Source organism: Erwinia sp., assembly GCF_049696395.1.
GTDB lineage: Bacteria > Pseudomonadota > Gammaproteobacteria > Enterobacterales > Enterobacteriaceae > Erwinia.
In genome coordinates, this window is record NZ_JBAVTT010000028.1 from 1 (window position 1) to 55,898 (window position 55,898).

General features: G+C 49.0%; 41 protein-coding genes, 1 tRNA gene and 4 pseudogenes. 24 read left to right on the forward strand and 22 right to left on the reverse strand.

All coding sequences use genetic code 11. The features are described from left to right. On the reverse strand, positions 1-760 hold a 760-nt coding region (locus WCC56_RS03730), incomplete at its 3' end, for a cation transporter (RefSeq protein WP_424691096.1). 96 nt (positions 761-856) lie between these two features. On the opposite strand from WCC56_RS03730, the gene cueR reads away from it, so the two are divergent. Beyond that, positions 857-1,267, forward strand: a complete 411-nt coding sequence (gene cueR, locus WCC56_RS03735) for a Cu(I)-responsive transcriptional regulator (RefSeq protein WP_424691097.1) — start codon at positions 857-859, stop codon at positions 1,265-1,267. 63 nt (positions 1,268-1,330) lie between these two features. Here the strand turns inward: cueR and WCC56_RS03740 are convergent, their stop codons facing one another. After that, positions 1,331-2,338 carry a GntR family transcriptional regulator gene (locus tag WCC56_RS03740; protein ID WP_424691098.1) on the reverse strand — a complete coding sequence of 336 codons (1,008 nt, stop codon included), beginning with the start codon at positions 2,336-2,338 and terminating at the stop codon, positions 1,331-1,333. A 387-nt stretch (positions 2,339-2,725) separates the two neighbouring features. On the opposite strand from WCC56_RS03740, the gene WCC56_RS03745 reads away from it, so the two are divergent. From WCC56_RS03745 to WCC56_RS03775, 7 genes are read left to right on the forward strand one after another with little or no spacing between them, the layout of a single operon-like run. Beyond that, positions 2,726-3,607 (forward strand): polysaccharide deacetylase family protein, encoded by an 882-nt coding sequence (locus WCC56_RS03745; protein ID WP_424691099.1) that lies wholly within the window; start codon positions 2,726-2,728, stop codon positions 3,605-3,607. Between the two features lie 30 nt (positions 3,608-3,637). Further along, on the forward strand, positions 3,638-5,020 hold the full coding sequence (locus WCC56_RS03750) for an MFS transporter (RefSeq protein ID WP_424691100.1): 1,383 nt from the start codon (positions 3,638-3,640) through the stop codon (positions 5,018-5,020). A 3-nt stretch (positions 5,021-5,023) separates the two neighbouring features. Beyond that, positions 5,024-5,800: an SDR family NAD(P)-dependent oxidoreductase gene (locus WCC56_RS03755; RefSeq protein WP_424691101.1), complete on the forward strand. Its 777-nt coding sequence runs from the start codon at positions 5,024-5,026 to the stop codon at positions 5,798-5,800. Between the two features lie 8 nt (positions 5,801-5,808). Then, complete coding sequence (locus WCC56_RS03760) at positions 5,809-6,561, forward strand: SDR family NAD(P)-dependent oxidoreductase (RefSeq protein WP_424691102.1); 753 nt, start codon at positions 5,809-5,811, stop codon at positions 6,559-6,561. Between the two features lie 15 nt (positions 6,562-6,576). Beyond that, on the forward strand, positions 6,577-6,873 hold the full coding sequence (locus WCC56_RS03765; protein ID WP_424691103.1) for a hypothetical protein: 297 nt from the start codon (positions 6,577-6,579) through the stop codon (positions 6,871-6,873). Positions 6,874-6,876: 3 nt separating this feature from the next. Beyond that, entirely contained in the window at positions 6,877-7,989 is a 1,113-nt protein-coding gene (locus WCC56_RS03770; protein ID WP_424691104.1) for a CobW family GTP-binding protein, read from the forward strand. Next, the gene (locus tag WCC56_RS03775) at positions 7,989-9,182 is read left to right on the forward strand and encodes an ABC transporter substrate-binding protein (protein WP_424691105.1); all 1,194 of its coding nucleotides are present in this window, start codon (positions 7,989-7,991) and stop codon (positions 9,180-9,182) included. Before WCC56_RS03770 ends, WCC56_RS03775 begins: the two co-directional genes overlap by 1 nt. Here WCC56_RS03775 and WCC56_RS03780 read toward each other — a convergent pair. Both WCC56_RS03780 and WCC56_RS03785 read right to left on the reverse strand, forming a co-directional pair. After that, a complete protein-coding gene (locus WCC56_RS03780) occupies positions 9,151-9,618 on the reverse strand; it encodes an NfeD family protein (protein ID WP_424691106.1) in 468 nt (155 codons plus the stop codon). The two genes, WCC56_RS03775 and WCC56_RS03780, sit on opposite strands and share 32 nt — an antisense overlap. Next, positions 9,615-10,199 (reverse strand): annotated as a pseudogene (locus WCC56_RS03785) (SPFH domain-containing protein); the annotation flags it as partial. The gene WCC56_RS03780 and the pseudogene WCC56_RS03785, both read right to left, overlap by 4 nt. Positions 10,200-10,270: 71 nt before the next feature. Here WCC56_RS03785 and WCC56_RS03790 point away from each other — a divergent pair. Together WCC56_RS03790 and WCC56_RS03795 are read left to right on the forward strand one after the other, a co-directional pair. Then, positions 10,271-11,902 carry a recombinase family protein gene (locus tag WCC56_RS03790; RefSeq protein ID WP_424691107.1) on the forward strand — a complete coding sequence of 544 codons (1,632 nt, stop codon included), beginning with the start codon at positions 10,271-10,273 and terminating at the stop codon, positions 11,900-11,902. A gap of 1,537 nt (positions 11,903-13,439) precedes the next feature. Then, positions 13,440-14,417 carry a hypothetical protein gene (locus WCC56_RS03795; RefSeq protein ID WP_424691108.1) on the forward strand — a complete coding sequence of 326 codons (978 nt, stop codon included), beginning with the start codon at positions 13,440-13,442 and terminating at the stop codon, positions 14,415-14,417. Between the two features lie 1,257 nt (positions 14,418-15,674). Here WCC56_RS03795 and WCC56_RS03800 read toward each other — a convergent pair. Then, positions 15,675-16,238, reverse strand: coding sequence for a recombinase family protein (locus tag WCC56_RS03800; RefSeq protein WP_424691109.1), 564 nt, complete (start codon positions 16,236-16,238; stop codon positions 15,675-15,677). A gap of 1,105 nt (positions 16,239-17,343) precedes the next feature. Between WCC56_RS03800 and WCC56_RS03805 the strand changes: the two genes are divergently transcribed. The 4 genes from WCC56_RS03805 (at position 17,344) to WCC56_RS03820 (ending at position 21,427) form a co-directional block, all read left to right on the forward strand. After that, entirely contained in the window at positions 17,344-17,721 is a 378-nt protein-coding gene (locus tag WCC56_RS03805; protein WP_424691110.1) for a phage tail assembly chaperone, read from the forward strand. Positions 17,722-18,311: 590 nt separating this feature from the next. Continuing rightward, positions 18,312-18,977 (forward strand): hypothetical protein, encoded by a 666-nt coding sequence (locus WCC56_RS03810; protein ID WP_424691111.1) that lies wholly within the window; start codon positions 18,312-18,314, stop codon positions 18,975-18,977. A gap of 19 nt (positions 18,978-18,996) precedes the next feature. Then, positions 18,997-19,275, forward strand: a complete 279-nt coding sequence (locus WCC56_RS03815) for a hypothetical protein (protein ID WP_424691112.1) — start codon at positions 18,997-18,999, stop codon at positions 19,273-19,275. Beyond that, entirely contained in the window at positions 19,268-21,427 is a 2,160-nt protein-coding gene (locus tag WCC56_RS03820) for a tape measure protein (protein ID WP_424691113.1), read from the forward strand. The genes WCC56_RS03815 and WCC56_RS03820 overlap by 8 nt, the downstream gene beginning before the upstream one ends. Before the next feature lie 101 nt (positions 21,428-21,528). On the opposite strand, the pseudogene WCC56_RS03825 reads toward WCC56_RS03820, so the two are convergent. The 4 genes and pseudogenes from WCC56_RS03825 to tesA all read right to left on the reverse strand — a co-directional run. Continuing rightward, positions 21,529-21,876 (reverse strand): annotated as a pseudogene (locus tag WCC56_RS03825) (SPFH domain-containing protein); the annotation flags it as partial. A 97-nt stretch (positions 21,877-21,973) separates the two neighbouring features. Beyond that, on the reverse strand, positions 21,974-22,831 hold the full coding sequence (locus tag WCC56_RS03830) for a co-chaperone YbbN (protein ID WP_424691114.1): 858 nt from the start codon (positions 22,829-22,831) through the stop codon (positions 21,974-21,976). A 77-nt stretch (positions 22,832-22,908) separates the two neighbouring features. Further along, the gene (locus WCC56_RS03835) at positions 22,909-23,682 is read right to left on the reverse strand and encodes an SDR family oxidoreductase (protein WP_424691115.1); all 774 of its coding nucleotides are present in this window, start codon (positions 23,680-23,682) and stop codon (positions 22,909-22,911) included. A 31-nt stretch (positions 23,683-23,713) separates the two neighbouring features. Continuing rightward, entirely contained in the window at positions 23,714-24,337 is a 624-nt protein-coding gene (tesA, locus tag WCC56_RS03840; RefSeq protein WP_424691116.1) for a multifunctional acyl-CoA thioesterase I/protease I/lysophospholipase L1, read from the reverse strand. Between tesA and ybbA the strand changes: the two genes are divergently transcribed. The 3 genes from ybbA to WCC56_RS03855 all read left to right on the forward strand — a co-directional run bounded on the left by ybbA (position 24,308) and on the right by WCC56_RS03855 (position 28,222). After that, positions 24,308-24,994, forward strand: coding sequence for a putative ABC transporter ATP-binding protein YbbA (ybbA, locus tag WCC56_RS03845; protein WP_053141917.1), 687 nt, complete (start codon positions 24,308-24,310; stop codon positions 24,992-24,994). The genes tesA and ybbA overlap by 30 nt on opposite strands. Then, positions 24,991-27,408, forward strand: coding sequence for a putative ABC transporter permease subunit YbbP (ybbP, locus tag WCC56_RS03850; protein ID WP_424691117.1), 2,418 nt, complete (start codon positions 24,991-24,993; stop codon positions 27,406-27,408). Before ybbA ends, ybbP begins: the two co-directional genes overlap by 4 nt. A 154-nt stretch (positions 27,409-27,562) precedes the next feature. Further along, complete coding sequence (locus WCC56_RS03855; protein WP_424691118.1) at positions 27,563-28,222, forward strand: acyl-homoserine-lactone synthase; 660 nt, start codon at positions 27,563-27,565, stop codon at positions 28,220-28,222. Here WCC56_RS03855 and WCC56_RS03860 read toward each other — a convergent pair. From WCC56_RS03860 to ppiB, 5 genes are all read right to left on the reverse strand, one after another. Beyond that, positions 28,184-28,927, reverse strand: a complete 744-nt coding sequence (locus tag WCC56_RS03860; protein WP_424691119.1) for a helix-turn-helix transcriptional regulator — start codon at positions 28,925-28,927, stop codon at positions 28,184-28,186. The genes WCC56_RS03855 and WCC56_RS03860 overlap by 39 nt on opposite strands. Before the next feature lie 442 nt (positions 28,928-29,369). Then, entirely contained in the window at positions 29,370-30,440 is a 1,071-nt protein-coding gene (gene purK, locus WCC56_RS03865; RefSeq protein ID WP_424691120.1) for a 5-(carboxyamino)imidazole ribonucleotide synthase, read from the reverse strand. Continuing rightward, positions 30,437-30,946, reverse strand: a complete 510-nt coding sequence (purE, locus tag WCC56_RS03870) for a 5-(carboxyamino)imidazole ribonucleotide mutase (RefSeq protein WP_424691121.1) — start codon at positions 30,944-30,946, stop codon at positions 30,437-30,439. Before purE ends, purK begins: the two co-directional genes overlap by 4 nt. A gap of 147 nt (positions 30,947-31,093) precedes the next feature. After that, on the reverse strand, positions 31,094-31,819 hold the full coding sequence (lpxH, locus tag WCC56_RS03875) for a UDP-2,3-diacylglucosamine diphosphatase (RefSeq protein WP_424691122.1): 726 nt from the start codon (positions 31,817-31,819) through the stop codon (positions 31,094-31,096). After that, positions 31,819-32,313: a peptidylprolyl isomerase B gene (ppiB, locus tag WCC56_RS03880; RefSeq protein WP_424691123.1), complete on the reverse strand. Its 495-nt coding sequence runs from the start codon at positions 32,311-32,313 to the stop codon at positions 31,819-31,821. Before ppiB ends, lpxH begins: the two co-directional genes overlap by 1 nt. Positions 32,314-32,546: 233 nt before the next feature. Between ppiB and cysS the strand changes: the two genes are divergently transcribed. Next, entirely contained in the window at positions 32,547-33,935 is a 1,389-nt protein-coding gene (cysS, locus tag WCC56_RS03885) for a cysteine--tRNA ligase (RefSeq protein ID WP_424691124.1), read from the forward strand. 67 nt (positions 33,936-34,002) lie between these two features. After that, the gene (locus WCC56_RS03890; RefSeq protein ID WP_424691125.1) at positions 34,003-35,091 is read left to right on the forward strand and encodes an AAA family ATPase; all 1,089 of its coding nucleotides are present in this window, start codon (positions 34,003-34,005) and stop codon (positions 35,089-35,091) included. Positions 35,092-35,125: 34 nt separating this feature from the next. Here the strand turns inward: WCC56_RS03890 and ybcJ are convergent, their stop codons facing one another. Both ybcJ and folD read right to left on the reverse strand, forming a co-directional pair. Next, positions 35,126-35,338 (reverse strand): ribosome-associated protein YbcJ, encoded by a 213-nt coding sequence (ybcJ, locus tag WCC56_RS03895; RefSeq protein WP_424691126.1) that lies wholly within the window; start codon positions 35,336-35,338, stop codon positions 35,126-35,128. Beyond that, positions 35,338-36,204, reverse strand: coding sequence for a bifunctional methylenetetrahydrofolate dehydrogenase/methenyltetrahydrofolate cyclohydrolase FolD (folD, locus tag WCC56_RS03900; RefSeq protein WP_424691127.1), 867 nt, complete (start codon positions 36,202-36,204; stop codon positions 35,338-35,340). The genes ybcJ and folD overlap by 1 nt, the downstream gene beginning before the upstream one ends. A gap of 183 nt (positions 36,205-36,387) precedes the next feature. On the opposite strand from folD, the gene WCC56_RS03905 reads away from it, so the two are divergent. The 3 genes from WCC56_RS03905 (at position 36,388) to WCC56_RS03915 (ending at position 41,634) form a co-directional block, all read left to right on the forward strand. Further along, positions 36,388-36,464, forward strand: a tRNA-Arg gene (locus WCC56_RS03905). A 596-nt stretch (positions 36,465-37,060) separates the two neighbouring features. Beyond that, positions 37,061-37,279 carry a hypothetical protein gene (locus tag WCC56_RS03910; protein ID WP_424691128.1) on the forward strand — a complete coding sequence of 73 codons (219 nt, stop codon included), beginning with the start codon at positions 37,061-37,063 and terminating at the stop codon, positions 37,277-37,279. Next, positions 37,240-41,634, forward strand: a complete 4,395-nt coding sequence (locus tag WCC56_RS03915; RefSeq protein ID WP_424691129.1) for an AAA family ATPase — start codon at positions 37,240-37,242, stop codon at positions 41,632-41,634. Before WCC56_RS03910 ends, WCC56_RS03915 begins: the two co-directional genes overlap by 40 nt. A gap of 445 nt (positions 41,635-42,079) precedes the next feature. Here the strand turns inward: WCC56_RS03915 and WCC56_RS03920 are convergent, their stop codons facing one another. The 4 genes and pseudogenes from WCC56_RS03920 to WCC56_RS03935 all read right to left on the reverse strand — a co-directional run. Beyond that, the gene (locus WCC56_RS03920) at positions 42,080-44,710 is read right to left on the reverse strand and encodes a hypothetical protein (RefSeq protein WP_424691130.1); all 2,631 of its coding nucleotides are present in this window, start codon (positions 44,708-44,710) and stop codon (positions 42,080-42,082) included. Next, positions 44,707-47,520 carry a hypothetical protein gene (locus WCC56_RS03925; RefSeq protein ID WP_424691131.1) on the reverse strand — a complete coding sequence of 938 codons (2,814 nt, stop codon included), beginning with the start codon at positions 47,518-47,520 and terminating at the stop codon, positions 44,707-44,709. The genes WCC56_RS03920 and WCC56_RS03925 overlap by 4 nt, the downstream gene beginning before the upstream one ends. Before the next feature lie 118 nt (positions 47,521-47,638). Next, complete coding sequence (locus WCC56_RS03930; RefSeq protein WP_424691132.1) at positions 47,639-51,448, reverse strand: SIR2 family protein; 3,810 nt, start codon at positions 51,446-51,448, stop codon at positions 47,639-47,641. Positions 51,449-51,901: 453 nt separating this feature from the next. Continuing rightward, positions 51,902-52,474: pseudogene (locus WCC56_RS03935) on the reverse strand (DNA-binding protein); the annotation flags it as partial. A gap of 1,375 nt (positions 52,475-53,849) precedes the next feature. Here WCC56_RS03935 and WCC56_RS03940 point away from each other — a divergent pair. After that, a pseudogene (locus WCC56_RS03940) lies at positions 53,850-54,203 on the forward strand (toll/interleukin-1 receptor domain-containing protein); the annotation flags it as partial. 110 nt (positions 54,204-54,313) lie between these two features. Here WCC56_RS03940 and WCC56_RS03945 read toward each other — a convergent pair. Together WCC56_RS03945 and WCC56_RS03950 are read right to left on the reverse strand one after the other, a co-directional pair. Beyond that, positions 54,314-55,183, reverse strand: a complete 870-nt coding sequence (locus WCC56_RS03945; RefSeq protein ID WP_424691134.1) for an IS3 family transposase — start codon at positions 55,181-55,183, stop codon at positions 54,314-54,316. A gap of 108 nt (positions 55,184-55,291) precedes the next feature. Beyond that, positions 55,292-55,450, reverse strand: coding sequence for a transposase (locus WCC56_RS03950; protein WP_424691133.1), 159 nt, complete (start codon positions 55,448-55,450; stop codon positions 55,292-55,294). A 302-nt stretch (positions 55,451-55,752) separates the two neighbouring features. Between WCC56_RS03950 and WCC56_RS03955 the strand changes: the two genes are divergently transcribed. Beyond that, on the forward strand, positions 55,753-55,898 hold a 146-nt coding region (locus tag WCC56_RS03955; RefSeq protein WP_424691135.1), incomplete at its 3' end, for a cold-shock protein.

Genomic DNA, 55,898 nt, shown 5'->3' on the forward strand with positions numbered 1-55,898 from the left:
GTCCAACGGCAAGCCAGCCGCTGCGGTTGCTGTCGGTCAGCATCATATTGTCGCCGACCATGCCCCACAGCATCAGTGGAATGCCTAAGGTCAGGGCGAGGGCGGCCTGCCAGCGAAAACGGCGCACGGCCCGGCGGGCAGTTTGCTGCTGTTTCTCGCGTCGTTCTGCGTAATCCTCAATGATTTCTGCCGCATAACCGGCATTTTTCACCGCATCGATCAGCGCACCAGGTGCAGCATCACCCATCACCAGCGCGCTGCGCTCGGCAAGGTTAACCCGTGCCTGGCTGACACCTGTTACCTGTTGCAGCGCAGTCTGTACCCGGCTGACGCAACTGGCACAACTCATGCCATCAATCAGCAGGTGAAAACTCTCTGCCGAGGGCGCTTCTGAGGCCGTCAGCGGCTGAGCGTTTACCCTCGCTTCTGCAGGCTGAACGGCCTCAACATTCTGGGCGCTATCAGTCTGTTCCGCCGGAAGCTGATGAGGGTCCGCTGTCAGCGCTTCCGGCTGGGATCCTGATTCTGTCAGCGGTTCAGTCTTTGGGAAGCTGGCATCCTGCGCCAGGCTGGCATGATAACCGGCCTGTTCAACCGCGGCGATTAGCTCGCTGGCTTCAGCGCTGCCGCTGATACGGGCTTCAGTGATCGACACTTCTGCCTGGTCAACGTCTGCACGCTGCTCCAGCGTCTCTTTCACTCTTTTCACACAGTGGCCGCAGGACAAGCCATCCAGCGCCAGAATAGTGGTTTGTGACATGGTATAAGCTCCAGGTTATCCGGTTTGACCCCAACGGGGTTTTACAGTAGTAATGAAGGTTAAACCTTCCATCAAGGGGAAGGTCAAGGAGAGAAGATGAATATCAGCGATGTGGCAAAAAAAACCGGGCTGACCAGCAAGGCGATTCGATTTTATGAAGAGAAAGGTCTGGTTACTGCGCCATTGCGGAGCGAAAACGGCTACCGCAGCTATACCGCTAAACATCTTGAAGAGCTGACGTTGCTGCGCCAGGCCCGGCAGGTAGGCTTCAATCTGGAAGAGTGCGGCGAGATGGTGACGCTGTTTAATAACCCTCAGCGTCACAGCGCCGATGTGAAGGCCAGAACACTGCAAAAAGTGGCGGAAATTGAGTCACATATTCAGGAACTGACCCAGATGCGTGAGCGTTTGCTGGCCTTAGCGGAAAGTTGCCCGGGCGACGACAGCGCCGATTGCCCGATCATTAATGATCTTGCTGGCTGCTGCCACAGCAAAAAAGCCGGTTAAGTTAGCGTACGATGCTGCACTGGTGCGGCTAAACGAGACTCAGCACCGACGTTACACCGGCCCTCAGCTCAAACGCAGCAGATAAGGTGGCAGTTCAGGCACCGGTAAGACAGACAGCACCTTGAGCTTCTGTAATGTTCTGATCTGCGAACGCTCCAGATGTTCACGCAGCCCCATCGCCGCCAAATCCCAGCTCCCTTTTAGTAGCATGTCATACACCAGGCGGTGTTCTTTGACGATCGAGTCATCGATCGGGATCGCCAGCATCTCATAAAAAATTCGCGTGACGATCAGCGGTGACTGACTCTGGCGCATGATCTCCATCATCGTGCGGTTACCCGCTGGCTCCAGGCAGAACAGATGCAGATCGTCCTCAACCTGTTCCAGTTCGGCAGAGCTCACCCGTTTGCCCTCAACCTGATCCAACCGTTTAAGGTTATCGAGGATCTGCTGCTGCGGCAGGTGAGGAGCGGCTTTACGCAGCGCGGCTGATTCAAGGCTGGCTCGGATCTCATAGTGATCGCTGATCTCTCTTGCCGTTAACGGGCCTGCCAGCCATTGAGAATAGGGTTCTTTCTCTACCAATCCTTTGTCCCGCAGGCGCATCAGACTTTCGCGGATGCTGTTGCGGCTGACGTTATAGAACTCGGCGGCCTGGGCTTCATTCAGCTGATAGTGGCCGAAGACCATGCAGGTGGAGAGCGCTTCCTGCAGGCTTTGCAGCAGTTTCTCTCCGGTGCTGCGGGTATCAACCAGCTCACGTTCCTGATCCAAACCCAACACGCTGCGCGTTAAAGCGATGCGCTGCGGATCAACTTCCTCATTCTGCCGGGCGACGATAAAGCCACGGCCTTCAAAACGGGTGATCAGGCCCTGATCGTGCAGCAGGCTCAGCGCCTGGCGGACAGGGACGCGGCTGGTGCCAAAAAGCTGTGCCAGCGGGCCTTCAACCAGTACCAATCCGTGCGGAACCTTGCGGGAGGCAATGGCATCTTCAAGCACCTGACGGATCGTTTCATAGCGCGCGGGCGCTTTGGCCTCCATTTTCACACTGTCACTGTCGTTAACCATCCTTAATCCCACTCTCCCGCTGATCAGGAAACCATTATGCCATAGCCCCTCAGTTTCAGGGGAGGGAAGGCGTGCGCCTCTTCACAGTGCAGGCTGCACAATAATGGATCATTTAAGTAAATATACATTATATCTAAGGTCTGGTAACCCAAGCGTCAATCGGCATGCTGTGCGTTAACTTTTCACTTTTAACAAAAACATTAAGTTAACAATCAATGGCTTAATTTTACCTCTGGCAAAACTGAGAGATCCCTCTCAAAAACCTGGCATCCTCTTTGCTACCTTAAAAATGTACATTTATTTTTAATATCCATTTTATAGGCGACAAAGTGAGCGGGTGAAGACCTGATACTGACTTTAAAGCCGCCCAGATTAGGAGAGTCAAAGATGGCCAAAGAAATCCTGTGTGCGTTTGGTGTGGATGTGGATGCCGTTGCAGGCTGGTTGGGTTCGTACGGCGGTGAAGACTCACCAGACGATATTTCTCGTGGCATGTTCGCTGGTGAAGTGGGTGCCCCTCGTCTGCTGAAAATGTTTGCTGAACATCAGCTGAAAACAACGTGGTTTATTCCAGGCCACTCCATCGAAACCTTCCCGGAGCAGATGCAGGCCGTGGCCGACGCAGGTCATGAAATTGGCATCCACGGTTACAGCCATGAAAATCCAATCGCGATGACCCCGGCGCAGGAAGAAGCCATTCTGGATCGCAGCATTGAGCTGGTCAGCAAACTGGCCGGCAAGCGCCCGACCGGTTATGTGGCGCCATGGTGGGAATTCAGCAACGTCACTAACGAGCTGCTGCTGAAGAAAGGCATCAAGTATGACCACAGCCTGATGCATAACGACTTCCATCCGTACTACGTCCGCGTGGGCGACAGCTGGACCAAAATTGATTACAGCAAACACCCGGACAGCTGGATGAAACCGCTTGAGCGCGGTGTGGAAACCGACCTGGTTGAGATCCCGGCTAACTGGTACCTCGACGATCTGCCGCCGATGATGTTTATCAAAAAATCCCCCAACAGCCACGGCTTCGTCAACCCGCGCCATCTGGAAGAGATGTGGCGTGACCAGTTTGACTGGGTCTATCGCGAAAACGACTTCGCCGTCTTCACCATGACCATTCATCCGGATGTGTCAGGCCGCCCTCAGGTGCTGCTGATGCTGGAACGCCTGATCAAATACATTCAAAGCCATGAAGGCGTGCGTTTTGTCACCTTCGACGAAATCGCTGATGACCACCTGAAGCGCAATCCGCGCCAGGGTTAAGCCCATTACCTTTTGATGAGTGAGCGCACTATGAGCCTGTTTAAACGACCGTCTGTGAATGGCTGGCTTCCACAGCAGTTGAGCCTCAAAGATGTGAAATTCGCCACCTGGATTGCCTTTTTTGCCTGGGTATTCGCGGTGTATGACTTCATTTTATTCGGTACCTTGCTGCCAGCGATTGGCGGTCACTTCGGCTGGAGCGAAGTGGAACAGGCTGAAATCGCCACCTGGGTTGCGGTGGGCGGCGCAGTGATTGCGCTGGCGATTGGCCCGCTGGTGGATCGCCTTGGCCGTCGTATGGGGATCGTGATTACCGTGGGTGGCGCTGCGCTTTGTTCGCTGCTGACCGCCATCGGTGGCGCGTGGGGCAAAGGTGCGCTTACCGCCATTCGTTCGGTCGCCGGGTTGGGCTACGCGGAACAGACCGTTAACGCAACCTATCTTTCTGAACTGTATGCCGCAATTGACGATCCAAAACTGAACAAGCGTAAAGGCTTTATCTACAGCCTGGTACAGGGTGGCTGGCCGGTAGGGGCGCTGGTGGCTTCTGCACTCACCGCCATACTGATGCCGATTATCGGCTGGCAGGGCAGCTTTATCTTTGCCGCAGTCCCTTCTCTGGTGATCGCCGTGATGGCGTTGAAACTGAAAGAGACGCCGCAGTTCCAGGTTCATCAACACATTAAACAGCTGCGTGCAGCAGGCAATGAAACGGATGCGCGTCAGGTGGCTCAGGATTATGAGATGCCCTACGAAGAGCAGCAGAAATCTGGCCTTGCTGCGGCTTTCCGTGGCACCTCACTGCGGGCAACGTTGGTATTAGGCGGCGCGGTGTTGCTGAACTGGTTTGCGATTCAGATCTTCAGCGTGCTTGGCACCACCGTGATCACTAAAACCCATGCAGTGTCGTTCGACAACTCGCTACTGATCCTGATCATGTCCAACCTTGTCGGTTATTGCGGCTATCTGGCTCACGGCTGGCTGGGCGACCGTTTTGGTCGTCGCAACACCATCGCGGTCGGCTGGATGCTGGGCGGCATCGCCTTTGCCGGAATGCTGTTCTGCCCGGACAATTTTGCCATCATCGTCGCGCTTTATAGCGTTGGCCTGTTCTTCCTGATTGGGCCGTACGCAGCAGCACTGTTCTTTATCAGCGAAAGTTTCCCAACCGCTATCCGTGCTACGGCTGGCGCGCTGATTGGTGCGATGGGGCCGGTTGGCGCGATTATCGCTGGCGTGGGCACCACGTCCATCCTCAGCAACGGCGGGCACTGGCAGGAAGCGGCTTTATGGTTTGGCGCGCTGCCGTGCTTTATCTCCGGAATGATTATTTTGCTGGCCCGTCACGTGCCTGAGAAAGCGGCTGCGCCACAGAGCGCAACGCACAACGCCACCATCCAGATTCAGGAGTGAAGTGTGACTGAGAGGCAAAAAAAGAGTGAAGTAGCGCTGATTAGCGGCGCGGCCAGCGGAATAGGCCTGGCACTGGCAAAAAACTATGCCCAGCGCGGTGTGAAAGTGGTTGGCGGATTTTATCCCGCCGATCCTCACGACCCAAAATTAGCGGCGGCGGAAGTGGAGGCATTAGGTGGCGATGCGCTGTGGTTGCCGCTGGACGTGGCGAGGACTGAATCAGTCAATGCCTTCGTCGCAGCAGCGCTGGAGCATTTTGGCCGGATCGATTACCTGGTGGCAAACGCTGGCGTGCTGCGCCGTGCACCGATTGAAGAGATGAGCGATGAGCGCTGGAACGAGATGCTCAACGTCGATCTGACTGGCGTGATGCGCTGCTTCCGCGCGGCGGCTCCTCACCTTGCAGAGGGCGCAAGCCTGGTGGCCGTATCCTCCATCGCTGGCGGCGTTTACGGGTGGCAGGATCATGCGCATTACGCGGCGGCCAAAGCGGGTATTCCGGGGATCTGCCGCTCAATGGCGGTAGAACTTGCCCCTAAAGGCGTACGTTGTAACGCGGTAATCCCGGGACTGATAGAAACGCCGCAGTCGCTGGATAAAGAGAACTCGCTGGGGCCAGAAGGGCTGGCAAAAGCCTCACGAGTGATCCCTCTGGGCCGGCCTGGCCGGGCTGATGAAGTGGCTAACCTGATCAGTTTTCTGACCAGCGAGGCCAGCAGCTATCTTACCGGACAAAGTCTGATTATCGACGGCGGCCTGACCGTGCGCTGGCCAGACTAAAGGAGCGAATGATGAGGCAACTGGAACAGAAAAGAGCGGTGATTACCGGTGCGGCCAGCGGAATTGGGTTGGCCATTGCCAGCCTGTTTGCCCGCGAAGGCGCACGTCTGGTATTGACCGATCGCCATGCAGATAACCTGCAAAAAGCCGTGGCTGCCTGTCGTGAGCTGGGTGCGGAATGCATTGGAGTGGTAGCGGACGTTGGGCAGGTCAGCGGCGCACAGGCTGGTGTTGATGCCTGCGTCGAACAGTTTGCTGGCATCGACATTCTGGTCAATAACGCCGGAATGCTCAGCCAGGCACGCTGTGGCGATATCAGCCTGGCAATGTGGGACCAGATGATGGCTGTCGATCTCCGCAGCGTTTTTCTGGCTTCACAGCGCGCGCTGCCGTGGATGCTGAAGCAGCAGTGGGGCCGCATCATCAACGTGGCTTCTCAACTCGGCATCAAAGGCGGAGCAGAACTTTGTCATTACGCCGCCGCCAAAGCTGGCGTGATTGGATTGACCAAATCGCTGGCGCTGGAAGTCTCCGCGCAAAACGTGCTGGTGAATGCCATTGCGCCTGGCCCGATAGAAACGCCGCTGATTGATGGCCTGAACAGCGAGTGGAAGAGAGCCAAAGCCGCCGAACTGCCTTTGGGCCGCTTTGGCCGGGCGGAGGAAATTGCACCGGTGGCGCTGCTGCTGGCAAGCGAACCGGGCGGCAACCTTTTCGTAGGTCAGACGCTTGGGCCGAATTCTGGCGATGTCATGCCCTGAAACAAGGAGAGCGAGATGTGCGGCGTTTGTGGCTTGCTGGACAGCGGTCCGCAGTGGAGCGATCCGCTGCAAAATACCTTACCTCGCCGTCAGCTGCGGTTGCAGCAGATGGCGATGTTAAATCATGCGCTGGCTCCTTTTCGTCTGAAACTGACCGATTTTCACACCAGTTGGGTACTGGCAAGTCCGACAGGTCAGCAGGTGATAGTGAACAGCCTGGAGCAAATCTGGCAGGAAGCAGAAGCACTGATGAAGCGCCCGCTGGATCCGCTGGATGACGACTGGCTGGCCGCCCTGGAACAGAAGAGGTAGAAAATGCAGGATGGGCAGAAGATCCCGGTACACGTACTGAGCGGCTTTCTGGGCAGTGGCAAAACGACCCTGCTCAAAAGCTGGCTTGGCGGGCAGGCGCTGGCTGATGTGGCGTTGCTGGTGAATGAGTTTGGTGAAGTGGGCATTGATCATCTGTTGTTAGGCGAGGTTGCGCCAGACACGGTGTTATTGCCCAGCGGATGCGTGTGCTGTCAGGTGCGGGGAGAGCTGAAACAGGCTCTGCTTGATCTGAGCGAACGGCGCGAACGCGGAGAACTTCCGCCTTTTAAAAAGGTGATCCTTGAAACGACAGGTCTTGCCGATCCCTCGCCCATACTGTCTACCTTGTTGCACGACCGCCAACTTCAGTACCACTTTGCGCAGGGCGTTCTGGTGACGCTGGTGGATGCGGAGCACGGTTGGCAGCAGGCAAAAAACCAGCCGGAGTGGCTGGCTCAGGTCACGGCGGCCGATAAGCTGGCGGTAAGTAAAGGGGATCGCGTTAGCAGTACGCAGCGCGAAGAGCTTGAAGCTTACCTTCAGCAAGTGAACCCGCTGGCCGAGATTGCCGAAACCAGCAGGTTCCTGACTCAGGCCGACAAGCTGTTCGAAGCCAGTATCAGCCAGGGCACTGCACATCAGCGCTTTCGCTGGCTGGGTAATGCGGTGGCTGACAGGATCGGCTTACTGACCCGTGATGCCGCTATGGCAACCGCACCTGAAGCTTCAGGTGCGGCAACGGTGCCAGGTACAGTGGCATCCTTAGATCGCCCGGCTTTGCCGTTGGGCTTCAATCATCCGCAAACTGAAACCTGCGTCATCACCCTGAGGGAGAATATTAACTGGGCGGCCTTTGCTGTCTGGCTGTCGATGCTATTACACTGTCATGGCAGTTCGATACTGCGGATGAAGGGGATCTTGCGGGTGCAGGAGAGCAGCACGCCGGTGGTTATCCACGGTGTTCAGCACAGCCTGCATCCGCCGGTTCATCTGACAGACTGGCCCGGCGAGCTGGAAAGCTCCCAGCTGGTATTTATTCTTCGGGGCCTTAGCGCCTCGCGGTTGCGGAGCGCCTTCCTGCGTTTTCAGCAGCCCTTTTTAATCGGTGATAAGTAATGAACTCCGCGGCCGTGGCGACAAACCAGATCACCCTGCGCGTACTGGGCACTTCAGTCACTCTGCTGGAGCGCCTTCGCTTGCGGGCCGAACAGGATTTAGGCATCAAAATCGTTTATCTGCTGCGCAGCGTGGAAGACGCGCAGCGCATCGCGGTGATGGAGCCCGAAAGCTACGACCTTTACGATCAGTGGTTCCACAATATCGATTTTGTCTGGCCTGCCCGCGCTATTCAGCCGCTGGAAATCAGCCGCCTGACTCACTGGGATGAGATCAATTCACTGCCGAAGCAGGGCACATTGATTCCCGGTGCAAAACTGGGCGACGGCAGCGTCCCGGTTAACCGTCTGTATGTTCAGCATGATGGTAATCTTGGCGGCCAGCCAACAGAGCTGATCAGCATGCTGCCGTTGACCCATAATGCCGACAGTTTTGCATATCATGCCGACCGGCTTCCCGCGGCGCTAAGCCGTGAACAGGAGAGCTGGGGCTGGTTACTGCATCCTGCTTTCTCGGGCCAGGCGGCATTGCAGGATGATGCGGCAATGGGCGCGTTGGATGCGGTGCTGGCGGTGCAGGGCGCTGGGCTGGGAGAGTTCAGTAATGTGGGCAATCTGACGCTGGAAGAGATCGATAACCTGACCAGCGTGCTGGCAGGGTTGCAGCGGCAGGGGCATTTCGCTGCCTTTTGGTCAACTCAGGATGAGGCCTGTGCACTGATTGAGAATCAGCAGGTTGGCGTGCAAAGCCTGTGGGCTCCGACCTATTTCAGGCACCATTTCCGCCAGAGCGGCTACAAACTTGCCACGCCAAAAGAAGGCTACCGCGCCTGGTACGGCGGCCTGTCTTTATCGCGCTGCGCAACGGGGAAGATTAAGGATGCGGCCTATGCGTACCTGAACTGGTGGCAGTCTGGCTGGCCTGGCGCGATTATGGCTCGTCAGGGGTATTACATTTCCAACCCGGAACGGACGCGCCAGCATCTGTCGCAGGCTGAGTGGGATTTCTGGTATGGCGGAAAACCAGCCAGTGAAGTGTTGCCAGACGCCTCAGGTCAGCCGTTGATCGCGAAAGGGGAAGTGCGCGATGGCGGCAGCTACGAACAACGGATGAGCCATATCGGCGTCTGGAACTCGGTCATGGATGAACATAACTATCTGGTCAGACGCTGGCAGGATTTCCTGCGCGCCTGATGATTCTCAGCGTGACGCCTTCCACGGCAACCACCGTGACCGGGGTTCCCGCTGGGAAGTTTTCCGCTGCCTGAACACGCCAGCCGCTGTCGCCAATGCGCACATGACCAAAGCCATCTACCAACGCTTCATCCAGCGTTAATTCCCTACCGATTAACTGCAGGCCACGCTGATTAAGCGAGGAGGGCGGCTGCTGGCGGTCTTTGCCTTTCAGCCAGCGATACCACCAAAGAGCAGAAAGCACCGTTAACAGCGCAAAGCTAACGCCCTGCCATTCCCACGGCAGCGGCACCAGCCACACCAGCAGGCTGACAAGCAGGGCGGCGACACCGCTCCACAGCAGATAGCCGCTGGCCCCCAGCATTTCAGCTGCCAGCAAAACGCCACCCAGCGACAGCCAAAGCCACCACGGGTTGGCTAACAGGTCGGTGATCATTTCACACCTCGTTCCTTTTTGCTCTCGCCCAGCAGTTCGGCAATCCCCGCAATGGAGCCCATCAGACTGCTCGCTTCCAGCGGCATCATCACCAGCTTACTGCTGTTAGAGGTGCCGATTTTTTGCAGGGCATCGGTGTATTTCTGCGCCACAAAATAGTTGATGGCCTGAATGTCCCCGGCGGCGATCGCTTCTGAGACCATTTTGGTAGCCAGAGCCTCAGCTTCAGCACTACGCTCGCGAGCTTCAGCTTGCAGGAATGCCGACTGACGCTCACCTTCGGCTTTCAGGATTTGTGACTGCTTCTCGCCCTCAGCACGCAGGATGGCGGCCTGACGCACCCCTTCAGCTTCCAGAATTCCCGCACGCTTGGTTCGTTCAGCTTTCATCTGGGCATTCATTGAGGCGATCAGTTCGACCGGCGGCCGCACGTCACGGATTTCAATACGGGTGATTTTAACGCCCCACGGATTGGTCGCTTCATCGACAATCCGCAGCAGACGGGTATTGATGTTATCGCGCTGCGAGAGCATCTCATCCAGATCCATCGACCCCAGCACCGTACGCATATTGGTCATGGTACAGGTGTAATAGAGATGCATTTGTGGTAAATTCTGCCCACCAGCTAAAGGCAATCTCCAGAGAATTACCAATGAAACTAGCAATCCCCTATGTTCGATACAGTTCAGCCGAACAGGCTACAGGTGACAGCCTCAGACGGCAGCGTAAGCTGATTGATGCATGGTCGGTAACTCACCCTGATTACACTCTGTCGAACGAAATCTATAAAGATGAGGGATTGTCTGCTTATCATGGGAAACACGCGGATGGTGATTTAGGTCGCCTTACAGACAACATTATAAACGGCAGTATTCCACCTGGTAGTGTCATCTTATTGGAAAGCTTAGACAGACTGTCTAGGGAGTCTGTTTCCAAAGCAAGAAAACGTCTGGAGGCAATTCTTGAACATGGTGTGGACGTTTATACCCTTTCTGATAACGAACATTACAAAATTTCATCCCTTGATGACTCAATGCATATTATCAAAGGTGTATTGCTGGCTCAGCGTGCTCACGAAGAGTCAGAATTAAAAAGTAGTCGAATGAAAGAGGTTTGGTCTCATAAACGTGAACTAGCCAATAAAAGTGGAAAAATATTGTCATCAGCCTGCCCCCGCTGGTTAGAAGTTAACAGTGACAGAACAGCCTTTATTTTTACAGAGCATCTGGATACTGTGAAGAGAATCTTCAAATTACGTCTTGATGGTTACTCAATGTCAAACATTGCTCAGGCTCTTAATGTTGACCTTACACCAACTTTTAAAAATCATATTGGGAAATGGAATCAGAGCACTGTACAGCAATTACTGTGTAACCCTGCTACATACGGTTTAAAAGTCCCCTCAAGGAAAACTGTTGTTACAGGTGTAGAGCCGATACATGGATATTATACGGTGAAAGGGAAGGGGGCTATTCTTGAATCAGACTTTAATGCTGTTCAGCAACTTTCATCAGACAAGGTAAGAAGTCCAGCAGGTGATAACCCTCTGTCGACAAATATACTCAAGGGTGTTCTGGTGTGTAAGCACTGCTCAGCATCAGTTATTATGAGCAGCGTGACTAAAGGCAAGATGGGGTATTACGTTTGCTCTCTGAGACGTTTGAAGCGTTGTAATACAGCTCAGGCTGTAAGACGTGACATTACAGATGCTGCTATTGTGCGAGGATTAATTTACAAAGCTGAAAGGCTTCTTGCTGGTTCAAGCACTGAAAAGGCTAACTTAAAAGAATTCTCAGCAAAACGTGATAACTTGGTTGCATCAAGAGATATGCTGGTAACTCTTTTACTTGATAACCGTATCACTCAGGATAATTACAACAGCCGCTATGATGGGCTTGCAGTCCAGATTAACAAAATGTCTTCTGAAATAGCGTCAGAGCAACAGCGTATCTCATCCTCTACCAATATTCCAAATGTGTTAAGCCTTAACCTCGATGATAAACCTTCACGTGTCGAAATGAATCTCATCGTAAGGAAGTTGATTAAGAAAATCTATCTTGATGGGAATAACAAAACCTGTGACATTGAAATGCATTCTGGCTACAAACTGATTAACTTTCCATTGGGTCATCTGACAGAAGAGGGTGACATTACCGTTAACGATGCGGAGCGCTGGATTGAGATAATGCACATCGCTGGAATAAAGGAACACACCTTTACTGCTGGTGATGAGTTTATACCTTCACATGACTTCCCACAGTGGGTTAAGGATAATGAGGGCTAACCAGAGGCTCTCTGTGAGGTTATTTTTATGTGGGTAACCCAAGTGTATAGGTTGTGCTGCAAAGTCGCTTAGGGTGCGTTACAGGAGGTTTGGTGCGGTTCCATCTGTAATCAGATGCAGTGTAATCCTGCATCAGTGGATGGGCTAACGTGACCTGCAACCCAAAAGTCTTGCCTAATTCTCCAGAGTGGACAAATTGCCAATCCTACTGTATTCCTGTAAGTAACTGTTTGTAGGTTGCTTATTTAATTTTATGAAAAAATAAAGATTGATAGTGATTGATAGGTGTTGACTTGCGAGATATTCTTATCAAAGGGTTTTCACCTAAACAGTTACTTCTTAACAGTATATCTTTACAGATATCTGTACAGAGGCGTCACGAGTGAGCGAGTGACTATGGCTGCTAGCGTAGCAAGCCAGACAAGTGTTACCAGTTCACCTCAAGGAATAACTCTCCCTTCCCATAATCTTGTCTTATCAGTCGCTTGCTCCTTCTTCACTGAACAGAACCACTCCACAGACAAAAATCCTTAAGATTATTCCTAATAAACATTTGAAGTTCAGAAAATAATCAGGTAAATTCCCCGCTAGCAATGAACTAGCAGCCTGTAAAGGGTTTGCTTGCAAAGATTGCACACAGCTCACAATAAAAAAAAATCATTGTATCAAAACCGTTGACCCCTCTTCTGAGGGGTTTTTTTGCATTTATCTGTACAGAACCACTTATGAATACCTCGTTTTTACCCCATCCACGCCAGTCTTGAAAAATCCATAAACTACCTGGACAAATCCATAAGCTTACCTACAATAACCTTTGCTGTTTGGGAGTGAGGTTTGCTGACCTCACGTTTCACTTCAGCTACCCCGATGATAATAATAGTATTAGGCAAAACATTGACAGCCCTCTTCGGAGGGTTCTTTTTGGCCTAAACAAAGTGACCTGCACGATTTACTATGCCTGCCAGAGAAAGCCAACCATCTTAACTGATGGTTTTCTTGTTGCTGCTGCTCATGGAATGATTCGTTGTTGTTAGTCTTGCTAATGACAAGTCTTACCGTGACCAGAGCCTTACCGAGCTATCTGGAAATATTGTCACGCTAAAGTTCACTAATCATTGATATTCATAGCATTTTTCAACCAGAACTTTTCTCAATATACCCCTTTTTGAAGCATCTGATTAGCTGGCTTTAGTTGTCTCTTGGCATTGGGAGCGAGCAGGCGAGCGACCAGAGGGCTGATGAGCGGTAGCAAGCCCAATCTTAACCCACCCCACTTATCATAATTTAATCATGAATACAACAGAAATGTCTGGACAAATGTTACAAATATGTTAATATTAATTATGAGTTAAGGAAATACATCAACAGAGGGTTAATGCCTATTCTAACGTGCACCACATGCATCAAATCTTTTCAGGCAGCAAGAACACGAAGTGGTAACAGTTTCTGTAGTGATTCGTGCAGGCAGTCTTACGGACGAATCATTAAGGGTGGTACTCGACTAACCCCTAAACAGAGAATTGAAAACAGTACCTTCATGCGCAGACTTGTTAGCGCAGCAGTACAGTCTGGTTCAGTGGCAATATTCCCAACATCCCAAGATGACTTCAGCGCCCTCTATGCATTACACGCCAAAGCAGCTATTTATAACTTCAGCCTTGAAGATGGTCAAAAGGTTGAGTTATCGCATTACTGCCCAGCATCAAATCGTGGTGCCTATACAGTGCGTAATCTTGGAATCTGGTCAGCTAGTGATAACAGAAAGTTTTCAGATAAACATATGCCCTTCGGTTCACAGATTGCAGCTAAAGCTTTCAGTGACCCCCACTACAAAGTCAGCAGCACAAAAGATGCCAGAGAAAAGATTATAAAATACTTTGGACATCTCATCACACAAATCACCAGTGATACGGGTAACCATATTAATTTACCGCTCACTCAAATTACTAAACGGGTAAAAAAGATAATGAAAACTACCAATATTGAATTCAACAAACTAATCAGCATGAGCAAGGAAGACCTTATTACTCTTCTTAACAAACATGGCATCACCAAAGATGAAGTTAAGCCAGCGGCTTTTGCTTCAACACTCAGCGATGTTCACAGAAGAGAAATCTATAACCAGATTAACCTCTACCCTGGCAAGGCTGCTGACCTTCAGGAGCTTGCCCAGCTATGCAGAGATAGCGCATCAGATGAGTTTGACCCTTACTTACTGTTCGGTTCAAAAGCTATCACTGGCAGAGCTGGTGAAGCGCTTCAGGAGCTACGTGATTACATTACCCTTGAGGGTATCATCCTGAACAGTAATTCCTTTGCTGACCCTGATGCAGCAATTGAACTCGATGACGGTACAAAGATTTATGAAGAAATCGAAGGGCGTAAAGTTTCAGAGCTAAACAGTGACCAGCTTTATTCATGGTACAAAGATTCGAAGCATTACAATTCCAAAGCATCCATTACAACAGCCAGAATTAAGGAGTTCTACCAGAATGAATTACCAGTTGCCGCCTGAGTATATAAAGTTACTGACTGAGGGGGAGACCCCTGTCAGGTCGCTCGATAAAATGTTTGGAATTGATAAAAACCTGTCACCGTTACTCCGCTCAGTTGCTGGCTTTAAAGTTTCAAGACACCAAGCTGTGACAGAGCGATACGCTCAAATTAAACCACTGCTGTCCAGTGGTATGACTCAGCGGGCTATTGCTTCGAAGCTTTCCTGTTCAGTTGGCACTATCCAGAAGGTGATAAAGTCTTACAGAGCTACCTGAACAAATTGTCACGCTAAAGTCAGCTAAGTATTGATTTTAAACAACATTATCAAATCCAATTTTTCTCAATATACCCCTTTTAAGCAATCTGCTTAGCCCCTTTAGCTGCAACTCAACATCAGCTAATCAGCACATCGGTTAACAGTGATAGCAGCTTGAATTACAAGCAATTAACAGGAGCAGGTAACAGACCACTTTACAGACTCAGTTCACCAGCTTACCAGTCTGTCTGTAACGCTATTTATATGTTTTTATTGATAATTTTGTTAATTCCCTGCAGGTGAAATTAACAGGTTTTGCTGTTGGCTTAACCACATTCTCAATCTCATTCATAAATTCACCTTAAAAGTGCATAAATTTAACATTACATTAACATTTTATTCATTAACTCAAAATCACCCCTCAGAAGCCCTTTAGGCAACTCTCTGGTCATATCCATGCAAGTCATACCCTTAGCAGTAAGGTTGCCTGGAATCGATTCTGGGTGGCTTAAAAGGGTAAGGCGAGCTGGCGAGACTAACGATTGCTGTATGAGCAAGAGGCGAGATTAAACCTCAACGGTTAAGTTGATTCTGTACACACAATTGAACGCAAGGAATTTCACAATGACTGGTCACACAAACATACGCCTGAGCCTGAAGACGGTTCAGCAGTTAGACAGCCTTGTTAAAATGACAGGCTTAACACGACAGCAGTTACTGCTAATTATCGCGAAAGGAGACCTCTGATGGTCGAATCTAAACTTACATCAATCCGAAATGAAACTCTCCAGCTATTTAAGCAGAAAGCTCTGGTGAAGGGTTACAAGACTCCTGTGCTTATTGCCCTGGAGATTAAGAGATTGCACGATGCAGAATTAAGAAAACAAATTATCAGTGAGCTGGTAAGGGAATGGCGGTAAAGAATTATGTTGCTAAACAAACTCAGCCACCTGCTAACGCTGGCACTGGCTGTACCTATAGATTACCCGTACAGCTTCTCAATCGTAGCGGTGGTTATTTTTACACTGCTGCTAAGGATTTCTTAATACGAAAAGCCATTGCTCTACCAATACCTGTTGCTGACATCACATCTGCCACGCTGACGCCTTCAGATAAGAGTTCCCTGGCTTTAACACCAGCTTCAGATACAGGTTTACCCAGTTTAACTCCCTCTGATTTCAACTGTGACAGCTTGGCCTTGGTCCTTTCACTAATCATATCCCTTTCCAGTTGAGCCATTGAAGAGATAACGCCAAGAATCATCTTGCCCATTGATGTACCGAAATCCACACCTTCACGCTGTGACATCACGCTGACAGATTTCTTGCTCAGTGACTCAACAGTGGTCAGAACGTCAATAGATGAGCGTCCTAAGCGGTCTATCCCGATTACATGAACAGAGTCGCCAGTTTGAAGGAGGTTAAACATCTCCTTGAAGCCATCACGGTTCATTGTGCTGACAGTGCCCGATACACCGATATCCGAAAACACAGCATCAGCTTTACCGTAATGCTGCTCTAACTGGCTAACCTGCTGGGTGACAGTCTGCCCTGTAGTGGATGCCCGAACGTAAAAGTATTTCATGGTGTGGTTCCCGCTGCTTATTAGCAGATTTCAACAGCACTAAGTATACAGTCTACTAATTCACTAATCTACTAAACAATCGTTAAGTAGACTCGAGGTGTCAAAATTAATTATGTTGACGGCTATCTGTAGCTATGCTAGCCACCAGCAGCACACCACTTATCAGTAGCGCTGACAATGCTCAGCCACGCTTACCCTAAATCCTCTCTGTAACGCACCCTAAGCAACTCTAATGAATATCCTTGTCAGTTATTGGTAATGCTCTGTGAATGCCTTTGGATACTTAGCAGTGGCTCTGGCGAGGGTTAATAGAATGTTGCAGATATTTTAATATTTTGCTTTCAAAAGGTAACGCCTGTTTTGACAAGACTAAGCAGGTATACATTAACGCTGATAAAACTTTCCAGAACAACCACCAGCATCTAATTTTTTTAGAAAAAATAAAAGAGGTATGAATGTATGAGTCACCATTACGTGATAACACCATTGTGGTATTCCCTGACAATAAATCCCTCAAGGAGATGCAGGAGAAGTCAAAGGGTCACACTGGAGCTATCTTCTGTTATTCCCCAGTCATGAAAAGAATCAACCTGAACACGTATAGCCTGAAGGGAGCATGTTTGGTAACCACTGAAGTGTCACTGGATTTTATGCGAAAGAATATGGCTACTGACATTAACTTAAAAGGGTATGAGGTTACTCGTTATCACGGTGACCATGGCTCAATAGAGTTATTCTAAAAGTCAATAATATCTACCGTTAAATCACCGAAATAACGTGACAAATTACCTGTTTCTGATATAATTAAAGAGTGGGAAAAAGATTGTTCGAAATTATGTTAGGGTGACGGATAGAGCACTATCATTAACCCTGTTTCCACTCCCCCTCTTGATATACTCCAGAATAGCGCCTTAAGTCTAAATCCTGTTTTCTCCAAGCAGGTGAGGAACCCCTCTCATTGAGCTTGTGCATCACTGATGTACATTGAGGGTATTACTCTGGCGTATATTAAAATTGCTTTCCTGATGGTGTTGCTAAACATACATTGGCTTCACCTCTTTTTATAAAAAATAAAACTCTATCCAACTCTTTTAAGGTGTACCTAATGGCTATCAAAACAGCTGAAAAAACCATGTCTGATGGTAAAGTATTAAAAATTGTATTACTCCCTGCTCTTCAGGGAATCCAGATGTCCACTCAGCTAAGTAAAGTGGCAATCCCAGTACTGGCTACGATGCAACGTGATAACGCTGACCTCTCAGAAATTGCTTTAAGCGCTCTGAACAATCTTGATGAACTGGAAATTGAAAAAATGATTCTCCAACTCTTCAATGGTTCAACAATTGATGACTTCCCGATTAAACCTGATGATTATTTCTCTGGAAATTATGGTGAACTGGTGACCTTCTTATCATTCGCCATTGAAGCGAACTTTAAAAGTTTTTTCTCAACAGACGCCCTGTCAGTCCTGAATATCGCCTAACAGAGGCAACTCAAGCATTACTCAACTGTCCACGTACAGACGCTGCTATTGCTGAGGCTCAATATAAACCTGCTATGGATATGCTGAGAATTTATAACTTAGCAGCCAACACATTTATCAAAGTGACGCTGACAGAGGTTATGGAACTAAGTTTCCCAGACTTCCTGTCACTGGAAGATTACGTTTATATCAAATCGCTGTATCAGCAAGAGTTTAACCATAATCAGGAATTACTCAGCAAGCAGAGGTAACAGAATGCAGGAAATATTACTTTTAACGAGTAGTGCTATCTCTTCAGGTTACCTCTTTGCTGTGCTGTTAGGGTGACCAATGCTCAAACTATCTCGTATCGGGATAACACTCGATACAAACAAAACATCCTTTGCAGACGTTCTGAAACTATTCCACCAGCCAGAACTTTTCAAAGAAGAGATTCGTCAACTTGTGATAAAGACTCAGATACCCTCTACAGAGGTTGAGTATCAAGTTAATGATATACATAAAAAATTTATAAGAGGTTTAGCTAAGTCCATGAAGAGTGCTTTGAAAGCAGATGGTACGTAGCTATATCACCTATTTAAGGAAACAGAATGAATAATATTCCAACCCCATTACCAGTAGCAAGAAACGCTGACCACACAATTCTAGATTCACATGGTCTTTTTACAAACACAGAAGCTGCTGATAAGGCTCAGCAAGAAGCTGAAGCTTTACATTTATCTCTTCAGTCTATAAATGATGAAAAAAACCATGCTACAGATGACCTTTCACTATTGTCACCATCAGAACAGCGTACAGCTTTAGAAAATTTTGCCATTCCTCGCATCAGAGAATTAACCTTTAAACATTCTCAAACGTGTGCTGATGTTGAACATTACGACCGTCAGTCTACTATTTCGAAAATAAATCATCAGAACAGCTTCGCTATCACTGGAATGCATCCTGATGTAAAGCTTTTACCTTGCGCCGGTGATACGCATTTCAACTCTATTCTGTCTACAGGTCAGATTCCTCAAGGTTATAAACTTTGGCAGAGACGACCAGCAAACCTGGTGCTGATTCCTGTTGAGGTTAACAATATCCTTGAGTATGCCACCAGCCCAGAAGCTATTGCATATGCAGAAGCGCAGCAAACATTAGACAGAGATGTACTGGTTAATAAGCGTAACCATGCGGCTATTCAGCTTTCAGAGTTCAAGAAAGACATCGCAAAAAGACTTAAACAGATTCCTACGCTGGAAGCTTACTTAAAATAATAAATAAAAGAGGTCTGAAATGACAATTACAACAACTCCTAATAGAGGGCGCTTCAGACCTGGAAATAATTTCAGTAATGGACGACCTGCACTAAACAACCTAATCCGCATCCTTAGAGATACCAGTAATTTTGAATCTGGTCATGTTCTCTGTGACAGCTTGCTAACTGCAATCATGAACCGTGATGCTGAAACATTAAAGCGCTTCGGTATCTCTCCTGCTCAGATTAAGGTTAACGAGCAACTGCTTGCAGCGGGTCACCTGCACTTTAAAGTGAAGGGTTCTAATAATGGGTAAGTTTACAGTATCAGAATTCGTCATTGAAGTTGGTTTCCAAGAGAAAGTGACCAAAGGTTTAGAGCGTCTTGAGAAGAAGGTGCTGGCTTCCTCACAGGTCATGGAATCTCGTCTTAATAAAGTCTTCAAGAACATCGACACGGCACCTTTGCATAAGAAATTCGTTGCCCTTGAGAAACACTCTAAATCTATCTCTCAAAACATCTCCAAGAATCTCGAAAAAGCTTTAAATAAACGTGTTAACAGCTCAAATGTGTTCACTGGATTAGAAAATGATGCTCGTGCAGCAGTCCGAAGAGTTAATGGTACATTGGGCAGAATCAGACCTCCTAGAGTAGGTGGTAATGGTAACGGTACTCCCGCTCCTAATACTAGACCTCCACGTAATTCTCCGGCTCAGCGTTTATATGAAAGATTTAATAACTCTGCTCAGATGCGCCGTTTAGAAGTCTCTGGTGGAAGGAACACTTTATTCGCTCGTGAGGTACAGTCTCGTGCTGCTAATGCGATGCTCAGCTTTGGTAACGATACAGAGCAGCTTAGACGTTACTTTGCAGTATTACAGAATCAGGTAAGAGAACATGCAGCAGCTACCAGACGTGATACAACTGAGATTAACCGCCACCAGCAAGCAGAACAAAGAGAGCGCACAAGGGCAACTGTAAGACCTCCTGTGACCAGTACAAGAAGTGCTGAAAGCTCTACCATGCTGGGAACACTCAAGGGTGTCATGCTCTCATCCGGTATTCTGTTCGCTATCCAAAAAGCTGGAGAGATAGCACGAGAGTCTTACAAACAAGGTTCTGAGCGCTCTCAGACGCAAACTATGATGTCCTCTGCGTTTGGTAAGGATGCTGGCAGTGTTGAAGCATCTGTCAAAGCACTGGCTAACAAATACGGTCTAGACGAGACAGAGAGCCGCAGAGAGATAGCCATCCTACGTAACACAATGCCCCATGAGAAGTTTTCAAATGATGACCTGTTGGCGCACATGGAAAATTTGTCGGTCTTTTCACATGCCACTGGTGTAAATCAGGAAGCACAGGGAAGGGCAAACTATGCAATCAGCCAAATTTCCGGTTCTGCCAAGATAAACAAGCAAGATATCAATCAGTTAACTAATGCCATTCCAGAAGCGTTGAAGATTACAGCTCAGGCTATGGGTAAATCTAAACGTTGGCTTATCGATAACATGAAGGATATTGACCCAGCAGTTTTCCTGAAGAATTTTGAAAAGGGCATGAAGGATTTCAATACTTCAACAGGTGCCGCTGTAAAGGCACAGGAAAGCATCCAGGCACAGCAGGGCAGACTCGCTAACGCATGGAACAATGACCTTGTGTCTATGTTCGCTGCCACAGGGACATCTGTAGGCTCATGGATGGACGTCCTTACCAGCGTCCTGATTCGTGCTGAACCTGTGTTCATTGGCATTGGTAAGAGCGTTGCTTACCTAAGTGACCGCATCAAGAAGAACATGGAAGTGTTAGACGGTTTCAAAAAGTCACTTGATGACCTCTGGAGCAGTCTGTCACCAGAATCACAAAAAGCACTTTCAATAGTTGGTAAATTCTTCTGGAATCTTGGCAAGTCCCTGGCAAACCTCCCTTATCAGGCATTTGAAGCTGCAATTGATAAAATGGTTTGGTTTATTAACTGGCTCACGAATAAGGATATCAGCAAGAATGATAACCCTTCAGATAAGTACGGTGACGGGGTAATCAAAGATTCGTTCGTAGAAAAGATGCTGGATTGGATGGATAGCGGCAATAAGAACTATGAACGTGTGAACAGTGACAACCCTTCACAGTCACTTATCGACAATCTGAAAAGTAATCTACAGACAGACTATTCATTCAAGTCTACGGACTACCTGAAAGATGGCCTAAGAGATGCTCAGCGAATGAGCCTGCAACAGAACATGATGCAAATGACGCTTAACGTTCAACCTGCTCAGGTTCAGGCAATTGCCCCAGTGACTATTGAGTTTGATAAACCAAGCTTTATCCATTTTGTTCAATCAGAGGCTCAGTATTCGATTACCAATCACAGTGAGTCACAGTTGATGAGTTCTCAGGGACTGGGTGGGGGCTGGCAGACTGCCGGTCAGAATGCTGGGTTCACACCGTCATTGCTCAAAAGTTCCAAGTAACCCGTGACCCCGTTCAGTTAATTCTGTTCGGGGTTTTTTATTGCCTGAAAATTAATCAATCCCAACCATCCAATTGATTTATATGGTTATAATTAAACGTGTACATTGGTCATGGTCAGATTCACAATCGCCAGTTCAAGATTACGCACTTCATAGGCTGCGCGTGGCGCATCCACTACCTGCGTGAAGCAGACGGCATCAATGGTAACGCTGGCGTTGTCTTTGGAGATGATTTCTTGCGAGGGGATATCCAGAACCTGTTCCATCATGCTGATCTTGCGACCGACACGATCCATAAACGGCACCAGAAGATTCAGGCCAGGTTGCAGCGTTTTGGTATAACGGCCAAAGCGCTCCACCGTCCACTGATAGCCTTGAGGGACAATTTTAATGCCTGACCAGACAACGATCAGGGCCAGAACAATAATGACGGGAATGACTGTGAGCATATAACCTCCGGATTGTTGTTACCTGGGCCGACTCATTCGGCCCAACCCCGTCATCATTCAGCCCGCCAGCAAGGCAGGCTAAAAGGTTCCGGGAAGATCAGTACAGCAAAGAGTAGAGCTGCCTGCGGTATTTTGCCGCCAGTGCATCGCCCGTTCCCAGCGCAGCCAGGATCTCCTGCAGCATTTTACGCGCCTGACCGTTCGCTGCACCCAAATCCTTCTTCAGGTGGCTGAACAGCAGTTCCAGCGCTTCTTCATTTCGTCCAACCTGATGCAGTTGCAGCGCCAGTTTGGCAGCCAGCTCAGCGTTTTCAGGTTCAGCTTCCAGCTGCTGTTGAAGCTGTTGGATCTCTGGCGTGTCTGCCGCTTGCTTAAGCAGATCGATCTGCGCCATCAGCCCCTGATAACGGGTATCTTTGTCCTGCAAAGGCACCACGCTCAGCACTTGTTCAGCTTCCTCGCTGCGGCTTAAGGCAATCAGCGCTTCAGCCAGCAGGAAGCCCATCTCGCTGTTCTGATTGCTCAGCTGCCAGGCCTCTTTCAGCAGCGGCAGGGCATCCAGCACTTTGCCTTCTTCCATCAGCTGCATGCCTTCTTGCGCTTTCAATTCTTCTGCCTTTGGCAGCACTTTTTCCAGCAGGGCGCGGATAGCTTCTTCCGGTTGCGGCCCCTGGAAACCATCAACAGGCTGACCATTCTGGAACAGATAAACGGTTGGAATAGAGCGCAGCCCAAACTGCTGAGCGACGGCCGGTTCGGCATCACAATCCAGCTCGGCCAGGATGAACTGACCAGCATACTCCTGTGCAAGGCGTTCCAGAACCGGTGACAGTTCCTGGCAATGCTGGCTGCGGGCAGACCAGAAGTAAAACAGGACCGGCACCTGCATAGACTGCTCTAGCGTCTGTTGCAGGTTGGCTTCGTTAATCGTAACAATTGCAGCTTGTGGTGACATGAATTCGTCTCTTTATCCGGGTTTCTTACTGTATTGGGGCGCAGCGCGGTGCTTCAAGGTTTATCGTCGCTATCCGGCTATTTCCCGCGCAAAATGCGATCCAGCATCCAGCCGGGCAGTAAACGGCGCAACAGGCTCATGCCGTGGGCGACAACGGTCACCGGATAGCGCAAGCGCGGATGCTTACTCTCTAAAGCATGGCGCAATTTCGGCAAAATTGCCTCGGGCGGCAGCGTGAAACGGGCAGCAATGCCGGGGTTCTTCACCGGTTTGTCCAGCTGGCCCTGACTGACGTTCTCTGTGAATTTTGTTTTGATCGGCCCAGGCTCAATCAGGCTGACGCGAATGCCGCTACCGTGCAGCTCCATACGCAGCGCATCTGACCAGGCTTCCAGCGCATATTTGCTGGCCGCATAGGTGCCGCGACCGGGAGTGGAAATCAGCCCTAAAACCGAACTGGTGTTCACTATTCTGGCTGCACCGCTGGCGCGCAAGGCGGGCAGTAATAATGTCGTCAGCTGATGCGTACCGAACAGGTTCGTGGCGAACTGCTGCTCCATCTGCTGGCGTGAAATAGACTCCAGCGGACCATAAACGCCATAGCCGCCGTTATTGAACAGCCCGTACACTCGCCCTTCGCTAAGGGCGATTATCTCCGCCGCAGCGCGTTCAACGCTCTCGCTGTCGTTCAGATCCAGTTGAATGCCGGTAAACCCCAGTTCATTCATCCGCGCCACATCTTCCGGCTTACGACAAGCCGCAAAGATGTGATAACCGCGGCGCAATAAATCGTTGGCGGCCACCAGACCAATCCCGCTGGAACAGCCGGTTATTACTATGATTTTTTGCATAACTTTACCTGTAGGCCGTCTGCAAACCCCGTTACTCATGCTTAACTAGAGGAGCCAGTTCTTTGGCCATCAGCCCGGCAATAAACGGTTGGGCATCGGGATTTGGGTGGATCCCATCTTGCTGCATCCACTCTGGTTTCAGGTACACCTGTTCCATAAAGAAAGGCACCAGCGGGATGGAAAACTCTTTTGCCAGCTTGGGGTAAATCCCACTGAAAGAAGCGGTATAACGGCGGCCATAATTGGCTGGCAGACGGATTTGCATCAGCAATGGCTGTGCATTAGCAGCTTTCACCTGAGCAATAATTTTACTTAAGTCCTGCTCAATATTTTGCGGTGGGAAGCCCCGTAAACCGTCGTTTCCTCCCAGTTCTATCAGCACCCAGCGCGGTTGATGCTGCTTCAGCAGTGAGGGCAGGCGAGCCAGCCCCTGCGTTGCAGTGTCGCCGCTTATGCTACCGTTAACGATAGTGGGCGATTTCTGCCATTTATCATTGAGTAACGCGGGCCACGCTGTAGTGGCGGACATCCGGTAACCGGCGCTTAAACTGTCGCCCAGTACCAGCAGCGTATCTGCCGCCGTCGCGCGGAGCGACATCAGGGCCAATAATAACAGGAAAGGGTAATGCCAGCGGAAAACATTCTTGAAGTTCATCGTCTTAGTAAGTCCGTCGGTCAGGGTGAGCATCAGCTTTCCATCCTTACCGGAGTTGAGCTGGTTGTCAAACCGGCTGAAACCATCGCGTTGATTGGTGAGTCGGGTTCCGGCAAATCGACTTTGCTGGGAATTCTGGCCGGGCTGGATGACGGATCCGAAGGCGAAGTCTTTCTGCTCGGCTCGCCACTGCACAAAATGGACGAGGAGCAACGTGCCGAACTGCGTGCCAAAAGCGTCGGCTTTGTTTTTCAGTCCTTCATGTTAGTTCCCACGCTGAATGCGTTAGAAAACGTGCAGTTACCTGCTTTGCTTCGTGGCGAGAGCGATCGACAAAGCCGCGAACAGGCTCAGGCATTGCTGGCTCAGCTGGGGCTGGCAGAGCGTCTGACGCACCTGCCATCCCAACTGTCAGGCGGAGAGCAACAGCGTGTCGCGCTGGCCAGAGCCTTCAACGGCAAGCCAGCGCTGCTGTTTGCTGATGAACCCACCGGAAACCTGGATCGTAAAACGGGCGATCGCATTGCCGATCTGCTGTTCTCACTAAACCGCGACCTTGCCACGACCCTGATTCTGGTCACCCACGATGAACAGCTGGCTGCCCGCTGCGATCGTCGCCTGCGGGTGCGTGACGGTAAGCTGTGGGAGGAAGCATGATCTGGCGCTGGTTCTGGCGTGAATGGAAATCGCCTTCGCTGCTGATTGTCTGGCTTGCCCTGACGCTGGCCGTGGCCTGTGTGCTGGCGCTGGGGTCACTGAGCGATCGCATGGAAAAAGGCCTTACCCAGCAAAGCCGTGATTTTATGGCGGGTGACCGGACGCTGCAAAGCTCCCGTGAAGTGCCGCAAGCCTGGCTGGATGAAGCGAAGCAGGAAGGATTACAGGTCGGGCGTCAGCTGACGTTTATGACCATGACGTTTGCCGCCGATACGCCGCAGCTGGCCTCGGTTAAAGCGGTTGACGATCTCTATCCGATGTTCGGTTCGCTGACAACGGAACCCGCTGGACTGAAACCGGCGGCTGGAACCGTGCTGGCAGCGCCGCGTCTGTTGGCGTTGCTGAACCTGAAATCAGGGGCGGATCTGGATGTGGGGGATACCACGTTACGGGTAGCGGGGGAGGTTGTTCAGGAGCCGGACGCGGGCTTTAACCCGTTCCAGACAGCGCCAAGGCTGCTGATGAATCTGGCCGACGTTGGCAAAACCGGGGCTATTCAGCCAGGCAGCCGCGTGACCTGGCGTTATAAATTTGCCGGAACTCCGGAGCAGCTCAGCCGTTACGACAGCTATATCGAAGCGAACATCAAACCCGACCAGCGTTGGATAAGCGTGGAGAATTCGGAAGATGCGCTGGGCAAATCGATGGTGAGAGCGCAGCAGTTCCTGTTGCTGTCGGCACTGTTGACGCTGATGCTGGCGATTGCCGCCGTTGCGGTAGCCATGAGCCATTACTGTAAGAGCCGTTATGATTTGGTTGCGGTGCTAAAAACCCTCGGGGCCAATCGTGCCGCGCTCAGAAAGCTGATTGTCGGGCAATGGCTGGCCGTGCTGCTGCTGGCTGCGGTCTGCGGCGGGGCCATCGGCATGGGCTTTGAAGTGCTGTTGCTGCGGATGCTTAAACCGGTTCTCCCTGGTGAACTGCCTGCCGCCAGCGCCTGGCCCTGGCTGTGGGCGGTTGGTTCGCTGTTTATCATCTCGCTGTTAGTTGGCCTTCGTCCCTATCGCCTGCTGTTGGCGACGCAGCCTTTACGCGTACTGCGCCGTGATGCGGTGGCAGATGTCTGGCCGCTGAAGTTCTATCTGCCAGCCATGGCGCTGGTCGTGATCGCGCTGCTGGCGATGCTGGTAGGCGGCAGCAAGCTGCTCTGGGCGCTGGTCGGCGGCATCGTTCTGCTGTCTGCGCTGCTGGGCGCTATTGGCTGGGGTGGGTTGATACTTCTCAGGCGGCTAAGCGTGCGTAATCTGGCGTTCAGGCTGGCTATCAATCGTCTCCTGCGGCAGCCCTGGACCACGCTCAGCCAGCTGGCGGCCTTCTCGCTCTCCTTTATGCTGCTGGCTCTGTTGCTGGTCATGCGCGGGGATCTGCTAGACCGTTGGCAACAACAGCTTCCGCCAGGCAGCCCTAACTACTTCCTGCTTAATATGACCCAGGAACAGGTTCCGCAGGTAAAAACCTTCCTTGAAAAGAATCACGTTGAGCCGCAAACCTTCTATCCGGTGGCCCGCGTCAGGCTGACTGGCATCAACCAGAAGCCAGCCGATCCGGCTCTGGATAACGCGCTTAACCGGGAACTGAATCTGACCTGGCAGGCGCAGTTGCCGGACCATAATCCTCTGACAGCAGGCAACTGGCCGCCGAAAAAAGGCGAAGTGTCGATGGAGGAAGAACTGGCAGGCAGGCTGGGCGTGAAGCTGGGCGATACGCTGACTTTCACCGGCGATACCCAGGAGTTCTCGGCCAAAATTACCAGCCTGCGCAAAGTAGACTGGGAGAGCCTGAAGCCGAACTTCTTCTTTATCTTCCCGCCGGGCGCACTGGACGATCAGCCGCAAACCTGGCTGACCAGCTTCCGTCTGGAAGGCAATAACCCACTGCTTGCTCAGCTCAACCGGGAATTCCCGACCCTGAGCCTGCTGGACATCGGCAGCATTCTTCGCCAGATAGGCCAGGTACTGGCGCAGGTCAGTCAGGCTCTGGAAATTATGGTGATTCTGGTGACCGCCTGCGGTGTGCTGCTGCTGCTGGCGCAGATTCAGGTTGGCATGCGCCAGCGCAGGCAGGAGCTGGTGGTTTATCGCACGTTGGGTGCCAGCAAGAAATTGCTGCGCGGCACGCTCTGGTGCGAGTTCGCCTTGTTAGGTGCAGTTTCAGGACTGGCTGCGGCCATAGGCGCTGAGGCTGCCTTGTGGGGCCTGCAACGTAAAGTGTTCGACTTTCCCTGGGAGCCAGACTTTACGCTGTGGGTTGCCTTGCCGTTAACTGGTGCGCTGCTGTTATCCGTCTGTGGCGGTTGGCTGGGCGTACGTTTATTGAAAGGCAAAGCCCTGTTCAGAGGATATAACGCTGGTTAAAAATCAGGCCGGCATTCTCCGGCCTGATTTCATTCCTGTTGTTTAAACACTTCTTGTTTCGCCTCTGCCCTCACATCCTGGCCGGATAGTGCTTTGTTGCGGGTGAATAATGGAGGTATTATTAGCGCAAAATGTAGCTCAAGGTGGAGTAAATATGTTGCGCTTGCTTGATGTGAAATATAATTTCCTGTCTGAACTGAACTCTCAGGACCTTTTTTCCCTCCGTAAGAAAGTCTTCAAAGATCGTCTTAACTGGATGGTGACTGCGGAAAATGAGATGGAGTCGGACCAATACGATAATCCGCGCACCACCTATATTTTCGGTATATATAAAGAATCTTGTATTTGCAGCCTGCGTTTTATAGAAATAAAATACCCAAATATGATTACCGGCACGTTTAAGTCCTGGTTTAAAAACAGCGAGTTGCCAGAAGGTAATTATGTGGAAGCCAGTCGGCTGTTTATTGATAAGGAGCGGGTACAGACACAGGCGCTTTCTCAGCAACCGGTCAGCGCGCTGCTTTTCCTCTCGATGATCAATTATGCCCGGCACTATGGCTATGAAGGGATTTATGCCATCGTCAGCCACCCAATGTACGTGATCTTTAAGAAGTCTGGCTGGAAGGTGTCGGTAGTGGAGCAGGCCACGTCAGAAAAGCAGGAGAATATTTATCTGATTTTTATGCCCGTTGATGCGGGTAACCAGCAAACGCTGATGAGGTTAGTGAAAACCAAGGTTCCCTCATCAGGTTGTGAGCTGGACGAATGGCCGCTGTCATTCCCCGTCAGGAAGCACCGGACGGATCAGGTTTAGCTCAATGCCCAGGCGGATGGCGTGTTTAGCATTGGTCACGCCCAGCTTCTTCACCGCATTGCCCATATGGTATTTCACCGTGGTGAGCTTGATCCCAAGGATCATGGCAATTTCCTGATAGGACTTGCCCACGCTGGCCCAGTAGATGATCTCATTCTCACGGCTGGTGAACAGCTCGCGGGTGTTCATCTCATCAAAATCGGCCTTTCTGGCCTGTTCCTGATAGAGCTGTGTCAGCTTCTCATGGGTGGTGATCAATAACATTTGCAGCTTATTCTTGTTAATTTGAATCAGCTCTTCAATATTATCGTCGCAATGCTTATCCAGCATAATAGAGAGCACCACAAGGTTATTATTGTGGTCGTGCAGGACAAAGGTGTAACCATTAATAATGTCGTGATTTTTAGCCATATCAAACAGCTTCGGCACCTTGACGCCTTTATTGACCATCAGGTTTTCATCCCAGGAGAAAGGGGTTAACCGATAGAGTGCGGTGATCAGCACCGGGTCGATAAATTGGAAGTTGTTTTCGATATAAACTTTAAACCACTCCTGCCGGTTAGAGATAATAGAGAAATCCGCTGGATTCCTTTTGCTCATAATGGCATAGGCGTATTTAATGTTGTTGAACTGGTGCAGTTTCCTTTCCAGATAGTCTTTGACTGACGTATTAATAGTCTGATTATCAAAAAATAATTTAGCCATGTCATTATCTCCCTGGGAAAATATTACTTCCGTAGTTAATGCAGGACTTTACCATAATTCCAAACATTCGCCTAACCCCGGCATGTAAAGGATCGGTGCAAAAAGCACCTGTTGATAACGTCTTTAGAATATCAGTAAAAATTGAGGGAATTCGGCGGGAGAAGGTGAGCGGTAAGGATGAACCAGATCGTACCAGAGCGCTCTTAAAGGTGAATTTAATTTACCTTTTATCACGCTGTTGGTTTGGTACTGGTTCCCTTGGTGTTGGCAATATAAATCTAATTAACTAATAATAAAGCATATTTATAATTTTGTTCGCCGACACAATACGGTTTTTGCCGTCTGATTGATAGCCATACTTAAGTACAGTTAAGGACTGTCCTTTGGCTGAACCGGCAGGAAAAACGCCCGTTTGCCAGGCGTTCCTGCTCGTATTTGTCGATCAGCCCTGCAATTTCTTCACCGCCCAGCTAATGCCGCTGGCATAGTCTTCTGGCAACTGCGGAACCAGCGCCTCAATGGCCGCCTGCAACGCTGGTTTGCTGACATCTGACAGGTTGAGGTGACCGACTTTACGGCCAGGACGAACTTCTTTCTCATACCAGTGCAGATGCACCAACGGCTGTTTCAGCCAGTCCAGATTCACCGCCGTGCCAATCAGGTTAACCATCACGGATGGCGTGCTGACCACTGGCTTAGGCAGAGGCAGATCGAGGATCGCGCGCAGATGCAGTTCAAACTGGCTGATGGAAGCGCCGTTCTGCGTCCAGTGTCCGCTGTTGTGCACGCGCGGAGCCAGTTCGTTGATCAGCAGACCTTCCGGCACCACAAAGCACTCCATCGCCATCACGCCCACGTATTTCAGCTCATGCATAATGGCTGACAGCATGGTTTCGGCCTGCTTTTGCAGCGCAGCGTCTGGTTCAGGGAAAACCACGCTGGTGCGCAGGATGCCGTCTTCATGCAGGTTGTGGGTCAGCGGATAGAAAACGGTGCTGCCATCATGGCCGCGAGCGCCAACCAGCGACACTTCACCAGAGAAATTGATGCCCTGCTCAACAATGCATTCGCCGTAGCAATCTGCAGGCAGCGAGTCTGTTTCGTTTGCGCGCAGGCGCCACTGACCACGGCCATCGTAGCCACCGGTGCGGCGTTTAACGATGGCCAGTTCGCCGAGGGTAGAGAACACCTGCGGCCACTCTGCGGCATCAGCCAGCAGCTGCCATGGCGCGGTAGCCAGACCAAGCTGGTCCAGCAGCTGCTTCTGCGTCAGGCGATCGGCCAGACGAGGGAAGATATCGCGGTTAACGAAGGCTTTATGGTTCGCCAGCTCACGGGTTAGGGCGGTTTCCGGCCAGCGCTCAATTTCAGCAGTGATCACGCTTTGCTGGATCGGCAGTGCTTCTGGCTCTGCATCCAGTCCTACCGGATAAACGGCGATGCCCAGCGGCTCGCCAGCCTGGCGTAACATGCGCCCAAGCTGACCATTCCCTAATACGCAGACCGGCTTCATGCTTCCTCCCGCGGGTCCGGGTTATTCAGCACTTCATCCGTCTGCGCCTGACGCCAGGCGGCCAGACGTGAACGGAGTTCCGCATCGTGGGTTGCCAGAATCTGAGCAGCCAGCAGCGCCGCATTAGCCGCACCTGCTTTACCAATCGCCAGCGTTCCTACCGGAATGCCGCGTGGCATCTGTACGATAGAGTAGAGGCTGTCTACGCCGCTCAGCGCTGCGCTTTGCACCGGAACACCCAGCACAGGCACCAGCGTTTTCGCTGCAATCATGCCTGGAAGATGTGCCGCGCCGCCAGCGCCAGCAATGATCACCTGAATGCCATTCTCCGCAGCTTGCTCGGCGAAGCTGAACAGCTTGTCCGGAGTGCGGTGCGCCGAAACGACTTCACACTGGAAAGGCACGTCCAGCGTAGTGAGGATCTCGGCGGTAAATTGCATGGTTGCCCAGTCACTTTTGGAACCCATAACAATAGCAATGCGGGCCGGTGCGGCGTTGGATGACATGCGGGTCTGACTCCTGTGATTGTACATACGTCATCTGAAGGCCGTTCAGGCGGTCAGATGGGAAGGGCAAAGAGGATAGCATGACTCGGCATCAAGGAAAACGTTTGCCCAGGCATGAACCGGGCATTTGCAGGATTTTTTTAGGGCTCAGAATGGGAAGGAAATCAGGGTCGTTTCGCGCTCGCTGACGCGGATCATCGAGCCTTCAACATGCCAGGCACCAAGCACCAGCCTTTCAGCGGGATGACCGTTAACCTCAAGTTGATGAATTGCCGGACGATGCGTATGGCCGTGGATCAGATACTGTACCTGATGCCGGGTCATCACTTCTTTTACGGCTTGATCGTTCACATCCATGATGGTGACATCTTTGCTGCTGTTAGCCTGTTTGCTACCTGCACGCATTTTAAGCGCAATCCGTTGGCGGACAGATAAAGGAAGGGCAAGGAACAGCCATTGCAGCCAGGGTTGATGCACTTTTTTACGGAAGCGCTGATAGCCTTCATCATCGGTACACAGCGTGTCGCCATGCATGATCAGCATGCGTTTGCCGTACAGTTCCGGCACCTGCTCTTCAGGCAGTAACGTCATGCCGCTGGCGCGGGCAAAGCGTTTACCGATCAGGAAGTCTCGGTTACCGTGAATAAAGTAGCAGGGAATACCCTGTTGCTTGAGCACCTGCAAGGCGGCTGCAATCTCAGCATGAAGCGGGTCAGGATCGTCATCGCCGATCCAGGCTTCAAACAGGTCGCCGAGAATATACAGCGCGTCGGCATGCAGCGCATCACGGTGTAAAAAAGCAAGAAAACCGGCAGTAATTGCCGGTTCTTCTGCGCACAGATGTAAATCTGCGATAAAAAGCGTGTGAGGCATTATTCGCTGACGGTGACTTTCTGGATCACAACGTCTTCTTTAGGCACGTCCTGATGCATACCGCTACGGCCGGTAGACACAGCTTTGATTTTCTCAACGACGTCCATGCCTTCAACAACTTCAGCGAACACACAGTAACCCCAGCCCTGCAGGCTTTCGTCGCGGAAGTTCAGAAAGTCGTTGTCTGCCACGTTAATGAAGAACTGAGCGGTAGCAGAGTGAGGCGCCTGAGTACGGGCCATAGCCAGCGTACCTTTGGTGTTTTTCAGGCCGTTGCTGGCTTCGTTCTGGATTTCATCTTTGGTGTCTTTCTGTTTCATGCCCGGCTCGAAGCCGCCGCCCTGAACCATGAAGCCATTGATGACACGGTGGAAAATCGTGTTGTCGTAGAAACCTTCACGGCAATAATCCAGGAAGTTAGCTACGGTAGCTGGCGCTTTGTCATCGAAGGTTTTGATAACGATATCGCCATGATTTGTCTGGAAAGTGACCATGTTCTCATCCTGTTAAGGTTGGAGGTGTGAATGGTAGAGCAGCACCGGCAGCGCGAAGGCGCCAGTACGCAATTAATAGACGGCTTTTATATCACAAAATGTGATGACGAGTCAGCACCAGTGCATAAACGGGACCGGGCATAACCTTGCTTTGCGTGGCGCTTCCGTTAACAATACGTCAGAATAAGCCTTTTACTGGTTTTAACCCGCACACGTCAAAACGGAATGTCTCAATGCTAAAGATTTTTAATACCCTGAGTCGTCAAAAAGAGGAATTTAACCCTATCCATGCTGGCAAGATCGGCATGTACGTGTGCGGCATTACCGTTTACGACCTGTGTCACATTGGTCACGGCAGGACTTTTGTCGCGTTTGACGTGGTGGCCCGTTACCTGCGTTATCTGGGCTATTCGCTCAATTATGTCCGCAATATCACCGATATTGACGACAAGATCATCAAGCGTGCCAATGAAAATGGCGAAACGGTTGAAGTGCTGACCAATCGCATGATTGGCGAAATGCACAAAGATTTTGCTGCGCTGAATATTCTGCCGCCGGATCAGGAACCGCGTGCTACTCGCCATATCAACGAGATCATCGAGATCGTTAGTAAGCTGATCGATCGCGAGCACGCTTATGTTGCCAGCAACGGTGATGTGATGTTCTCAGTCGCCAGCGATGCGGATTACGGTTTGTTATCCCGTCAGGATCTTGATCAGCTGCAGGCTGGCGCGCGTGTTGAAGTTGAGCAGGATGTTAAGCGCAACCCGATGGACTTCGTGCTGTGGAAAATGTCGAAAGCTGACGAGCCAAGCTGGTCTTCTCCGTGGGGCGAAGGTCGTCCTGGCTGGCATATTGAGTGTTCAGCGATGAACTGTAAACAGCTGGGCGAGCATTTTGATATCCACGGCGGCGGATCGGATCTGATGTTCCCGCACCACGAAAACGAAATCGCTCAATCTACCTGTGCGCACGATGGCCCTTACGTGAATTACTGGATGCACTCCGGCATGGTAATGATCGACCGCGAGAAGATGTCCAAGTCACTGAACAACTTCTTTACCGTGCGTGATGTGCTGCAGCACTTTGATGCGGAAACCGTGCGTTGCTTCCTGATGTCCGGCCACTATCGCAGCCAGTTAAACTACGGTGAAGATAACCTGAAGCAGGCTCGTTCGGCGTTGGAGCGTCTTTATACGGCGATCCGCAACACTGACAGTGATGCTCAGCCTGCGGGCGGCGAAGTATTTGAAACTCGCTTCCGTGAAGCCATGGACGACGACTTCAACACCCCGGAAGCCTACTCCGCGCTGTTTGATATGGCGCGTGAAGTCAACCGCCTGAAAGCGGAAGATACAGCGGCGGCTGACGGCCTGGCGGCTAAACTCCGTGAGCTGGCTGGCGTGTTGGGCCTGCTGGAGCAGGATCCGGAGCTGTTCCTGCAGAACGGCGCGCAGAGTAACGATGATGAAGTGGCTGAGATTGAAGCGTTGATCAGGCTGCGTCTGGATGCGCGTAAAGAAAAGAACTGGGCGCAGGCAGATATGGCGCGCGACAAGCTGGTAGCAATGGGCATCGTGCTGGAAGACGGCCCGCAGGGCACCAGCTGGCGCCGCAAGTAATCGCCTGATCCAGCAGTCAACACCATAAGGGGCGAAAGCCCCTTTTTGCTTTGTGCAGGAGCCGTTTATGACGATTCAGCAACTTACTCTGGCGGGTTTCCGCTCGATCCGTGATGTGGAACTGCCACTCTCGCAGCTTAATGTGATCAGCGGGCCGAACGGTTGTGGGAAGTCCAACCTGTATAAAGCCGTCCGGCTGCTGCACGAAGCGGCGAGCGGGCGATTGTCTGCCGCGCTGGCAGAAGAGGGCGGGATCCAAAAAACGATGTGGGCTGGCGCGCCCAAGCGCGGTGAAACCCGGCGTAACGGCAAGCGGATGGTGCTGGGCGTGGAAATGGATGACTACGACTATCAGCTGGAAATCGGCTTTCCTGAACCGTTAATCAGCCTGTTCAATCTGGATCCTTTGGTTAAGGCCGAGCACGTCTGGTTATCCGGGCAGCGCCGCAGACCGTCCTCAATGTTGCTGGAACGCAAAAATCAGACCGCCTTCCTCAACAATATAGAAGGTGAGCGGATTGCCTATCCGTCCTCACTGCATGAAGAAGAGTCGGTTTTCTCGCAGCTTTCCGATCCGCATCTTTACCCTGAAGTTTCACAGGTGCGTGAGAATTTGCGCAAATGGCGCTTTTACCATGAGTTTGCTGTCTGGCCCGGTTCACCGATCCGTGCGCCGCAGGTTGGCATTCGTGCCCCTGTTTTAGCGCATGACGGCCATAATCTGGCCGCCGCGTTTGAAACCCTGCGCGAGCGTGGGCACACCGAGTTGCTGCATTCGGTGCTGGCAGAAGCCTTTCCAGGCAGTGAATTCTTTGTTGAAGCGCAGGGCGGTCGTTTTCAGATGCTGATGCAACGTGAAGGGATCCTGCGTCCACTGGAAGCTGCGGAGCTGTCCGATGGCACGCTGCGGTTCCTCTGCCTTGTTGTCGCCCTGCTCAGCCCAAGACCGCCCACATTCATGGCGATCAACGAACCGGAAAACAGTTTGCACCCAGATTTGCTGCCTGCTTTGGCGTTGTTAATTGCTGAAGCCAGCCGCTACAGCCAGATTTGGGTGACCAGCCACTCGCCGCGACTGGCGGAGCAGATTGGCAGACATTGTGAGCTTCGCCATTATCAGCTGGCGCAAAAGGACGGGGAAACGGTGGTGCTGTAAGCAAAGCCCCACCAGACCGGCGGGGCAGGGAAGATTACTCTACGACTGAGATGCTGTTACCTTCAAACACCACGGTCTGACCGCTGACAATCTTGCAGCGTTTGCGGGTTTCTACCGCGCCATCAACGGTGACATAGCCTTCAGCGATCAATGCTTTGGCACGTGCGCCGCTTTCTACCAAACCTTCCAGCTTCAGCAGATCGCACAGGTCGACGTGCGGGTGATTACCTAAAGAGAAAGTGGCCATTATTCTACTGCTCCATCATCAAAAGTTTCGCAGGCGTACAGCGTGTTCTGTATCAGCGTTGCCACGGTCATCGGGCCCACGCCGCCTGGTACTGGGGTAATATAAGAAGCGCGCTCAGAGGCGGCGTCGAACTCTACATCGCCAACCACTTTGCCGCTTTCGAGGCGGTTAATCCCCACATCAATCACCACGGCGCCTGGTTTAATCCAGTCGCCAGGAATAAAGCCCGGCTTGCCCACGGCCACTACCAGCAGATCGGCATGTTCCACATGGTGGCGCAGATCTTTGGTGAAGCGGTGAGTCACGGTAGTGGTGCAGCCAGCCAGCAGCAACTCCATGCTCATCGGACGGCCAACGATATTGGAAGCCCCAACCACCACGGCATTCATGCCGAAGGTATCAATATTGTAGCGCTCCAGCATCGTAACGATACCGCGAGGCGTACAAGGGCGCAGTTTAGGCGCACGCTGGCACAGGCGGCCAACGTTATAAGGGTGGAAGCCATCCACATCTTTAGACGGGGAGATGCTTTCCAGCACCTTCACGTTATCGATGCCTGCCGGTAAAGGCAGTTGAACCAGGATCCCGTCGATTTCGCCATCGTGATTCAGCTTATCGATCAGCTCAAGCAACTCGGCTTCGCTGGTGGAGGCGGGCAGATCGTAAGAGCGGGAGAGGAAACCCACTTCTTCACAGGCACGGCGTTTGCTGCCGACATAAATCTGCGAGGCCGGGTTCTCACCGACCAGAACGACTGCCAGACCAGGGGCACGCTTTCCAGCCGCCAGACGCTGCTGTACTTTTACCGCAACCTCTTGTCGCACCTGCTGCGCAATCGTTTTACCGTCAATAATCTTTGCTACCATCAGAGAGGGAATCCATCTGTGTTAAGTTAATACGGGGAATGGGGCCTATTTTGTCAGAAGCGGACGCTGCTGTCAGGCACAGTTTCAAGGCAGACTGTTCAATAGTGCAGCAACAAGGCGCTTCAGCCCGATAAATCGTTGACTCAGCAGGTTCGCACCGTATAATTCGACGCAGTTCCCAATGCGCCCTTAGCTCAGTTGGATAGAGCACCGGCCTTCTAAGCCGTAGGTCACAGGTTCGAATCCTGTAGGGCGTACCAAATTCAAGTCAAGAGACGTCAACTGACGTCTTTTTTTATGCCTAAAATTCAATGAAATAGCTAATTTTCAACCATCTCCACTCTACTCAAGTCTACCGACATCAACCCACATCAAGTACTATTTGTTGGTATATTTGTTGGCACAACTCTGTTCAATGACTTTTTATACCAACATCCAGCAATGGAGAGCAGCCAATGGCGCTTACAGATGTAAAAGTCCGCAGAGCAAATCTACCTTTATCGCTATAAGTGGAGATAGAAAGAAATGCGTTATGCCGTAATTAGGCACTCTATCTCCCTTAGACGCTGTCCACATTACGCGGATAGGATCAATTGCGAAGATGATGGAAGCTATTGGCCGAAGCCATCCTTTTCCTAGTGGACAGGTCATAAAGCACTCAAAGTAGGTAAGTATTCAATATGAATTAATCCGAAGAATCCGAAGAATCCGAGGGTTCCGCATTGGAACTATTTAAAGAGGGCATATTTTACGCTCTGGTGTAGTTGCAGAAGGACGAATATCATGTCCAAAACTTTTGGCGATGCTAATGCGTCTGGATGAGGAGGAAAGAATACCCTCCGGAAGGGAGTTAGTGATGAGTATTGCAGGTATACGCTCCAATCGTGGCGATGGGTATCAGACTCTGGTTGCGTTTGATTGGGCATTGACTGTATTGTCCGAGCAGGACTTTCAATGGCTTGAGGTCGACTCAATAAACTACTCCGTTGATGATGTCGTTGTCGGTAAAGTTGACGGAGCTTTGATTGCCTGTCAGTGCAAAAAAATCAAACCGATTTCAAAGCCTGGACGATAGCTGATCTTGGCGATGAGCTGGACAAAGCCTTCCTTCTGCTGACTAATAATCCGAAAGTTAATGTACGTTTCTATTCGAGAAATAACTTTGGCGACCTTGCAAAACTTAAAGAGCACAGTTCATCTCAACCAGACGAAAGTAGTTACCTACAAAGTTTAGGAAAAGCACAACAGATACTGGATAAAATCCTGTCGAAACAATTGGCGAAAACTGCACTTAGTCTTTCAACGTTTGAATTCCTGCATCGAACCAATTTTGTGACCAGCGACGATCTGGATCAGATGGAACAGCAGTTACGGATACGTTTACGACACATGGTAAGCAACCCTGCCGCTGCTTTTAATGCACTCTGGGTAAGTCTTGATAAACTTGGTGCGCGTATGGGAGATGGTGGTTTATCTACTGCTGTACAACATCGTTTGACAAAAGAGGACCTTCGAACCATTGTCCAGCAGTCCGGAGCAACTCTTGTTCCGCAAATGGATCTTACAAAGTTGCATCATTCTTTTGCCAGCACCTCTGCTATTGGTAGGTCGTGGCGACGAGATATTGGTGGACTGCGTATAGTCAATCCAGTCTTGGATGAACTATTTGTTGCTATTGATGCGCGAAAAAGCTCTATCCTGCTTACAGGACTCCCGGGCTCAGGAAAAACCTGTGTATTGCTTGAATTGCAGGAGGCTTTAGAAGAACGAGTAAAAAATAATTCGGACATTGTCCCTCTCTTTATTCAGTCACGTGAGTTCGCTGACCTAGCTACACTAGAAGATCGTCAGGCTCAGGGTTTGTCACCACAGTGGGTGGAGGAATCTGCAAGACTAGCTGAAAACGCCCATGTGATAATCGTTATTGATTCTTTGGATGTATTGTCCATTGCCCGCGAACACCGTGTACTAAAGTATTTTCTTGCGCAGATCGATCGTTTGTTATTGATCCCTAATATCACTATTGTTACCGCTTGCCGCGATTTCGATAGACATTACGACAGACAGATTGCTGAACGGCATTGGGATTGTGAATTAAAGTGTCAGTTACTTGACTGGGACGCTGAGATTGCACCATTACTCTATTCACTGGGAATTGCGACTACAAATATTGATACTGCAACTCGCGAGCTGATACGCAATCCGCGTGAGCTAGCATTATTCGTCGAGCTAGCCCTGCGAGATGGCAGTTTCAATGTGGTGACCAGTCAGGCATTGGCGCAACGCTATCTAAATACTATTGTGCTTGCCGAAAGTGAATTAGGAGATATTGCGATACAAGCAATTGAAACTATTGCTTCTGAAATGTTGCACTCGAGAAGTTTGGTAGTTCCAAATCAGCGCTTTCCTGCGTCTCAGGATATTCAGAGGAAACTACTCAGTTTAAATGTATTGCAGAAGACTCAGGATGGTAAGCTAACACTTGGTCATCAAACTTTGTTGGACGTACTTGTAATAAGCCAAGCCATACGGAATGGTGCTACATTGAGTGAGTTCATAAATGCCTTACCACCCGTTCCGTTTGTACGTCCCAGCATCCGCAGTTTTATCTCTCAATTGGCACAAGGCGAGCGCCGTGAATTCAGAAAACAACTCAGAGCAGTGTTAACTGGTAACTCAGCATTTCACATCAGACGTCTGGTAGCAGAATCATTTTCAGAACAAAATCCACAGAATGAAGACTGGTTATTAGTACGCGATTTGCGCGAAAAAAACCGTGATGTTTTTCAGGTGATTTATACCGCAGGCAGTTCTATTGAATGGCATTATTTCTGGATTAACTTCCTGATTCCTTATTTAAAAATGGTCCATGATGTAGAAAGTATAGAGATGCATGTTCATCGTATTGCTCAATGGAATAATGTTGATACTGCTGGAGTGGTTTCATTTTGGATAGAAGTACTTGATCTTGATTGGTTTGATGGCAATAAAATTGCAGACCAGTTGGCCATCCACATCTCACAAATTAAGTCAGAAAATATCAGTATTGCAGCTCCATTACTTGAACGGCTTCTTGCTTTACCGCGATCGGAGCACAGTTTTCTTGGTCAGATCATTGCTAACTGTGTGATGTGTGGAGCCATAAATGATGCTTTGCTGTGGCGTTATATAATAGATGATGTGAGTGAAGAAGATTTACTACAGTACAAATTCGATAACAAGCTGCGATGTCAGGCCCATGAGTTCGGGAACCGAAATGATAATTTTCTCCAGCAACGTATGCTGCAATCCAATGTATTACTGGATCATGCTTTAGAATCAATAGAATATTGGAGCCTTGTTCAGGCATCACGTTTTGGAGATGGCCGCAAAGGTTACCGGCATGGCTTCTTGGGCGAAACCTCTTTCGAAGACACACATAGCCATAGGGATATGAAACACGCTGACAGTATGAGCATACTACTTGATGCAGTAGAGGTTAGCATCCTCTACCATGCCAAAACAAACTCAGACTGGTGGCAAAAAAACCGTGAAAGTATTTGTTTTAGTCATGAAGGCGCATTGTTCTACTTCGGCATAATTGCTTGTACTCAATTTCCTGAAACCAATATCGATACAGTAGGCACCATATTGTGCGACCGAGAAATGCTTGAGTCAGAACTCACTTATGAATTAGGTGGACTAATTCAATCAGCATTCAACTTGCTCTCTGTCCCTGCACAAGATGCAGTGACAGCGACTATTTTGGCAGTCCACGATGAGTATATTTTTAATGAGCGCCCCTTGTGGAGATTAAAGGCGCAAGCAGAATTGATCGTACCAATTCCTAGCAATCTTCGTTCATCCGAACTACAAATGCTAGTCGATGATTATGAAAGAAAAGCTGGGGTATTAATCCGTCAACCAAACATCCATTCACAAGGCGGCATTGTTAGTGCCCCATTCTCATCTGAAGTTTTTCTGAGCATCAGCAATAAAGGAGTATTACAACTGCTATCACATTATGACGGTCACACTCAACGGGATTGGGATGACTTTCTTATTGGTGGAGAAGGAGAGGTTGGCTGGCAATTGCGTGAAGCTTCCTCCCGTCAACCCGCCCGATTCCTAAATTTTTTATCTGATTATTGGGCAACCATTCCTACAAAATTTCGCGATGACATTATGTATGGAGTCGCTACTTATATGGCCCATCGTTATGGCAACTTAAACGCCAACGCAACATGGCAACCGCTGGAAGAGCCCAATGTTCCTATCCTTGTAAACCAGATTCTCGATGAACTGGAAAGACATCCTATGCAATGGCGATGCAACTACTCTTCAGCAAAAGCGATTGAAGCCTGCGCCAATGTCATTCAGGACACAAAAGCAGCAGAGCGATTAATATTTCTAGCTATAGGTTTTGCAGGACTTAATAAAGTTGATCAAATTGACGGGGATTCCGTCGATTTGATTACAAAAGGTATTAATATGGAAAAGGGGAATATTGCTGAAGCCTTGATGATCTTGGCTGGTAATTTCCTTGAGCAAGGGCATGAATTCCCTAGATTGCTTACACCTACATTGCGCCGCTTTGCCAACGACGAACATCCTGCGATTCGAGCCTTGATTTTACGTCGTTTACCATATTTGCAAAGTAAATCTTTCGGTTTAGGGTGGGAGTTGTTCCATCTAGCTATGCATGACACCAATGGGCTTTGGCGAACCGCCGAACGGTGCCTGTATTACGCCTATCATAGTCATTTTGAGGTAGTGAAGCTTTTGCTGACCCGCCTCCACCGTGAGGGTTTTGGTAAAGATCTGGAGACATGGGGACGTATTTCATCTTTGGCTGTTATGACCGGACATATAGACTTTGATGAGTTTATTAGAGATTTAAATACGCTTAACTCAACTGAAGCATGGCTTGGTGCGGCTACAGTCTGGACAAATGCAGAGAATATCAAACAGCACCGGGATATGTGCCTAGCTGGTATCAATGTGGGCTTAAATGCAGCTGATATATATGCCCTTGAAGTTGCGGGACAGTTAAATCAAATTTTTGCCAAAAAAAATGGTGTTATTCATGTGCCGACTGATATTGTTGCTCGATGTTTTTCAGTTTTTGCAAAAGATAGCGTTGGTAATAATAAACAACATCAATTCTTCAGATTTCATGAATGGCTCAACGCAATTTCACAGTATGACCCAGAACAAGCCCTAGCAGCCACCGAAATTTATCTATCCTATGTCCTGCATAGTAAACAGCACCTATACGATCATAATGATAGCCTTACTCAATTAATGACTCGTCTTTTTGCGGAAGCAGAGGAGCGTGAGGAGTCTGATCATGGTGTAATGCTACAACGTGTTGTGTCATTACAAGATATACTACTTTCAATGGGCGTTGAAGGCGTCAACAACTGGTTAAAAGCCGCAGAGCGACCATGATTGTTCATAACCTTTAATATTAAGTATCCTATGTTGATCAGGGAGAACAAACGGGCGTGCTCTAGGGATAATAGTACTTCCGTTACGTATACTCCTGGATAATCGTAGATATAACAGGCTTTTTCAAAATAATTAGTTCCTTCCATTTGATTCGCTGTAGCTAATCTAGATATTTAGAATGTTTAATGTTTACCCATAAAACCCACTTGCCGCTTATAACTGCCCTAGTCCATTGTGCGTCTAGCATAGTGAATATGAATTAAACTATTTTTTATCCACTAGGCCTATAATTATGGCCTAGTGGGCACTTCATATTCCCCTCCCTCTTTTAGGAAGCTACTGTGCGAATAAACTGAAGTGCCACGAGATATGTATGTGTACAGGATATTTCAGTTCACTATTTTTCAATCAGAAAGGTAATTTAATCATTGCAACGCTCCAAGAGTTAGAAGCGGAAGCGTTTAGATGTTTTGTTCATGCGTTCAAGGATCTCTATTGTATCATGGCCCGCTCCATTGGCCTGTAAAGCGCGAAGCAAGTGTGCGTATTCCCCTCTTAGACTTGTTGCAAAAATACCAGGATCATCTGACCCGATAACAACAGAGGTTGGGCCAAAGCTTCGCCCATACCCTAACCAACCGACAGCATGATGTTCATTATAGGATTGATGAATACTGATCCGCACATTACTACTAGGTAGGGTCTCGATAGCAACACGCCGCACTTGTAATAACCCAAGAGTTGCTGATTGAAGAGCTTCCAAAACCTCAAGATCTAAAATATCAGTCTCACGTGTAATCAAGATAGGCTTCCCACTCCTCAATAGGGCATCTCTGGACACAGCAACACCATGACGACGAAGAAACTGCATGAGAGCATCAGGCTCTCGAAGCTTGCAGTCCTCGTACATTTTTATTTCGCAATCACGGTCCCGGTCAACATCATGGCTTCCATAATTGCGAACAATAGGATCAATGTGTCGCATATGCCAAGCTCTTAAAAGAAGCTCTGGTGTCAGCAAAGGATCTTGCCAAATTTGCATCGACAATCGCCTTATCTCTAAATCGAGCCGAGGTAGTCTGTCGAGCAAAATGCCTCTTTGTACCAAAGCCCCCCAAGCAAAAACTAAATCATCGAGCCTGTCCTCAAGCGTCTGAATCACCGCTCCTCCGACGGATGACCACCATTTTTCAGGAATCAGCCCCGCAGCAGTACCATGGCCAATGCGACAGCCTGCCGATAATTCAAGGAATCGAACTGCCTCGTTGATCGCCCGAAGACCTGAAGCAATATGCACAAAATCTTCGCCGACGTGATAAGTAAAACGTTTGATACCCGCACGTCGCATCCTTCTAAATACTTGGGCAAAGACTTCTGGACCAGCATGCCGTTCGTTGCTGGCTGCATCGACCCCTCGGATTATCTCGCAAAGTCCAGTTGTTTTATTCATCAGGGACACTAACGCTCGAGCGGCTTGGTCAGCTTCCCGCCGAGCCTTACTATCCCTGCACACCGGCGCAAGATATCCACCATTTTTGAAACGTTCGCGTTCTGATAGGTCAGTTCGCTTGATAAAGTGCACAACAAGCCCGAGGCGAAGTCGGCGCAAGCTTCGTGGCACTACCTCTCTACCCTTTTCAAACTTCCCATCTTCGAGTGTGCGCACTAAGTGCAATATTTCTGAAAGAGAAGAATGAGGTATATTTGGATTGGAAAATATCCTTGCGAGCTCACCACGCGATTTACCGCTCGGTTCTTCATCTAAGAATTTGAGATAACCTCGCAGGATCTGCATTAATCTGTATGCATTTCCATCTGGCGTAGTCTTAGGTGCAAAACGGCCCTCTAGAAAGTCAACCGGTTGCTGAGTTCCGCGATCGATCTGTCGGAAACGTTCAGCAAAGTCCTTCTCGGTTGTTTCTCTCAACTCATTGAAAGTGATGTACTGGAATTGATCAAAGCCCGTTTGGCCGACCTGCTGAACCAAAAGTCTACAGAATTGGGCACGGATAAGTGTGTACCAGAGGAAAGCAATTCCTTGAATACCACCACCATGACTGTCGCTCAGGTTAGTAATGATATCAACCAATTGCAGCGCTTCGGAAGTAATCACTGATAACCCTTTCTCCGCAGGCCTGCTTCGGACAGCGGCAGCATATCGTTCTTCTAGGCTAAGATCCTTTGGAACAATATGAACTCCAGTTTGGCTACAGGCCTCAAGCAAGAAGGACTTTAGTACAACGGCTTTCTCCACCCTCTCTTTCAGGAGTTTTGGTGTTAGTGTGGGCTCTTCCTGACGCAAGAGTCGGTTGACACCATTTCCAATCGCAGCATGAATCCCATCTTCGCGCTTGATAACTCCGCTGATTGCCCCTACCACCTTAGACGTTTTCCTAAGAGCATCTATCCAGATTTTCTCAGCCTCTGTGGTTCCGTTAAGATGCATATGAGTTTCATCTAATCCCTCTACTCTACAGAGTTGGTCGAGCAGTGGATCATCGTCTACAGGCAACGTGCTGTCGCAAAACCAGTTTTGAACTTTCCATTGAAAATTTCTGCGTTCCGAGACAGTTTTCCTCTGTATGTTCGGCTGGGTAGCTATCCAGGCAGCAGAAACTAGCATTGGCGGAATGACGAGAATAAGGTCCTGCCATTCGTCTAGAAAGCGCGACTTTACGCGCAACGAGCCATCATTTGCCTCGCATAGAAAAGTCCCCGCAAGGCGAGTAAGTAAAAGCACAAGACAACGTGAAGGATCATCCAGGTTTTTCCTTTCTTGCTCCGATAGTTGTTGGTTTGCACCAGTCAAACTCCAAGCAATCTTATGTTCAAGCGCTTCATCAGTCAGAGAGGGGAACAATTTACGAAACTGCAGAAACCTACCGGTGGCATAGGTGTTTACGATTGAGGATCGACCTTCAGAATTACCATAGAGCATCTTAAGGTGTAGGTCCGCCGAACTATCTGTCAATCCTATTTCGAGATGAGAAAGCAGATCAAGATTGGAGGTAATCGCTTTTACAAGCGCCACCTGTGCACGAATCTGGAATTTATCTTCTGTAGTATCCCCAATCATTTTGCAGAACCAGACTTAGGATAATATCGAGGAACGACATTAAGTAGATCAAAGAAGCCTTCTTGCTTAACAGAACGTAGATTAGCAATATTTAAGCGACCAACAGCAACAGATATCTCTGGTGGAGTTAGCCATGCAGGATCGAAACACGCATCCTCTGTACCATAATTTTCTTGGAATACATTTAGTGCCGTTACCACCTCATTACGCAGTATGTCAGTGTTAGTACCGCTTGCTTTATATGCCTCTTTCGGGTTCAGGAAAGCCCAGACTAAGGGACATGAAAGGACAATCGCTGCGATAGGGTGGAAAGATGTGGCTTTGTTTGCTGAGGCACGCCTCAGTGCTTCTACCAATGGACGATCCGACGATTTCGGCGAGTCCATCCGACCAAGACTGCCTGACGTACTAACAAGCAGGGCATGTAAAATATTTGTAATTTGGCGATGTAGAATATGCCCAGTCTTCCATATGAGGCTCACTTCCTCATCCAATGAAACCAGCTGATCATGCATGCGTTCAGCAATACGAGCTAGCTCAGATGCAGAGACTTCTGCAGTTTTCGCGTGAGACTGCTCAGTACCACCAGAGAATTGTAAGGAAAAACGTTTCCAAGCTTTCATTCGCTCTTCAAAGGCCGGAAAGTTGGATTGAGCTTCGGTTTCAAGCGATTCAGCGCCTTCAGTGTCATTAATACTGGAGGACGAATCATCCCCCTCCATCTCGGACTGGCCTAAAGTTGGATTATCATCAGTATTCGGGAGGAATGCTGGAATTATCGAAGTTAGCACCAACTCGTTTAGACTGCGATTCTCTTCATCGTCTAGTATTGTTGAAATTGCCGCCAAGAGCGAAACAGCTGAGACAGATCTAAATCGTTCACCACGGCTGCTATACCTTTCGTATGTAACCAAGTCGAGTACTGCCTTGAATTCACCACAGCGACCTGCAAGATCATCAATAGGGAACCAGATGACCCCTTTCTGTGCAGCCATTCCAGCTATTTGGGTATTACTCGATAATGTTGTAATCCAAGCCTTAGCAGATAACTCATCAGGTCCTTCTCCCATTGCATTTTGCAATTCACTTACTGTCCCGACATCGCTCGATTTTTTACTCTTCGGTACTTTGAACATTCTTTGCAGAATTTCCGCTCGATCCTCTTTTCTTTTCGTGCCAACCGAACCAAAACAACTGGCCTCTAAATAGCCAATGCTGTTCGAACGTTCGTTAGTGTCGAGACGAGCGATAGAGCCGATGCGGCCTGCTACTTCAATAAGGTTCGGACTTGCATCATCCCAGATGAACTCAAGAATCGCTTTGCGCACCTCCAGCTTCGCGTATATGGTGCGCTGCATCATTGAAATTGGAAAATTTAAAGTAAGTAAAGTTCTCAGGCACTTAGCTGGTGAACCTTTTAGCTCTTTAGATATGGCCAATGCAAAGCAGTGAAGTATGATTGCTTTGTCAGCATCACTGGGTACTCCTAAGCGAGCTAGTGATGTTGGTTTATCCTGTTTTACAAGCCAACGAAACAAAAGTAATAGGGCGCTATTATGAGTTGTATGCGCTAATTGTAATGAATCTACACCGGAAAGACGGAGCCGAGTTTCGAAGACCGAAAAGACTCCTCGACGAGCAAGCACGGGATCTTGATTTCCAATTGCACGAAGGTATCCAATCACTAACCGCAAATGTTCTCGGGAGATAAGCTCTAAGAAGGGATGATAAGGAGAGCGTTCCCCTTGCAAGAAATGTAACTCAAGTAATTGCCGACGTATATTTTGGCTCGCCCACTCTTGTAGTGGTATTTGCTGTGACATGCCGAACGGAACAACCATTATCTCATTGGAAGGGTCAACCTGAATGATCTCTCCCAATGGCATCATAGAAATCCGGTTCTGTGGGGGTACAACCTTCAAAAGATATTGCTCCTCTAGCTCCTGCACCGCAGAGGAGATGCCTGTTTTTTCCTTGCCAATGACCTCCGGATCATAATCCATGATGTTCTTACCGAAAGTGTCATAGATATTCCGCCTGACCAGCCGCCCATAGAGTTCGAGGTCTCCGGAAATTAACAAAACAAGTTGCGGCGATGTCAGATATTTGCGTATTGTTTCGAGAATCGTACGCCCATGCTGAAAATTTGTGTCCACATCGTCGAATGCCAGAACAAATGCTTTCTTATCTAATATTTTTAGGGCTTCGTAAATGTACATCTGAAACTTGATCTCAAATGATTTCCCGTTACGCGCCTTCCGAAGACCTCGACTCATAATCCACTCAGGATCCTCCCATTCATCTCCATACGGCTTGGATTTTCCAATACCGTCAAGCAGCCCGAGCCCCTCAGCCATCTTTCTACGTGATTCGTTTACTGCCGTACGGTCTAAATCAGGGTTATTTTTGAAATCATCAAGTGCAGCATCAATTAACGAGATGATAACGATTATAATATGTTCTTTAGTTTCAATTAGAGTAGGATCTATGGGCGGTAAAACTTGCAATTTAGACGACATTCCGTCGAACCAGTATAGAGAGGAACCTCGTGATTGATCGTGAAGATAGTGCAACGCGTTTAGAAGAAATGTAGTCTTGCCACTACCACGGCCACCTTCTATCAGGATACTATTGTGCGGACGAGAATAGCTTAGTTCTTCGCCAGTTGGTGGTTTGAAGCTTGGATTTTCAAGACCATTTATCTGAGCCAGAATTATAGAGTCAAGCTGTTTGAAAGCCTCGCTCTGTAGTACTCTATCGATATTATCGAAACGTTCAGCCCCATTCACATTCAGATCAATAATGCGCATTCCCCCCCCTTAAGAGTTATTAAATTTTTATTGTTTATAATAGAAAGTCTCAAAAACCATGTGGCTACGATGGGTTTACTCGCATACACCCCAATGCTGTGCTCTGTTTTAAGACCCCCTAATTTTTCTCAACAAGCTCAATAAGCCGTAAGTACCGCGAATCCTTGATTAGGCTTGGTTCTGTCTCTTCAATTAGGCCAAGTATCTTCTGCAACTCGTCTGACGGACGGGTGAGTCTCGGTGGTGTTATTCTATCCATTAAATCAAGAGTCGTTTCAGGAAAAAGCAGGGTAATTGGCTCTTTGCCAGCTAACTCTCGAGTGAATCGATAGTACAGGTGATCAAATGTCTCGATTGGCACCAAAAGTGTTTTTACTGCATCGTAGACAGCAGGAAAGTTATCGCCAGTATCGTCCAGTAGGTCTATCCACGCCTTCACAGAAGTCGTTGTCCTGTATCCAAGTTCTTTGGGCCAGTCATCATTGATTAATGGAATGACATGTTTAATCCAGCCATTATCGTTTTTTTGCCCAACCCGACCCAGCCAGGAAATAAAACGATTCCTCGCCTCATCAGATATTGATCGCAAAACGGAGCGCATTTCATTTCTAGAAGGGCTAGATGGCTCATCAGGGTGGAACATTCTCATTAAACCAAGCCATTGCGAGGCTCGAGATGAAAGGTCTTTTTCCCAAGAAAGATGCTCGAGCCAAGTGAAAAGGTTAAGAAAACTAGGCTTGATAAGCTCAGCTACTGCAATTGAAGGCATACCTTCACTATGAAGATAACCATTCCATGCAGGTTCTGCTGCTGGATGCTTTAAATCCAAAATTGGTATAAGCCATTCCTTTGCCCATACCGGATCAACAAACATTAGCCAATTTAGATTGCGAGTCGTTATAGCTATAGCGTGGTCTGCACCTTCCCCAGGCGCTGTAAAGAGACGCTCAAGGCGATACTTAATAGAATCCGGAATAAGCGAACCAGCTTCCGCTTCTTCCCCTGGTATTGCTTGAAAAAGTGCTTGAGTACACTTACCGACAGGGCCATTAATTGCATGGCTGAATGTGCGTCGTGACTGGATAACAGCCTCTCCATTTCGGATAACTTCTCCAAAACCACTTTCCGTAGCATTAATCCCACCAATCAGTAAGCCCTCGATGACATGATCGTAAACAGCCCAACCGAGACCATAATCAAATTTAAGAGTCCCAACTAAGTTTTGTTCGAGCCAACTGCTTAATGTATGTCTTAGTTCGACGATAGTCGTAACTGGTAACTTCGCTATGCGATTAAGGAACACCCGTCTCAGCCTTGGTTTAATATCAACTGGTAATTCACTTATCATTGGCGACCAGAATTCTTTAGGGTAATCGTCGTTTTTACCCGCAATCGTAAGCGCTGACAATGCTTTTCGTGGATTTTCTTTTATCAAACCAATAAAAGGCCTCTTCCTGGTGAAGTTGTCATCCTCCCGCCCCCGCTTTTGTTGTTCTTTTACTTTTGGGATTATCTCATTTATAGGAAGAACTGATATTACATCTGGTTTTTCATCTGTACTAACCCAGCCCGAGCGGGAGCCCCAACTGGTGACTACAGATGTGGCCCAGCGATCATTCCAGTCAGGAATTCTTTTGATCATCGCAGTGAGCCGATCACGATAAATTGTGGCCAGTTCACAACCATTCAGTTCGAGATAACGAGCGTATTTAGCTGCTAACACCTCTCTTTCTTTCGGAAGTTCTTCCTCAGAGAAATAAGGTATTTGATAGGGGCCAGTCAGAATACGTTCGATAATTCTATTTTGATTCTCTTGCGGTAATTCTTCCCATCGGTCTACCAGTAAAAAAAGAAGTTCTCGGGTAATATTTGTGTCCCAGAAGCTATTTTGCTCTATAGACAAAACTTCTTCGGCAACTCGGTCAGCCCCAAAAACGCATGTTTTACTGAGGGCATAAAGTCTCAGTTTTCGGAAGAAAAATGGTTCTGTTACTGGCCAGGTGGTTACATGTGCACTAGCCAGTTCTGGCCACTTCTCAGCTACTCGGTCAAAAAGTTGGACAAACCATGTCAGTACATCAGCACCTTTCGCGGAGTATTCTTCTCCTTCCACTGCACGCTCTGGATAACAACTTGGACTTGGGAAGTAGAAAGTTTCGATATCCTCCAGTATTCCAGCGGCAATGATTAGTTGCTCTTCCAGAGCACTAAAGACCTGTAGCAAAACATTGTCAGGTACATCTAAATCGTCGTCATGTCTATTGGTGAACACAACTTCAAATTGACCTAATTTGCTGAAATGGATCTCCTCCCAAGAGTCACTTGGCGGTCTGACTTCTCCCAAGCCATATGGCGATTTCATCTCCAACCGCGGTGCCATAACCCTACGAAATTCTCGCAGAACACCTGCTGTCCAGCCTTGGGTTTTAATTCGAGCCTTCAAGTCGTACCAATCGACATCATAGCGATGATTACGGGGGTCTTTATGGCGTTCGAGAATTAAGCTCCACAGATAACGGGCACGTTCATGGGTAGATGCTGAAAACTCAATGTTACGTTCAAGCTTCTGCAGCAGTAACGGATGAAGCCCAATTTTTCGAATAGCCCACCAGGCCATTATCGGGCTATCAAGAGATTCACTAAACCAAGTCAGGAGATGACCTAGCCTTTTCGGGATTGTCTCAAATCCTCCAGCCAAGCGATGGTAATCTGACGGGTTATCGTCTTCGTCACGCCATTCAAGGAGACTATCGTTGCTGACCCCACGTTTGCGCTCATCGTCAGAGATATCTTTGAGATCGTCATCTAAACCATAATTGGCTTGTGGGTCGAATACTTCTTCTTCAGAAAATTCACTATATATTCGATTTTTCTTAGCTGACCGAATGTTCGCATCCATCACACAAATCCATTCAGGGTGAGGACGTGGAATAGCTTCAGAGAATAATCTCGCACCTTGTACTGTACGAAGTATGTGAGCAACTTGACCACGTTCATGTGGTGCCATAATTTTCGGGTCTTGCTGGCTTTTAGCGATCACAGAAGCTCGCCACCTACGCGGATCATCTGCTCGTTCTGCCCATGCTTCCATACTCTTCCATAGGACCGGATGATCGGGGTAGGCTATTGCAGTAACACCTCTGTCACGCCATTTGGCTTCGATCTCCTCAGCAAGCCCACAATCAAATGCATAAAGTCTGGAACGATCATACTGGCCATCATGATTGAGCCCCTGAAGGAGGTATTTAACTGGCGGGTCTTCTGCCTGGTAACCCACCAAAACAACGATGTATCGTTCCAGAAGAAGCTTGATAAAGTTGGTCGCCCATCCTTCAGAAAGATAAGCTCGTCCAAAGTCTGCACTGCTCAGTACATAAGGATGATTTACAGCATTTGCATCGACCAGACGACCGTGAAGATACGTAATTCCTTCAATTGTTGAACCGAAATTTATATTTGGAAAAGCGGGGGGAACATATCTAGTTAGGTTATCTTGCCCTATGCCAACCTCGAATAATCGGTCAAAGTTAGTCGTGACAATCTGCGGAACTCCACTCTGATTTGAGGAAATGCGTTTAATCAGCGCATGTTCGAATCCAATCTGTCTTTCAAGCTGGGAAGCACTTAGACGCTTTGTGACCAGGGCATTAACTTCATCCTTGCCATATTCAAGATGTAGCAAGTTGAAAATTTGGTCGAGAGGGACATTTGCCGAAGATTGGTCGTGAAGCCACGGGCGAAATGCAGCCATGATTTCTGAGTCGTGTGGTGGATCAAAGTATTCAATTACGTATTGAGTGAGGTCTACAAAGGTTGGCATCCCTGAAGGTAACGAAACCCCGGCGCCACATAGAAATACAACTCTACCTGTATCACAGCGTTCTAAGAGGATGTCCGGTATGGCAGGTCCTTCGGGATGGAATCTCATGTGCTCAACTTATCAAAGCGCTAATTTATGTTTAGACTATACTACTCGCAGCAATGTGATGAAAACAGTGAATGTCAATAATTCTCTGTAATTCAAGTGGTATGTCTCAAAATCAACCAACGCACAGCAACCACTACCATCAGATACAATATCATACTGATGGCGAAGAAGGTTTTAAAAGGGTATTTGTGCGTTTTATGCTGAAAGTCCTGCTGGCCCAAAATTGCCCCAAACCAGCTAACGGCAACACCAAATTAGTAGCAAGAAAAATTCAGTGCTATGCGCCTGGATTTATATGTGGTTCGTTTGTCTACGCCGTATGATGTTATCACCAGCAGATTGACGATTAAAAACCACATCATAAACGTGTGGGGTAAACATGTGCTGCCACCAACTGCTGATATCAGCAATAGATAATTGAAATATTTAAAATTCTTATTGTTGGTTGCATAACTACGACTTCAACCTGTACGCCGAAATGTGCCTTTCGTCCGCGTCAGAGTATCAAATACCTCAACCTCAGACGTTGTGATTTCCATCCCCATTTTTCTTAGCGCCGATACATTGGCAGCGAAACGCTGAATAATCAGCCAGAAAAGGGCGTCCAGCGCATTTATCTCCAACCCGGTTATGAGGGCTGACCGGAGACGTTCACGTGGTACTTTCGTCTGTTTCGCAATTTCAAGTAAGGTGTCGCTACCGGGTCCGACGGTACTATCCGATGAATCCGGTTTGAGAAGCGATAATGGAGCGAGTAGGGGACTTTGCTAAGACTTGAAATCAGGCTGTAAATACATCCGTGATTCTTGCCGCTGATCGTCGCGGCCTTCTGGTTGATTGATAACCGCTCGCGCAGCCGGTCAATTAACTGGGAGCACGAATGAGTAACATACGAAAAGGAAGTTTAAAGCTGGTTACGTATTCGACATTAAGCAGTGCAATTTTTAGATTTTATTCACTTCCAGCTTTTACCTGCAAATATTCGTCAGAGACTTTCGCCCATTGCAGCGTAATACGGGCCGTCTCCTAGGCGTCTATAAAACTGTATTCTCGATTTGATGATCAGTGCCCTTCACCACAGCGTTTCCCTCTTTGGCCCAGCCTGTTTGTTAATCAGTGCGACCAAAGAGTATTCCTATGATCATTCGCGGCATTCAGTTTCGTTGACACCCAGATAATGCTCATGTCCTTAAGCTGTACTTACATTAACCTTATATTTCCTGCATTATTTTCGCCTGTAATGCTCTCGGAGCCGTTTTTAGCTGACAAGTGATAGATGCCCTCAGTTGAACTACCAACGCTCTCTATATAGCTATACAGGCTACTTGATATATTATTTTATCATTATTATATAATGAATTAATTGTCATTAATCCATGGTCATTGCAATGATCAGCAGCGTGCTGAACACCTAAATATCCCGGCTTTCAACTTTCGTACTGAAAAGAGTCTGTTCGCAGAGAGCACATTCTTAGTCCCTTGTACTCATGATTGCACAATACGCGCAGGTAATGCTGTGGCTTGGGGGATTCTATGTCTTAGCCACATTTCTGTGATGTTTCCTGAACTGCAATCTCAAATGTCATCTGTGACTTTGGTGGCGAAGGTTGAAATGGTGGGATTAAATATCGGCAGATTTTCAGTTTGATTAAATCGCTGAGTTTGAGGTCATGTTTGAAATATCAGGCCTTCAGTATGAGTGGTACGAAGATACAGAGAGTTGAGGCAAAACTTGCAGTAACAAGGGGGAGTTTCTCTCAGATAATGTATCACTGTGTTACTAGTTGACCGCCCTAGGTGAAAGCCTTTTCGATTTTATTAAATTGCATAGATACACCTTTAGGCCTTATTGACCTGATGTCATTGAGTGATGTGACGTAATTGGGGGAGCTGTTGCGTTTGAAGTCAACTGTTCATGAAAATAACAATGTAGATCGAATGGTTATTGGTCTGTATATTCAACCATGCTGGATATTAAACCACTATCCATCCGCAATAATCGTTTAATCAAAGAGATGCAGGTCAGACTACCCAAACCACTTCTTAGAAGGATAAGTACATGGCTAGATGCACAGCACCAAGAAATGGACACCGTACAGCCAGCGGAGCTGCAGCTTGCCCCGCATGCAGTAGCCGTTACGGAGGCTATCGCTCGTACTCCACATATTTTGCTCCTTCCTATCCCTCTTCAGGGAATGGTGTCAGTGGATCTGGTAGCGGTGGTGGATCTAGTAGCAGCGGTAAAGCACGCTGGTCGCGAACTGGCTCATCCGCGGTGTACACTTCTGCCGAGGTGAAAACGCTCACACCAGTCCGAGAAAACGTCGAGAAACGAGCAGCCGTACCTGATCTTCGAGATGTCTTTCTTTGCCATGCATGAGACGACCGCAAAGGAGCAGCTAAAGAACTGCATGATCAGCTAGAATCTCGAGGTGTGTCGGTTTGGTTCAGTGAAAAGGATGTCCTCCTCGGAGCAACATTGCTACGCGAAATAGATAAGGGTCTAGCGAAGTCACGAGTAGGAATTGTGCTGGTGACCCCGACGTTGTTAAAGCGTCTTGCAGGAGAAGGCATTGCAGACAAAGAGCTTTCGGCACTCCTGGCTCGTGATCTGTTCGTTCCAATTGTACACGACACAAGTTATGAAGCTCTCCGCGAAGTCAGCCCTTTACTCGGCTCCCGAAGTGGATTAAATACCGCAAGAGATACAATGGAAAATATTGCTGAGAAACTATATGAGCTAGTAACGCTCTAACAACTAACCTAAAGTTGTTCACTTCATTCATCCATTTAACGGGCAGGTTTTTCTGTCCTTTAAATTCATTCACATCGGCACTGACCTGCCCCCGGGATTAAATACAACGCTCAGTTAGTAATGTCGGATCCTTCGCTCTCAGAATTTCCCTTTCTCCAGGCCGCCGCAAATTCAGACAGCGTCTGATAATTTAGCGTGGAGTGCGGGCGGCACTTGTTATAATCCTGACGCCATTCACTGATGGTTTTCCTAGCATGACTGACGTCGCTGAACCAGTGTTCATTCAGGCATTCATCGCGAAAGCGTCCGTTAAGACTCTCAATAAATCCGTTCTGTGTCGGCTTGCCAGGCTGGCTAAGCCGCAGCTCCACGCCATGCTCAAAGGCCCATTGATCGAGCGCGCGGCGGGTAAATTCTGGGCCCTGATCAGTTCTTATCGTAGCCGGATAGCCGCGAAACAGCGCAATTCTGTCCAGAACACACGTGACCTGCACGCCTGAAATCCCAAAGGCAACAGTGACCGTCAGGCATTCCTTTACGAAGTCATCGACGCAGGTCAGGCACTTGATCCTGCGACCGGTGGCCAGCGCGTCCATGACGAAATCCATCGACCAGGTCAGATTGGGTGCCGCCGGGCGGAGCAGCGGCAGACGTTCTGTTGCCAGCCCTTTACGGCGTCGTCTGCGTTTAACGCCCAGCCCGTTCAGATGATAAAGGCGGTACACGCGCTTGTGATTAACATGAAGCGCCTTCATGGCGCAGTAACTGCCATATGCGGCGGTAGCCAAAACGCCTGCGCTCCAGTGCCAGCTCCGTGATGCGCCCTGATAAATGGGCATCAGCAGTTGGACGGTGAGCGTCATAGCGTCATAGCGGCAGGTCGACAGGGACAAACCTGTAAGTCTGCAGGCACGACGTTGTGACAGACCGGTCGCATCACACATCAACACCACGGCTGCGCGCTTCTGGTCTGTCGTCAGTACTTTCGCCCAAGAGCCACCTGAAGCGCCTACTTATCCAGCATGGCTTCGGCAAGCAGCTTCTTGAGTCTGGCGTTCTCTTCCTCAAGCGACTTCAGGCGCTTAACCTCAGGCACCGCCATAGCGCCATACCGCCATACTTCTTACGCCGGTGTAAAACGTGGCGTCGGAAATGGCGTGCTTACGGCAGAGCTCATGGGCAGAAACTCCGGCTTCTGCCTCGCGGAGAATACTGATGATCTGTTCGTCGGAAAAACGCTTCTTCATGAGGATGTCCTCATGTGGCTTATGAAGACATTACTGACATCGCGGTGTTTTAATCAACGGGGAGCAGGTCAGACAGCGGTAACAGACACCACTGCGGCCACAGTTTGCAGCGCGGCAGAGACTGACGCTCAGCTTCGCTTAAGGCAGAGACAGAGCGTTGCATTGCCCTCGCTAACCCCATTCTGTGCACTTAGCCAAGCCACCCGAAAAAGTGAGCAAAGTGGTGCGAATGTGATTAAAGGTGACGTGAAGGTGCTTAAGTGTTAGGGTGTTGTCTCTTAAGCAAAATAAAGTAGGTTTATATCTCTAAGTTAAAATACAAATGCCCATCTTGTTGCGGCAGTCAGTTTCGTTTCTCCATGCACAATGTCACCACGAAAAATCCTCACGGCGCACTCTGCATCTTCTGCAAATCCATAATGAAAGTTAGCTACCACACCTTGCTTCC

Excerpts from the sequence above, each read along its gene's own strand:
- WCC56_RS03950 (WP_424691133.1), bottom strand. The coding sequence starts at position 55,450 with ATGAAGAAGCGTTTTTCCGACGAACAGATCATCAGTATTCTCCGCGAG.
- WCC56_RS03740 (WP_424691098.1), bottom strand. The coding sequence starts at position 2,338 with ATGGTTAACGACAGTGACAGTGTGAAAATGGAGGCCAAAGCGCCCGCG.
- WCC56_RS03805 (WP_424691110.1), top strand. The coding sequence starts at position 17,344 with ATGGCTATCAAAACAGCTGAAAAAACCATGTCTGATGGTAAAGTATTA.
- WCC56_RS03830 (WP_424691114.1), bottom strand. The coding sequence starts at position 22,831 with ATGTCACCACAAGCTGCAATTGTTACGATTAACGAAGCCAACCTGCAA.
- WCC56_RS03750 (WP_424691100.1), top strand. The coding sequence starts at position 3,638 with ATGAGCCTGTTTAAACGACCGTCTGTGAATGGCTGGCTTCCACAGCAG.
- WCC56_RS03810 (WP_424691111.1), top strand. The coding sequence starts at position 18,312 with ATGAATAATATTCCAACCCCATTACCAGTAGCAAGAAACGCTGACCAC.
- purK (WP_424691120.1), bottom strand. The coding sequence starts at position 30,440 with ATGAAGCCGGTCTGCGTATTAGGGAATGGTCAGCTTGGGCGCATGTTA.
- lpxH (WP_424691122.1), bottom strand. The coding sequence starts at position 31,819 with ATGCCTCACACGCTTTTTATCGCAGATTTACATCTGTGCGCAGAAGAA.
- folD (WP_424691127.1), bottom strand. The coding sequence starts at position 36,204 with ATGGTAGCAAAGATTATTGACGGTAAAACGATTGCGCAGCAGGTGCGA.
- WCC56_RS03860 (WP_424691119.1), bottom strand. The coding sequence starts at position 28,927 with ATGGCTAAATTATTTTTTGATAATCAGACTATTAATACGTCAGTCAAA.
- cysS (WP_424691124.1), top strand. The coding sequence starts at position 32,547 with ATGCTAAAGATTTTTAATACCCTGAGTCGTCAAAAAGAGGAATTTAAC.
- WCC56_RS03800 (WP_424691109.1), bottom strand. The coding sequence starts at position 16,238 with ATGAAATACTTTTACGTTCGGGCATCCACTACAGGGCAGACTGTCACC.
- WCC56_RS03835 (WP_424691115.1), bottom strand. The coding sequence starts at position 23,682 with ATGCAAAAAATCATAGTAATAACCGGCTGTTCCAGCGGGATTGGTCTG.
- ybbA (WP_053141917.1), top strand. The coding sequence starts at position 24,308 with ATGCCAGCGGAAAACATTCTTGAAGTTCATCGTCTTAGTAAGTCCGTC.
- ppiB (WP_424691123.1), bottom strand. The coding sequence starts at position 32,313 with ATGGTCACTTTCCAGACAAATCATGGCGATATCGTTATCAAAACCTTC.
- cueR (WP_424691097.1), top strand. The coding sequence starts at position 857 with ATGAATATCAGCGATGTGGCAAAAAAAACCGGGCTGACCAGCAAGGCG.
- WCC56_RS03920 (WP_424691130.1), bottom strand. The coding sequence starts at position 44,710 with ATGATTGGGGATACTACAGAAGATAAATTCCAGATTCGTGCACAGGTG.
- WCC56_RS03855 (WP_424691118.1), top strand. The coding sequence starts at position 27,563 with ATGTTGCGCTTGCTTGATGTGAAATATAATTTCCTGTCTGAACTGAAC.
- WCC56_RS03775 (WP_424691105.1), top strand. The coding sequence starts at position 7,989 with ATGAACTCCGCGGCCGTGGCGACAAACCAGATCACCCTGCGCGTACTG.
- WCC56_RS03780 (WP_424691106.1), bottom strand. The coding sequence starts at position 9,618 with ATGATCACCGACCTGTTAGCCAACCCGTGGTGGCTTTGGCTGTCGCTG.
- WCC56_RS03890 (WP_424691125.1), top strand. The coding sequence starts at position 34,003 with ATGACGATTCAGCAACTTACTCTGGCGGGTTTCCGCTCGATCCGTGAT.
- WCC56_RS03930 (WP_424691132.1), bottom strand. The coding sequence starts at position 51,448 with ATGAGATTCCATCCCGAAGGACCTGCCATACCGGACATCCTCTTAGAA.
- WCC56_RS03770 (WP_424691104.1), top strand. The coding sequence starts at position 6,877 with ATGCAGGATGGGCAGAAGATCCCGGTACACGTACTGAGCGGCTTTCTG.
- WCC56_RS03745 (WP_424691099.1), top strand. The coding sequence starts at position 2,726 with ATGGCCAAAGAAATCCTGTGTGCGTTTGGTGTGGATGTGGATGCCGTT.
- ybbP (WP_424691117.1), top strand. The coding sequence starts at position 24,991 with ATGATCTGGCGCTGGTTCTGGCGTGAATGGAAATCGCCTTCGCTGCTG.
- WCC56_RS03820 (WP_424691113.1), top strand. The coding sequence starts at position 19,268 with ATGGGTAAGTTTACAGTATCAGAATTCGTCATTGAAGTTGGTTTCCAA.
- WCC56_RS03760 (WP_424691102.1), top strand. The coding sequence starts at position 5,809 with ATGATGAGGCAACTGGAACAGAAAAGAGCGGTGATTACCGGTGCGGCC.
- ybcJ (WP_424691126.1), bottom strand. The coding sequence starts at position 35,338 with ATGGCCACTTTCTCTTTAGGTAATCACCCGCACGTCGACCTGTGCGAT.
- WCC56_RS03765 (WP_424691103.1), top strand. The coding sequence starts at position 6,577 with ATGTGCGGCGTTTGTGGCTTGCTGGACAGCGGTCCGCAGTGGAGCGAT.
- purE (WP_424691121.1), bottom strand. The coding sequence starts at position 30,946 with ATGTCATCCAACGCCGCACCGGCCCGCATTGCTATTGTTATGGGTTCC.
- WCC56_RS03925 (WP_424691131.1), bottom strand. The coding sequence starts at position 47,520 with ATGCGCATTATTGATCTGAATGTGAATGGGGCTGAACGTTTCGATAAT.
- WCC56_RS03790 (WP_424691107.1), top strand. The coding sequence starts at position 10,271 with ATGAAACTAGCAATCCCCTATGTTCGATACAGTTCAGCCGAACAGGCT.
- WCC56_RS03815 (WP_424691112.1), top strand. The coding sequence starts at position 18,997 with ATGACAATTACAACAACTCCTAATAGAGGGCGCTTCAGACCTGGAAAT.
- tesA (WP_424691116.1), bottom strand. The coding sequence starts at position 24,337 with ATGAACTTCAAGAATGTTTTCCGCTGGCATTACCCTTTCCTGTTATTA.
- WCC56_RS03910 (WP_424691128.1), top strand. The coding sequence starts at position 37,061 with ATGAGTATTGCAGGTATACGCTCCAATCGTGGCGATGGGTATCAGACT.
- WCC56_RS03795 (WP_424691108.1), top strand. The coding sequence starts at position 13,440 with ATGCGCAGACTTGTTAGCGCAGCAGTACAGTCTGGTTCAGTGGCAATA.